This is a genomic window from Helicobacter pylori, from assembly GCF_001998165.1.
Lineage (GTDB): Bacteria > Campylobacterota > Campylobacteria > Campylobacterales > Helicobacteraceae > Helicobacter > Helicobacter pylori_DL.
On record NZ_MTWR01000001.1, the window covers coordinates 1 to 57,016 of the forward strand.

The 57,016-nt window shown below is 39.0% G+C and carries 60 protein-coding genes and 2 tRNA genes; 29 read left to right on the forward strand and 33 right to left on the reverse strand.

Going from position 1 to position 57,016, the window contains the following annotated elements:
- The 3 genes from BZK24_RS00005 to BZK24_RS00015 all read right to left on the reverse strand — a co-directional run.
- Window positions 1-1,046 (reverse strand): ATP-dependent metallopeptidase FtsH/Yme1/Tma family protein (locus BZK24_RS00005; RefSeq protein WP_242423402.1); only part of this gene is annotated, 1,046 nt, incomplete at its 3' end.
- 8 nt (window positions 1,047-1,054) lie between these two features.
- Window positions 1,055-2,032: a 50S ribosomal protein L11 methyltransferase gene (prmA, locus tag BZK24_RS00010; RefSeq protein WP_171972349.1), complete on the reverse strand. Its 978-nt coding sequence runs from the start codon at window positions 2,030-2,032 to the stop codon at window positions 1,055-1,057.
- A gap of 12 nt (window positions 2,033-2,044) precedes the next feature.
- Window positions 2,045-2,419 (reverse strand): chemotaxis response regulator CheY, encoded by a 375-nt coding sequence (locus BZK24_RS00015; protein ID WP_077656164.1) that lies wholly within the window; start codon window positions 2,417-2,419, stop codon window positions 2,045-2,047.
- A gap of 253 nt (window positions 2,420-2,672) precedes the next feature.
- Between BZK24_RS00015 and BZK24_RS00020 the strand changes: the two genes are divergently transcribed.
- The gene (locus tag BZK24_RS00020; protein WP_000348862.1) at window positions 2,673-3,317 is read left to right on the forward strand and encodes an outer membrane protein; all 645 of its coding nucleotides are present in this window, start codon (window positions 2,673-2,675) and stop codon (window positions 3,315-3,317) included.
- Between the two features lies 1 nt (window position 3,318).
- Here BZK24_RS00020 and BZK24_RS00025 read toward each other — a convergent pair.
- From BZK24_RS00025 to panB, 9 genes are all read right to left on the reverse strand, one after another.
- Window positions 3,319-3,406 (reverse strand) — tRNA-Ser (locus BZK24_RS00025).
- A 42-nt stretch (window positions 3,407-3,448) separates the two neighbouring features.
- Window positions 3,449-3,856, reverse strand: a complete 408-nt coding sequence (locus BZK24_RS00030) for a hypothetical protein (RefSeq protein ID WP_077656165.1) — start codon at window positions 3,854-3,856, stop codon at window positions 3,449-3,451.
- 2 nt (window positions 3,857-3,858) lie between these two features.
- Complete coding sequence (locus BZK24_RS00035; protein ID WP_003014762.1) at window positions 3,859-4,101, reverse strand: PP0621 family protein; 243 nt, start codon at window positions 4,099-4,101, stop codon at window positions 3,859-3,861.
- Window positions 4,095-4,631, reverse strand: coding sequence for a 16S rRNA (guanine(527)-N(7))-methyltransferase RsmG (gene rsmG, locus BZK24_RS00040; protein WP_077656167.1), 537 nt, complete (start codon window positions 4,629-4,631; stop codon window positions 4,095-4,097). Before rsmG ends, BZK24_RS00035 begins: the two co-directional genes overlap by 7 nt.
- Complete coding sequence (gene queA, locus BZK24_RS00045; RefSeq protein ID WP_077656168.1) at window positions 4,628-5,665, reverse strand: tRNA preQ1(34) S-adenosylmethionine ribosyltransferase-isomerase QueA; 1,038 nt, start codon at window positions 5,663-5,665, stop codon at window positions 4,628-4,630. Before queA ends, rsmG begins: the two co-directional genes overlap by 4 nt.
- On the reverse strand, window positions 5,666-6,415 hold the full coding sequence (tatC, locus tag BZK24_RS00050) for a twin-arginine translocase subunit TatC (RefSeq protein ID WP_077656169.1): 750 nt from the start codon (window positions 6,413-6,415) through the stop codon (window positions 5,666-5,668).
- A complete protein-coding gene (gene tatB / locus BZK24_RS00055; RefSeq protein WP_077656170.1) occupies window positions 6,408-6,890 on the reverse strand; it encodes a Sec-independent protein translocase protein TatB in 483 nt (160 codons plus the stop codon). Before tatB ends, tatC begins: the two co-directional genes overlap by 8 nt.
- A 67-nt stretch (window positions 6,891-6,957) precedes the next feature.
- Window positions 6,958-7,968: a Holliday junction branch migration DNA helicase RuvB gene (gene ruvB, locus BZK24_RS08935; protein WP_143424352.1), complete on the reverse strand. Its 1,011-nt coding sequence runs from the start codon at window positions 7,966-7,968 to the stop codon at window positions 6,958-6,960.
- On the reverse strand, window positions 7,969-8,781 hold the full coding sequence (gene panB, locus BZK24_RS08940; protein WP_000062721.1) for a 3-methyl-2-oxobutanoate hydroxymethyltransferase: 813 nt from the start codon (window positions 8,779-8,781) through the stop codon (window positions 7,969-7,971). It lies immediately after the preceding gene.
- A gap of 148 nt (window positions 8,782-8,929) precedes the next feature.
- Here panB and BZK24_RS00065 point away from each other — a divergent pair, with 148 nt between their 5' ends.
- From BZK24_RS00065 to rimP, 12 genes are read left to right on the forward strand one after another with little or no spacing between them, the layout of a single operon-like run.
- Window positions 8,930-9,652: a hypothetical protein gene (locus BZK24_RS00065; protein ID WP_077656203.1), complete on the forward strand. Its 723-nt coding sequence runs from the start codon at window positions 8,930-8,932 to the stop codon at window positions 9,650-9,652.
- Window positions 9,642-10,499, forward strand: a complete 858-nt coding sequence (locus tag BZK24_RS00070; RefSeq protein ID WP_143424353.1) for an outer membrane beta-barrel protein — start codon at window positions 9,642-9,644, stop codon at window positions 10,497-10,499. Before BZK24_RS00065 ends, BZK24_RS00070 begins: the two co-directional genes overlap by 11 nt.
- An 11-nt stretch (window positions 10,500-10,510) precedes the next feature.
- Entirely contained in the window at window positions 10,511-11,452 is a 942-nt protein-coding gene (locus tag BZK24_RS00075) for an outer membrane beta-barrel protein (protein ID WP_077656172.1), read from the forward strand.
- 9 nt (window positions 11,453-11,461) lie between these two features.
- Window positions 11,462-12,784: a M23 family metallopeptidase gene (locus BZK24_RS00080; RefSeq protein ID WP_171972345.1), complete on the forward strand. Its 1,323-nt coding sequence runs from the start codon at window positions 11,462-11,464 to the stop codon at window positions 12,782-12,784.
- 2 nt (window positions 12,785-12,786) lie between these two features.
- Entirely contained in the window at window positions 12,787-13,374 is a 588-nt protein-coding gene (gene minC / locus BZK24_RS00085; protein WP_171972346.1) for a septum site-determining protein MinC, read from the forward strand.
- Entirely contained in the window at window positions 13,371-14,258 is an 888-nt protein-coding gene (gene lpxC, locus BZK24_RS00090; protein ID WP_077656174.1) for a UDP-3-O-acyl-N-acetylglucosamine deacetylase, read from the forward strand. The genes minC and lpxC overlap by 4 nt, the downstream gene beginning before the upstream one ends.
- A gap of 21 nt (window positions 14,259-14,279) precedes the next feature.
- On the forward strand, window positions 14,280-14,753 hold the full coding sequence (locus BZK24_RS00095) for a tRNA threonylcarbamoyladenosine biosynthesis protein TsaB (RefSeq protein WP_001916905.1): 474 nt from the start codon (window positions 14,280-14,282) through the stop codon (window positions 14,751-14,753).
- Between the two features lie 53 nt (window positions 14,754-14,806).
- Window positions 14,807-15,688: a homoserine kinase gene (gene thrB, locus BZK24_RS00100; protein WP_000261731.1), complete on the forward strand. Its 882-nt coding sequence runs from the start codon at window positions 14,807-14,809 to the stop codon at window positions 15,686-15,688.
- Window positions 15,675-15,929: a DUF448 domain-containing protein gene (locus tag BZK24_RS00105; protein WP_171972347.1), complete on the forward strand. Its 255-nt coding sequence runs from the start codon at window positions 15,675-15,677 to the stop codon at window positions 15,927-15,929. The genes thrB and BZK24_RS00105 overlap by 14 nt, the downstream gene beginning before the upstream one ends.
- The gene (infB, locus tag BZK24_RS00110; protein WP_077656176.1) at window positions 15,926-18,760 is read left to right on the forward strand and encodes a translation initiation factor IF-2; all 2,835 of its coding nucleotides are present in this window, start codon (window positions 15,926-15,928) and stop codon (window positions 18,758-18,760) included. Before BZK24_RS00105 ends, infB begins: the two co-directional genes overlap by 4 nt.
- Window positions 18,760-19,095 (forward strand): 30S ribosome-binding factor RbfA, encoded by a 336-nt coding sequence (rbfA, locus tag BZK24_RS00115; RefSeq protein WP_000991139.1) that lies wholly within the window; start codon window positions 18,760-18,762, stop codon window positions 19,093-19,095. Before infB ends, rbfA begins: the two co-directional genes overlap by 1 nt.
- A complete protein-coding gene (gene rimP, locus BZK24_RS00120) occupies window positions 19,088-19,528 on the forward strand; it encodes a ribosome maturation factor RimP (protein WP_077656177.1) in 441 nt (146 codons plus the stop codon). The genes rbfA and rimP overlap by 8 nt, the downstream gene beginning before the upstream one ends.
- A 107-nt stretch (window positions 19,529-19,635) precedes the next feature.
- Here the strand turns inward: rimP and acs are convergent, their stop codons facing one another.
- Window positions 19,636-21,624, reverse strand: coding sequence for an acetate--CoA ligase (acs, locus tag BZK24_RS00125; protein WP_077656178.1), 1,989 nt, complete (start codon window positions 21,622-21,624; stop codon window positions 19,636-19,638).
- Window positions 21,625-21,824: 200 nt separating this feature from the next.
- Here acs and BZK24_RS00130 point away from each other — a divergent pair, with 200 nt between their 5' ends.
- Window positions 21,825-22,937, forward strand: coding sequence for a metallophosphoesterase (locus BZK24_RS00130; protein WP_077656179.1), 1,113 nt, complete (start codon window positions 21,825-21,827; stop codon window positions 22,935-22,937).
- 345 nt (window positions 22,938-23,282) lie between these two features.
- Window positions 23,283-23,954, forward strand: coding sequence for a response regulator-like transcription factor HsrA (gene hsrA / locus BZK24_RS00135; RefSeq protein WP_001264984.1), 672 nt, complete (start codon window positions 23,283-23,285; stop codon window positions 23,952-23,954).
- Between the two features lie 773 nt (window positions 23,955-24,727).
- Here hsrA and BZK24_RS00145 read toward each other — a convergent pair.
- Both BZK24_RS00145 and flhA read right to left on the reverse strand, forming a co-directional pair.
- Window positions 24,728-25,771, reverse strand: a complete 1,044-nt coding sequence (locus tag BZK24_RS00145; RefSeq protein WP_162965589.1) for a 3',5'-cyclic-nucleotide phosphodiesterase — start codon at window positions 25,769-25,771, stop codon at window positions 24,728-24,730.
- A gap of 30 nt (window positions 25,772-25,801) precedes the next feature.
- Entirely contained in the window at window positions 25,802-28,003 is a 2,202-nt protein-coding gene (gene flhA / locus BZK24_RS00150) for a flagellar biosynthesis protein FlhA (RefSeq protein ID WP_077656182.1), read from the reverse strand.
- Between the two features lie 134 nt (window positions 28,004-28,137).
- Here flhA and rpsO point away from each other — a divergent pair, with 134 nt between their 5' ends.
- From rpsO to BZK24_RS00215, 13 genes are all read left to right on the forward strand, one after another.
- Window positions 28,138-28,410 (forward strand): 30S ribosomal protein S15, encoded by a 273-nt coding sequence (rpsO, locus tag BZK24_RS00155; protein ID WP_001207122.1) that lies wholly within the window; start codon window positions 28,138-28,140, stop codon window positions 28,408-28,410.
- Between the two features lie 29 nt (window positions 28,411-28,439).
- Entirely contained in the window at window positions 28,440-29,729 is a 1,290-nt protein-coding gene (locus tag BZK24_RS00160) for an O-antigen ligase family protein (protein WP_077656183.1), read from the forward strand.
- Window positions 29,730-29,858: 129 nt separating this feature from the next.
- Entirely contained in the window at window positions 29,859-30,371 is a 513-nt protein-coding gene (aroQ, locus tag BZK24_RS00165) for a type II 3-dehydroquinate dehydratase (protein ID WP_000699286.1), read from the forward strand.
- A 13-nt stretch (window positions 30,372-30,384) separates the two neighbouring features.
- Window positions 30,385-31,458, forward strand: a complete 1,074-nt coding sequence (locus tag BZK24_RS00170; protein WP_077656184.1) for an aminopeptidase — start codon at window positions 30,385-30,387, stop codon at window positions 31,456-31,458.
- On the forward strand, window positions 31,458-31,946 hold the full coding sequence (gene folK, locus BZK24_RS00175) for a 2-amino-4-hydroxy-6-hydroxymethyldihydropteridine diphosphokinase (RefSeq protein WP_001991969.1): 489 nt from the start codon (window positions 31,458-31,460) through the stop codon (window positions 31,944-31,946). Before BZK24_RS00170 ends, folK begins: the two co-directional genes overlap by 1 nt.
- Window positions 31,943-33,316 (forward strand): flagellar biosynthesis GTPase FlhF, encoded by a 1,374-nt coding sequence (gene flhF / locus BZK24_RS00180; RefSeq protein ID WP_171972348.1) that lies wholly within the window; start codon window positions 31,943-31,945, stop codon window positions 33,314-33,316. Before folK ends, flhF begins: the two co-directional genes overlap by 4 nt.
- Complete coding sequence (gene ylxH, locus BZK24_RS00185; protein ID WP_077656186.1) at window positions 33,313-34,197, forward strand: flagellum site-determining protein YlxH; 885 nt, start codon at window positions 33,313-33,315, stop codon at window positions 34,195-34,197. Before flhF ends, ylxH begins: the two co-directional genes overlap by 4 nt.
- Window positions 34,198-34,201: 4 nt before the next feature.
- Complete coding sequence (locus BZK24_RS00190; RefSeq protein WP_001265941.1) at window positions 34,202-34,516, forward strand: hypothetical protein; 315 nt, start codon at window positions 34,202-34,204, stop codon at window positions 34,514-34,516.
- Complete coding sequence (gene fliA, locus BZK24_RS00195; RefSeq protein ID WP_077656187.1) at window positions 34,494-35,261, forward strand: RNA polymerase sigma factor FliA; 768 nt, start codon at window positions 34,494-34,496, stop codon at window positions 35,259-35,261. Before BZK24_RS00190 ends, fliA begins: the two co-directional genes overlap by 23 nt.
- Entirely contained in the window at window positions 35,254-36,318 is a 1,065-nt protein-coding gene (fliM, locus tag BZK24_RS00200; protein ID WP_000763562.1) for a flagellar motor switch protein FliM, read from the forward strand. Before fliA ends, fliM begins: the two co-directional genes overlap by 8 nt.
- Before the next feature lie 3 nt (window positions 36,319-36,321).
- Complete coding sequence (gene fliY / locus BZK24_RS00205) at window positions 36,322-37,179, forward strand: flagellar motor switch protein FliY (protein WP_077656188.1); 858 nt, start codon at window positions 36,322-36,324, stop codon at window positions 37,177-37,179.
- 29 nt (window positions 37,180-37,208) lie between these two features.
- Window positions 37,209-37,745, forward strand: a complete 537-nt coding sequence (locus tag BZK24_RS00210; protein WP_077656189.1) for a NanQ anomerase/TabA/YiaL family protein — start codon at window positions 37,209-37,211, stop codon at window positions 37,743-37,745.
- Window positions 37,742-38,239, forward strand: coding sequence for a DUF2147 domain-containing protein (locus tag BZK24_RS00215; RefSeq protein WP_077656190.1), 498 nt, complete (start codon window positions 37,742-37,744; stop codon window positions 38,237-38,239). The genes BZK24_RS00210 and BZK24_RS00215 overlap by 4 nt, the downstream gene beginning before the upstream one ends.
- A gap of 19 nt (window positions 38,240-38,258) precedes the next feature.
- Here the strand turns inward: BZK24_RS00215 and fur are convergent, their stop codons facing one another.
- The 4 genes from fur to BZK24_RS00235 form a co-directional block, all read right to left on the reverse strand.
- Window positions 38,259-38,711: a ferric iron uptake transcriptional regulator gene (gene fur / locus BZK24_RS00220; RefSeq protein WP_000824996.1), complete on the reverse strand. Its 453-nt coding sequence runs from the start codon at window positions 38,709-38,711 to the stop codon at window positions 38,259-38,261.
- Window positions 38,712-38,870: 159 nt separating this feature from the next.
- Entirely contained in the window at window positions 38,871-40,046 is a 1,176-nt protein-coding gene (locus tag BZK24_RS00225; protein WP_077656191.1) for a replication-associated recombination protein A, read from the reverse strand.
- The gene (locus BZK24_RS00230) at window positions 40,043-40,414 is read right to left on the reverse strand and encodes a heat shock protein transcriptional repressor HspR (RefSeq protein ID WP_000332997.1); all 372 of its coding nucleotides are present in this window, start codon (window positions 40,412-40,414) and stop codon (window positions 40,043-40,045) included. Before BZK24_RS00230 ends, BZK24_RS00225 begins: the two co-directional genes overlap by 4 nt.
- Before the next feature lie 9 nt (window positions 40,415-40,423).
- Window positions 40,424-41,299, reverse strand: coding sequence for a DnaJ C-terminal domain-containing protein (locus tag BZK24_RS00235; RefSeq protein WP_077656192.1), 876 nt, complete (start codon window positions 41,297-41,299; stop codon window positions 40,424-40,426).
- 167 nt (window positions 41,300-41,466) lie between these two features.
- Here BZK24_RS00235 and BZK24_RS00240 point away from each other — a divergent pair, with 167 nt between their 5' ends.
- Window positions 41,467-42,717, forward strand: a complete 1,251-nt coding sequence (locus BZK24_RS00240; RefSeq protein ID WP_077656193.1) for a hypothetical protein — start codon at window positions 41,467-41,469, stop codon at window positions 42,715-42,717.
- Between the two features lie 118 nt (window positions 42,718-42,835).
- Here BZK24_RS00240 and BZK24_RS00250 read toward each other — a convergent pair whose 3' ends face one another.
- The 14 genes from BZK24_RS00250 to BZK24_RS00315 form a co-directional block, all read right to left on the reverse strand.
- The gene (locus tag BZK24_RS00250; protein WP_077656194.1) at window positions 42,836-43,672 is read right to left on the reverse strand and encodes a 5'-3' exonuclease; all 837 of its coding nucleotides are present in this window, start codon (window positions 43,670-43,672) and stop codon (window positions 42,836-42,838) included.
- A 13-nt stretch (window positions 43,673-43,685) separates the two neighbouring features.
- Window positions 43,686-43,874, reverse strand: a complete 189-nt coding sequence (locus BZK24_RS09815) for a hypothetical protein (RefSeq protein ID WP_077656195.1) — start codon at window positions 43,872-43,874, stop codon at window positions 43,686-43,688.
- A 53-nt stretch (window positions 43,875-43,927) separates the two neighbouring features.
- Window positions 43,928-44,824: an OriC activity response regulator gene (locus BZK24_RS00260; RefSeq protein ID WP_077656196.1), complete on the reverse strand. Its 897-nt coding sequence runs from the start codon at window positions 44,822-44,824 to the stop codon at window positions 43,928-43,930.
- 21 nt (window positions 44,825-44,845) lie between these two features.
- Window positions 44,846-46,066: a bifunctional 2-C-methyl-D-erythritol 4-phosphate cytidylyltransferase/2-C-methyl-D-erythritol 2,4-cyclodiphosphate synthase gene (locus BZK24_RS00265; RefSeq protein ID WP_077656197.1), complete on the reverse strand. Its 1,221-nt coding sequence runs from the start codon at window positions 46,064-46,066 to the stop codon at window positions 44,846-44,848.
- 21 nt (window positions 46,067-46,087) lie between these two features.
- Entirely contained in the window at window positions 46,088-47,518 is a 1,431-nt protein-coding gene (locus tag BZK24_RS00270; RefSeq protein ID WP_000976605.1) for a Do family serine endopeptidase, read from the reverse strand.
- A 44-nt stretch (window positions 47,519-47,562) separates the two neighbouring features.
- Entirely contained in the window at window positions 47,563-49,005 is a 1,443-nt protein-coding gene (locus tag BZK24_RS00275; protein WP_077656198.1) for an amino acid permease, read from the reverse strand.
- 254 nt (window positions 49,006-49,259) lie between these two features.
- Entirely contained in the window at window positions 49,260-49,799 is a 540-nt protein-coding gene (gene pgsA, locus BZK24_RS00280) for a CDP-diacylglycerol--glycerol-3-phosphate 3-phosphatidyltransferase (RefSeq protein ID WP_000866193.1), read from the reverse strand.
- Window positions 49,796-50,404 carry a hypothetical protein gene (locus tag BZK24_RS00285; protein ID WP_000789428.1) on the reverse strand — a complete coding sequence of 203 codons (609 nt, stop codon included), beginning with the start codon at window positions 50,402-50,404 and terminating at the stop codon, window positions 49,796-49,798. Before BZK24_RS00285 ends, pgsA begins: the two co-directional genes overlap by 4 nt.
- Window positions 50,405-50,413: 9 nt before the next feature.
- Window positions 50,414-51,202, reverse strand: a complete 789-nt coding sequence (locus tag BZK24_RS00290) for an enoyl-ACP reductase (RefSeq protein WP_077656199.1) — start codon at window positions 51,200-51,202, stop codon at window positions 50,414-50,416.
- On the reverse strand, window positions 51,199-52,101 hold the full coding sequence (gene dapA, locus BZK24_RS00295) for a 4-hydroxy-tetrahydrodipicolinate synthase (RefSeq protein WP_077656200.1): 903 nt from the start codon (window positions 52,099-52,101) through the stop codon (window positions 51,199-51,201). The genes BZK24_RS00290 and dapA overlap by 4 nt, the downstream gene beginning before the upstream one ends.
- A 14-nt stretch (window positions 52,102-52,115) precedes the next feature.
- Window positions 52,116-53,450 (reverse strand): zinc protease PqqE, encoded by a 1,335-nt coding sequence (gene pqqE / locus BZK24_RS00300; protein WP_077656201.1) that lies wholly within the window; start codon window positions 53,448-53,450, stop codon window positions 52,116-52,118.
- A complete protein-coding gene (locus tag BZK24_RS00305; protein ID WP_077643066.1) occupies window positions 53,447-54,502 on the reverse strand; it encodes a quinone-dependent dihydroorotate dehydrogenase in 1,056 nt (351 codons plus the stop codon). Before BZK24_RS00305 ends, pqqE begins: the two co-directional genes overlap by 4 nt.
- A 36-nt stretch (window positions 54,503-54,538) precedes the next feature.
- Window positions 54,539-56,566, reverse strand: a complete 2,028-nt coding sequence (locus BZK24_RS00310) for an RNA degradosome polyphosphate kinase (RefSeq protein ID WP_077656202.1) — start codon at window positions 56,564-56,566, stop codon at window positions 54,539-54,541.
- A 93-nt stretch (window positions 56,567-56,659) separates the two neighbouring features.
- A tRNA-Pro gene (locus tag BZK24_RS00315) sits at window positions 56,660-56,737 on the reverse strand.
- Between the last annotated feature and the right edge of the window lie 279 nt (window positions 56,738-57,016).

The window sequence follows — 57,016 nt, forward strand, 5'->3', positions numbered from 1 at the left end:
ATGCGAGTTGGAAATTCGCTCAATGCCCCTAAGCCCACAAACATTTCAATGAAACTGCTCCCTCCCATAGAGAAAAACGGCACATGCGCTTCGCCGGCCACCGCTTTTGCTAAAAGGGTTTTACCCGTTCCTGGAGGCCCTACTAATAACACGCCTTTAGGGATTTTAGCCCCTAAATTGGCGTATCGTTCACTTATCATGCCTCCAGCCGCTCTACTCTTGCCTATGGCATCAATTTCATCAATAAAAATGATGCTAGGGGCTTGTTTTTTAGCGGTTTCAAACAAATCCCTAACCCTGCTTGCCCCTAAGCCCACAAACATTTCAATGAAACTGCTCCCTCCCATAGAGAAAAACGGCACATGCGCTTCGCCGGCCACCGCTTTTGCTAAAAGGGTTTTACCCGTTCCTGGAGGCCCTACTAATAACACGCCTTTAGGGATTTTAGCCCCTAAATTGGCGTATCGTTCGGGGTATTTTAAGAAATCTACGATTTCTACCACCTCCTCTTTGGCTTCTTCATTGCCCGCCATGTCATTAAAACGCACATTGGGTTTTTCAGCGTTAATGAGTTTTTTCGTGCTCCCCATGCCAAAAATACCCCCACCCATATTTTTTTGCATGCGGTTTGCCATAAACATCCATAGCCCTAGAATCACTAAAATGGGCATGAGCCACCCTAGCATGTCGGTAAAAAAGTTAGACTCGCTAAAACCAGAATAATTGATTTTTTTCTCGTCTAACAAAGGCACTAAGGTTAGATCAGGCACTCGTTTAGCGATATAAATCACACGATTGTTGCCCTCTTTATGGCTGGCTTTGATCAAAGTTTGACCGATACTCACATTTTCCACTTCATTATTGCTGATGAGCTGTTTGATCTCATGGTAGCTCACATTTTTAGTGCTAGAAGCTAAGAAATTGTCCGAAAAACTGCCATCAGAATTGAAAGAGCGTAGAAAAAAGATGAGTAAAATCCCTCCAAGAACCGCAAGGACAATGGGACTTTGAAAAAAAGGTTTTTTAGGTTCGTTCGTTGGTTTCATTATAATCCTTAATTTATTGGTTGTTTTTTAAGCAATTTTAGAGCGACCCATTCGTTACGCTGTCGTTGCTCTAAAATCTCAAACCCATTATAATAGATCTGTAAAACAGAGTTTAAATGGGTTTCTAAAATCCCTGATAAAATAAGAGTGTGGTTACAAAGCCGCACAAATTCACTATACAAACTCTTAATCACATCAGCGACAAGGTTCGCCACAATGATATCAAAACGCCCTTCAATTTTTTGCGTAGAGCCATGAATGACTTTATCTTGCGCTAATAGGGGTATTTGATTCAAGCTAAAATTTTTTAGGGTCTCTTCAATGGCTAAACTATCCGTATCGCAAGCTACTAAAGTGCTAATGCCTTGTTTTTTTAAAGCGATGCTTAAAATCCCGCTCCCACAGCCCACATCTAGAGCGTTTTTGCGTTTTAAATCAAGGTTAGAGAGCAATTCCAAACACATGGAAGTGCTTTCATGATGGCCTGATCCAAAGGCAAGAGCCGGATCGATCATTATGCAATCGTCTATAGCGGCATGGCTTGGTTTTTGATGCCAGCTAGGGTGTATGTAAAATTTGGCACATCGCACCGGTAAAACAGCTTGTTTGTAGGCTTCTAGCCAGTCTTTTGAAGCCAAATTGCGTGAAAGGTAGAAAAAATCAAACTCGTTTTGCAAGTTTTGCTTTAAGTTTAAACAAAACGCTTCTAACGCCGGAAAAAGCGAATCGCTCAAATTTTTTTCAGAGCGTAAAATAACGAAATTTTTGAGGTGTGGGGGTTTTTCTTTTAAATCTTCCTTTAGGGGGTCATGAGTAGCGAAATAACGCCAACTGGATTGGCTTACAAATTCAATGGTTTCTTCATCATCAAACGCTTTTAAATTTTCTAAGCTTGATTCTTCTAAGGCTAGATGCGTAGTGTCTAAAAGAAAGCTTTCAAAAAGCTCTCGTTCCTTAGGGAAGATAAAGAAAAACTCATAATACATTGGCTTTAACACTCAATCGTTTGTCCCTAAAACAACCTCTAATTTTTCTTTCAAAACTTGGGGGGTAAAAGGTTTCACAATGTAGTTATTCACACCCGCTTTCAAAGCCGTAATGACCTCGGCCTTACCGCCCTCTGTGGTGATCATAATGATAGGGATTTCTTTAAATCGGTTATCCGCACGCACCTTTTTAACGAGATCCAACCCGTTCATTTCAGGCATGTTCCAATCCGTAATAAGCACCTTAGTGTCCGCATTAGCGTCTAGTTTTTCCCAAGCTTCCACCCCATGCTCAGCTTCTAAAATGTCTTCATAGCCTAAGCGTGAAAGTGTATTTTTAATAATTCTTCTCATAGTTGAGCTATCATCTACTACCAGTAGTTTCAAAGCGCTTCTCCTTTTAAGATTGCATTCAAATTAGATCCTTTTAAACAGCCAAAGCGTCCTAAACGCCTTATAATAATAAATCATTCCAAATAATAGCATGTTTTGATTAAAATTACCTTGACTAACATTAATCATTGGCTGAGATGGAGCGTTCAATGAGCGTTCTTATTTGTAAAAAAATTCAGTTTGTTTGCTATGATAATAGTTCAAAAATAATAAGACACCCCTAAATTTTGAGCGTGATAAAGGGTCATTGGATGGTTTGAAAAAAGAAAGACAAGGATTTTACAAGCAAGTGCATTATTTAAGAATTTTAATACTGAGTATGAGTTTTTTAAATATTTTAAATGCTGAAAATTTGAGTTACATGTCTTCTTCTTATCAAATAGGCACGGTGTTTATGCGCCCCTTAAACACCAACAAGCTTTTACAAGGGGCTTCAATCCTTCAAGGCTATGAAGTGAATCCTAAAAACGACTGGGCTTATTCTAGGTATTATTTCTTTATAGATTATGGTAATGTGCTTTTCAATAATGATTCCACTTTGCAAGCGAACATGTTCACTTATGGGGTGGGAGGGGATTTTATGGTCGCTTACGCTAAAAACCCTATCAACCGCTGGGCTTTTTTCTTTGGCTTGCAACTAGCGGCTAACACATGGATACTCAATAATAAAGTCAAAGATTTGGTGGTGAATACTTGGGATTCATTGAAAGATTTCAATTTTCACAACACTTATTTCAGGGCTATCGGGAAATTTGGGGTGCAGTTTCGCACGATCGTTTTGTATCATAAGGTGGATGTGGAAATTGGCATGAAAATCTTTCTAACCCCTGAAAGGCGCAGCTTGTTTGAAAGGAGCTTTTTGTTTTTTGTTTCGCATTCGTGGCATTTTTAAATGGCGGAGAGAGAGGGATTCGAACCCTCGAAGGCTTGCACCTTACACGCGTTCCAGGCGTGCTCCTTCAACCACTCGGACATCTCCCCTTAAAAAGGGACTATTATAACTAAGATTTGTTTAAAAAGGGCTTATTTTAAAAGGAGTGAATCTTTAGAAATAACGCCATCTATTTGATTTTTAGCACAAATTTCCCACGACTCTGTATCGTTTAAATCCATAGAAAACAAGATTTTGCTATCTAATAAGTAATTAGTGGCATGTTGTTGGGCGAGTATGGCTTGCTTAATATCCTTAAAAATACAATAGAGCGGTTTGAAAGCGTTGAATAAAAAAAAGGTGTCCGTCTCTATCTTGTGCGATAAAAAGATCACGCTAAAATGGACGCCATTTTCACAGCAATACTTAGCTAACTCCAAATTTTTTGGGTTTGCTTCAAAACACACTATATCGTTATTGGTGCTGGAATGAATAGCATCGGTGTTTTTAATGAAAACAAAACGAGCGCTAGGGATTAAAGGGTGTCCTAAAATAAGCATTTTTACCTCTTATCTTTCAAACAAGTTTCACTGCAATAGGCTACCGCCCCGCTATAAATAGCGTCTTTGCTAGAGACATAGGTTTGGCATTTAGAGCATACAATCATGTGATCTTCTAATTCTTTGGGGGTTTGTTGCGTATAAGAGTGGTTGTCTCTGTGGTCGTCTTTAAGGGGTTTTTGCCTCAAAAACAAACGCCATAAAACCCACACGATAATGAGTAAGGGGATTAAAATTCTTAACATAAACTTTCCTTTGATTTGTAAAAATAAACTCGTTTTTGATGCATAAAGCATTCAGTGTCTTTACAAGCGATTTCATCTTTTAACTGCTCGCCTTTGTAGAATAAAAAATGCCCCTTATCTTTTAGGAAACATCGGCTTTTTTCTATCAAAAAAGAAGAGCTAGCGACCGCTCTAGAAGTGATTAAATCCACTTGTAAAAGATTTTGATAATCTTCTAAACGCTTTTTAATGATTTCAATATTTTTTAAAGGCAAAACGCTTTTAAGGTAATTTAAAAAAGCCGCTCTTTTTATCCTTGGCTCTAAAAGAATGAATTTGACTTCAGGTTTTTCAAGGGCTAAAGGGATAGCAGGAAGTCCTGCTCCGCTCCCAATATCCAAGCAGCTTTTAAAATCTTTGACAAATTCTAAGGGCTTTAGAGCGTCTGTGATCTGGGGTTCTAACTCGCTTAAATTTTTTGCACCGCTCAAGTTGTGCGTTTGATTCCATTCTAAAAGGATGCGTGCATAATCTTGCAATAAGGGGTTCATAAAATCAGCATCCCATCGCCATAAGAATAAAAACGATACTTCTTTTCTATGGCTATTTTGTAGATTTCTTTGGTTTTTTCTAAGCCTATCATTGCGCTCACAAGCATTAAAAGGCTTGATTTGGGCAAATGGAAATTAGTGAGCAAATGATTAACATATTGAATAGGGTTAGCAAGATGCAAGAATATGTCGCATTCAAACGATTCTTGATTAGGGTTTTTTAAACGCTTAAAGTATTCCACGCTCCTTAAAGCGGTCGTGCCGATGCATAAAATCTCTTGGGATTCTTGCAAAATTTCTTGGCTCTTTTTAGGAATATGCAAAACTTCTGTATGGATTTGATGCTCTCTAATATCCTTAGTTTCTACGCCAAGAAAAGTCCCGGCCCCCACATGCAAGGTTAAAAAAGCGTGCTTGAAATCTTTCAATAATTTTTCTAAGGTATTTTGAGAAAAATGCAATGACGCCGTAGGGGCAGCCACCGCTCCGGTGTGTTTAGCGAACACGCTCTGGTATTCATGCGCATCCAAATTTTCATCGGCTCTTTTAATATAAGGGGGTAAGGGCATATGCCCGTATTGTTCTAAAAGCTTTAAGATATTTTCTTGATTTAAGGGGGTTTTATGGTCATAAAAAGCGATCAAGCGCTGGCCGTTATGAAGTAATTCCAAAACTTCAGCGTAATAGTTTTCATCAAAAAAGATCTTATCCCCCGCTTTGATCTTGCCCTTGATTTGAGTCAGAGCAGTATTGCCTTTAAAAAAGCGGTGGAAAAACACTTCAGTCGTTTTTGATGGCAAAAAGGCATGCTTAGATCCAAAAAGCCTGGCCTTAATCACTTTAGTGTCGTTCAACACCACAAGGGCGTTTTTAGGGAAAAAGTCTAAAACATGCTCAAAAGTGGTGTGCGTGATTGTTTGCGAACGCCTTTCATAGACGAGCAATTTAGCCTTTTCTTTGGGCAAAACGGGGTAGTTTGCGATCAATTCCTTAGGCAAATGATAATCATAGCTTTCTAAATCAAATTCTCTCAACTACGACTCGCTCTTTGTATACTCTTTGGCGTCATTTTCGTGATCGCTTTCGTCGTCTTTAGGAGCCGGATTGACCATTTTGGCAATCAAAATAGAAAGCCCGTAAAGCCCCACTAAAGGCAATGCCATAAAGATTTGACTCACCACATCAGGGGGAGTGATAATCGCTGCTACAATAAAAATCACTACAATAGCGTATTTGAAATACGCTTTCAAGCTCGTATCGGTAATCAAGCCCACTTTAGCCAAAAAATACGCCAAAACAGGCAATTCAAACGCCACGCCAAAGCCTAAAATCAAGCGTGTGAAAAAGCTCACATAACTGGACGCAGAAATATTAGCCGCAAACACATCGCTCCCAAAAGTGGCTAAGTATTCAATGATGAAAGGGAACACCACATAGTAAGAAAACGCCGCCCCCATTAAAAACATGCCGCTCCCAAAAAACACAAAAGGCAAAATCACTTTTTTTTCATTCTTATAAAGCCCTGGAGCGATAAAAAGCCATAATTGCCAAAAGATAATAGGCATGGAAATGACGATAGCGGCTGAAAAACTGATTTTAACTGCTACCATGACCCCTTCAATAGGGGAGAGTTGAATGAGTGTGCCTTTATAAGAATTTTTAACGAATTCAAAAATATTTTTCCAAAAATGAAAACACCCCAAAAACGCCACTAAAATCGTTCCCACAGAAACCATCAAACGCTTTCTTAATTCCTGTAAATGCGGTTTTAAATCTTCAAACATGCTCTTTTTCTTTGTCGTGTTCTTTGGCGTTGTTATCGGTTGCTAATTGGACTTCTTTAGGAGATTCATCGCTTGAAATTTCTTCATTTAAGGCTTCTTCATTGGAAACTTCTTCATTTAAATGGTTAGGGGGCGTGTTGGTTTCTAAGCTGCGTTGGTAATCTTGCATCAAATCCTGAATGCTTTTAATCTCATTTTCTGCAGTCACTTTAGCGTCTTCTAATTCTTCAATCTTAACGCCTTTAAGACTCTCCACTTTGTTTTCAAAGAGTTTTTGATACTCTAGGGTTTCTTTTTTGATTTCTTCAATATTGATTTCTTTATCTAAAGTGTCCTTAGCGTCATTGAGCGTTTTTTTAACCGCACGAAAAAACTTCACCACATCCACGACAGCCTGGGGGAATTTTTCTGGCCCTAAAAAAATAATCGCTACAACCAACACCACAAGGATTTCAAAAAAGCCCATGCCAAACATAATGATCTACTTTCACACCCTTTAAAATTTTATCGTTATTGTAGTGTAATTTTCTTTCTAAACAAGATTAAAATAAAGTTTGAGACTTTAAAGTGGGGATTTTTAAAAGCGCATGGGTTTTAGGCGTGGCGATTCTGCCTTTAGCGGTGCGCTCTAAATAACCATTAGCGAGCAAAAAAGGCTCAATCACGTCTTCAATCGTGCCTTCATCTTCTCTCATAGATGCTGCAATCGTGTTCAAACCCACCGGTCGTCCTTGAGCGTTAGCCAACAAAGATAAATACGCCAAATCCGCTTCATCAAAGCCCAATTCATTCACGCCCAATTCATTCAAAGCATGCAAAGTGATGTTTAAATCCATTAAGCTTGAATTTTTGACTAGCGCAAAATCGCGCACCCTTTTTAAAAGCCTTAAAGCGATCCTTGGCGTGCCTCTACTCCTTTTAGCGATTTCATCAGCGCTTTCTTCTTTGATGTCTTGGTTGAGTTTAACGGCGGCTTTTTTAATGATGAGGGCTAGTTCGCTAGGGCTATAAAATTGCATTCTAAAACTCATGCCAAATCTGTCTCTTAAGGGGTTAGAGAGCATTCCGGCTCTAGTGGTAGCGCCAATAAGGGTGAAAGGGGGTAAATCAATTTTAATGGTTTGAGCGGCCGGGCCTGAGCCTATGATAATATCCAGTCTAAAATCTTCCATAGCCGGGTATAAAACCTCTTCAATCGCCGGGCTAAGCCGGTGGATTTCATCAATAAAAAGAATGTCTTTAGCTTGCAAATTAGTCAAAATGGCGGCTAAATCACCGCTTTTTTCTATCATGGGAGCGGCGGTGATTTTGATATTGGTTTCCATTTCTTTAGCGATGATATGGCTGATTGAAGTTTTACCCAAACCGGGCGGGCCAAAAAAGAGCATGTGATCCAAACTTTCTTGGCGTTTTTTAGCCGCGCAAATAGAAATTTGCAAGTTGCTTTTAATCTTTTTTTGACCGATAAAATCTTCCCAAAGACTAGGGCGCAAACTCACTTCTTGAGAAGTTTCAAAATCCAAAGTTTCTAAATTGACTATCCGTTCTTTCATTTAATAATAACTTTCTAATTCGTTAGGGAAGTTTCCCTTTTTCACATCGTCAGCGTATTGTTTGATAGCGTTTTGAACCAATTCTTTACCCTTAAGGTATTCTCGCACGAATTTAGGTTTAAAACTATCAAAAAAGCCTAACATATCGCTCCACACTAAAATCTGCCCGTCGCAATCCTTGCCGCTCCCTATGCCGATCGTGGGGATTTTGATTTTTTGCGTGATCGTTTGAGCGATAGGGGTGGTTATGCCCTCTAAAACCAACAAACCCACTCCGGCTTCTTCTAAACTCAAGGCGTCTTCTAAAAGCTTTTTTTGTTGCTCTTCATTTTTGCCCTTAATCTTATAGCCTCCATCAAGACGCACGAATTGAGGCATTAAGCCAATATGCCCTACCACAATAACACCCTCATTAGTGAGCGTTTTAACCAGTTTCGCTTTTTCTTTTCCGCCCTCTAATTTGATCGCGCTCGCTTGGGTTTCTTTATAAACCCTAATGGCGTTTTTTAGGGCTGTTTTTTCATCTTTATAGCTTCCAAAGGGCATGTCTGTGATGATAAAAGGAGTCTTAGCGCCCGTGCACACGGCTTTGGTGTGATAGAGCATCATTTTTACACTCGCGCTTAAAGTGTCGTTTTGGTTGAAAAAACTCATATTCAAACTATCGCCCACTAAAATCACATCCACTAGCGGATCAAATATTTGAGCGAACAGCGCGTCATAAGCGGTAATGGCGATGATTTTTTCGTGATTTTTTTTAGCTTGGAGGTGACTAAGGGTGATTTTTTTAATTGGGGCGGTTTGCATGCTCATTAAAAATCCTAAGTGTTAAATATAGTGGCATTGTAGCATGACTTTGTTAGGTGGGTAAAAATTTTACTCCATTTTTAACTGGTCATTTTAATTATTTTAGTATAATTGAAAGAAACTTTTAACAAACAATTCAAGGGATTTGGCGATTTTGGGTCTTAAAAAACATGCTATTTTATGGTCTTTAATGGGGTTTTGTGCAGGATTGAGCGCACTTGATTATGATACCCTAGACCCGAAATATTACAAATATATCAAGTATTATAAGGCTTATGAAGATAAAGAAGTTGAGGAATTGATCAGAGATTTAAAAAGGGCGAACGCTAAAAGCGGGCTTATTTTAGGGATCAATACCGGTTTTTTTTACAACCATGAGATCATGGTCAAAACCAATAGCTCCAGTATCACCGGGAATATTTTAAATTATTTGTTCGCTTATGGCTTGCGTTTTGGCTATCAAACTTTCAGGCCGTCGTTTTTTGCACGCTTGGTCAAGCCCAATATTATTGGCAGGCGCATTTATATTCAATATTATGGAGGAGCTCCTAAGAAAGCGGGCTTTGGGAGCGTGGGGTTCCAATCGGTCATGCTGAATGGGGATTTTTTATTAGACTTTCCTTTGCCCTTTGTGGGGAAATACCTTTATATGGGGGGGTATATGGGTTTAGGCTTGGGGGTTGTGGCGCATGGGGTGAATTATACGGCGGAATGGGGAATGTCTTTTAACGCAGGATTGGCTCTAACGGTATTAGAAAAAAACCGCATTGAATTTGAATTTAAAATTTTGAATAATTTCCCTTTTTTGCAATCCAATTCTTCAAAAGAGACTTGGTGGGGAGCTATAGCAAGCATTGGGTATCAATATGTGTTCTAAAAAAATAAGAAATTTCATTTTATGCTTTGGTTTTATTTTAAGCTTGCATGCTGAAGAGAATACCGCTCAAGAGAATACGACTGAAGAAAACATGATTAAAGAAAACACCCCTAAAGACGCTCCCATTCTTTTGGAAGAAAAACGTGCTAAAACTCTAGAGCTTAAAGAAGAAAATGAAGTGGCAAAAAAGATTGATGAAAAAAGCCTGCTTGAAGAAATCCATAAGAAAAAACGCCAGCTTTACATGCTCAAAGGGGAATTGCATGAAAAGAATGAATCCATCTTATTCCAACAAATGGCTAAAAATAAGAGCGGCTTTTTTATAGGCGTAATCCTTGGCGATATAGGGGTTAGCGCTCATTCTTATGAGAAGTTTGAACTTTTAAGCAATATTCAGGCTTCTCCCTTGCTGTATGGCTTAAGGAGCGGGTATCAAAAGTATTTCGCTAACGGGATTAGCGCCTTACGCTTTTATGGGGAATATTTAGGGGGGGCGATGAAAGGGTTTAAAAGCGATTCTTTGGCTTCTTATCAAACCGCAAGCTTGAATATTGATTTGTTGATGGATAAGCCTATTGACAAAGAAAAAAGGTTTGCATTAGGGATATTTGGAGGCGTTGGAGTGGGGTGGAATGGGATGTATCAAAATTTAAAAGAGATTAAAGGGTATTCACAGCCCAACGCCTTTGGGCTAGTGTTAAATTTAGGGGTGAGCATGACGCTCAACCTCAAACACCGCTTTGAATTAGCCCTAAAAATGCCTCCCTTAAAAGAAACTTCGCAAACCTTTTTATATTATTTTAAAAGCACTAATATTTATTATATTAGTTACAACTATTTATTGTAAAGGCTTAAGGGTTGAAACTCAAATACTGGTTAGTTTATCTGGCGTTCATTATAGGACTTCAAGCGACAGATTATGACAATTTAGAAGAAGAAAACCAACAATTAGACGAAAAAATAAACAATTTAAAGCGACAGCTCACCGAAAAAGGGGTTTCGCCCAAAGAGATGGATAAGGATAAGTTTGAAGAGGAATATTTAGAGCGAACTTACCCAAAGATTTCTTCAAAGAAAAGAAAAAAATTACTCAAATCTTTTTCCATAGCCGATGATAAGAGCGGGGTTTTTTTGGGGGGTGGGTATGCTTATGGGGGATTTAATCTTTCTTATCAAGGGGAGATGCTAGACAGATATGGCGCGAATGCCTCTAGCGCGTTTAAAAACAATATCAATATTAACGCTCCTGTTTCTATGATTAGCGTTAAATTCGGGTATCAAAAATACTTTGTGCCTTATTTTGGGACACGATTTTATGGGGATTTATTGCTTGGGGGAGGGGTGTTAAAAGAGGATGCAAGCAAGCAATCTGTAGGCTCGTTTATTTATGTTTTAGGGGCTGTCAATACCGATTTATTGTTTGATATGCCTTTAGATTTTAAAACTAAAAAGCATTTTTTAGGCGTTTATGCGGGTTTTGGGATAGGGCTTATGCTTTATCAAGACAAGCCTAATCAAAACGGGAGGAATTTGGTGGTAGGGGGCTATTCAAGCCCTAATTTTTTATGGAAATCTTTGATTGAAGTGGATTACACTTTTAATGTGGGCGTGAGTTTAACGCTTTATAGGAAACACCGCTTAGAGATTGGCACCAAATTACCGATTAGCTATTTGAGAATGGGAGTGGAAGAGGGAGCGCTCTATCAAAATAAAGAAGACGATGAACGATTGTTGATTTCGGCTAACAACCAATTCAAACGATCCAGTTTTTTATTAGTGAATTATGCGTTTATTTTTTAAGGCTTGATCTTGGAGTTAAGGTTTAAAATTTTAGCGTTAGTCGTTTTGATTTTGGGGGGTTATTTGATTTTTAACGCTTTTATCACAAAACCCAGAGCTTTAAGTTTTAGTCTAAAGAGCGAAGAAAATGCGCTTAATGACAACAATGAAGCGCTTTTTTGGGATTTGAAAAAACCCATTAAGGTTAAAATCACAGCCCCAAAGGGTATCAAACGCTATGATTTAAAAGTAACCACGCAAGACAATTTGATCTTATATGAAAAAGAAAGTCTGGTATTGGATAAACCCAAGTCTTTAGAAGTGCCTTTGATTAGGCCTGAAATCATGGGGCTAGAAGACAAGTGCCTTGATTATGAATTTCAAGCGAACGATTGGAGCTATGCTAATTTTTTCAATGGCAATAAGGCGTCTTTCAAACAAAAAGTGTGTATTGATACGATAAAACCTCTAATTAGTGTTTTATCTCGATCCCCAAGCATCGCTTATGGAGGGAGCGCGATAGTCATCTTTGAGGCTTTGGATAAGAATTTGTCTCAAGCGTTTGTGCGCATCAAAAAAAAGGATTTTAAAGCGTTCAGGCTTTTAGAATTCAAACAGCGTAATGTCTTTATCGCTCTAGTGCCTTGGTCTTATGAGAATAAGGATTTTAAGGCGTTCATTGTCGCTAAAGATAAAGCCTATAACTTTAATACCACCCCTTTATTGTTCAAACGAAAAACCCATCGTTTGAGAGAAAAAGAGATAGACTTAAACGCCTTAAAATATAAGGTTGCAAAGCAAGAAAAATTTCAAAATCACACTGAACAAACTTTATTAGAAATATTTTCCAACATGCGTCCAAAAGATTTAGAAAAAATCCAAAAGATCGCTTTAGATCAAGGGGATTTTTATAAGGATTTTTCCCATTTTCAAGCGCTAAAACCCTTGAATGGGCCTTTTAAAATGACAAGCAATTTTTTAGAAAATCGGCGGTTTTTAAAGGACAATCAGGTGTTGTTTAAATTCTTGCATTTAGGGGTGGATTTGATACCCAGTAAGGATTTATCTTTAGTGTTTGATCCATCGGTAAAGAGGGTTTTTAAGGGGGAGTTGGATTTTTATGGTAATAGTTTGATCAATTGCTATGGGCTGGGTTTGTGCGTTTTTTTAGCGCATTTAAAAGATGATGGAAGCGTGGGGAGTAGTGGTTTGAAATTAGGGAGCGGGTTGCATTTAGGGATGCTTTTGCAAGGGGTTTTTGTCCGGCCCAATGAATGGTTTAATGAGCAATGGATAAAAACCAATATCATCACCCCCATAGAGCAAGCCAAATGGCTTTTAATGAAAGGATAGTCATGTTAAAAACCAATCAAAAAAATGTGCATGCGTTTGAAATTGAAAAGCAAGAGCCTGAAGCGGTCATGGAATTTTTAGAAAAAAACCACGCCCTTTTGCAATATTTTCTTATTATTTTTAAATATGATATTGAACCAGAAGTCAAAGCCATTTTGCACAAACACCAGCTTTTGTTTTTAGAAACGAATCGCGTTTTAAACGGACGCCATATCAAAACCATGTCTTTAAAAGAAGAAACCAACCATTCAAAACCCAATCATTCTAAAACAGAACCTAAAACAACGATTTATGAGCGCCATATCAGGAGTGGGGAAGAGATTTATAGCGCTAACCACCTTATTTTTTTGGGGAATATCCACAATGGAGCGAAGATTATTTCAGAGGGCTGTGTGTCGGTTTATGGGGTTTGCGAAGGGGCGATTGTGTGCTTTGGAGAGTGCTTGATTTTGAAAGAAGTCAAGAGCGCTCAAATCGTTTTTCAAAATCAAATTTTCTCTTTAAAAGAGGTTGAACGGCTTTTGGTAAATAAAAATATTAAAATAATCACTAAAAATGACGATATACTAGACATAAAGGAAGTATTATGAAACAAACAACCATTAACCACTCTGTGGAATTAGTAGGGATAGGCTTGCATAAGGGCGTTCCTGTGAAGCTTGTTTTAGAGCCTTTAGGAGAAAATCAAGGCATTGTTTTTTACCGCTCTGATTTGGGCGTGAAGCTCCCCTTAAAACCTGAAAACATCGTGGATACCAAAATGGCAACCGTGTTGGGTAAGGATAACGCTAGAATTTCTACGATTGAGCATTTGCTTTCAGCTATTCATGCGTATGGTATTGATAATCTTAAAATCTCTGTGGATAACGAAGAGATCCCTATCATGGATGGGAGTGCTTTGATTTATTGCATGCTTTTAGATGAAGCAGGGATTAAAGAATTAGACGCTCCTAAAAAAGTGATGGAAATCAAGCAAGCCGTTGAGATTAGAGAGGGCGATAAATTTGTTAAAATTGAGCCAGACAGCCAACTTTCTTTGAATTTCACGATTGATTTTAACCATCCGGTTATCGCTAAGCAAGCCCATCATTTCGTCTTTAGTAAAACCGCTTACAAAGAGCAAGTCGCTAAAGCCCGCACCTTTGGGTTTTTGCAAGAAGTGAATTACTTGCGATCCATTGGTTTGGCTAAAGGGGGGAGCTTGAATAATTGTATCGTGCTGGACGAAAACAGCATTTTGAATAAAGAGGGCTTAAGGTGCGAAAAGGAATTTGTGTGCCACAAGATTTTAGACGCTATGGGGGATTTAATGGTCTTAGGCATGCCTGTGATGGGCAAATACACTTCTTTTTCAGGGAGTCATAAGCTCAATTCCATGTTAGTTAAAGTCATTTTAGCGGACACTAAAAATTACGAAGTTTTGATCGCTACAGATCCGGCTAAAGAATTTGCGTTGCAAAAGGCTTTCGCTTAATCCTGAATTAGGGTTTATTTTTTGGAATTGGATTTAGTGCTTATCTCTTTAGGCGAGGGGGTTTTGCTTGGGGTGTATCAAAACAATTTTTTATGCGCTTCTTACACTTCCAAATCAAAAACAAGCGAAGCTTTAGTGGAAGTTTTTTCACAATTATTCAAAGATTTTAAAAACCCTACTTTACCGGCGATTAAAGGGGTTTATTACGCTAAAGGGCCAGGGAGTTTCACTAGTTTAAAACTCACGCATGTTTTCTTACACACTTTGGCTTTAATCCATGACTTTGAACTTTATTCAACTACAGGCTTTGATTTTAACGACAACACGCCCATTTTAGCGTATGCCAATAAATACTTTGTTTCAAAAGAAAGGGAAAGCTTAACCGATTTTAAAGATTTGAAAATTGCGCCAAAAGATTTCATGTTGCCCTCTTTTTTAGAGAAAGACAAATTCACCCAATTGAACACGCCGTTTTACATTTTACCTCCTATTTAGTGTATAATGCTAATTTTAAAAATGAAAGGGTATCAACAATAGGGGTTTAAAATTTGGTAGTGAGTGTTCCTGCAACAAGTGCGAATTTAGGCCCCGGTTTTGATTGCTTGGGTTTGAGCTTGAATTTACGCAATCGTTTTTTTATTGAGCCTAGCAGTTTTCATGCGGTGAAATTGGTTGGGGAGGGTGAGGGGATCCCTAAATTTTTAACCAACAATATTTTCACTAAAGTGTTTTATGAGATTTTAAAAAAGCATGGGAATGACGGATCGTTTAAATTTTTATTGCATAATAAAGTCCCTATTACAAGGGGCATGGGGTCTAGCTCGGCGATGATTGTGGGTGCGGTCGCTTCAGCGTTTGCGTTTTTAGGGTTTCCTTTTGATAGAGAAAGCATTGTCAATACCGCTTTAATTTATGAAAACCACCCGGATAATATCACCCCGGCGGTGTTTGGGGGGTATAATGCAGCGTTTGTGGAAAAAAAGAAAGTGATAAGTTTAAAAACCAAAATCCCTTCTTTTTTAAAAGCGGTGATGGTGATCCCTAATAGGGCCATTTCCACCAAGCAATCGCGCCACCTCTTGCCCAAGCGTTACAGCGTGCAAGAAAGCGTGTTTAACCTTTCGCATGCGAGTTTGATGACAATGGCGATTGTGCAAGGGAAGTGGGATTTGTTGCGTTGTTGTTCTAAAGACAGGATGCATCAATATAAGCGCATGCAAACTTATCCTGTGTTGTTTGCGATCCAAAAACTCGCTTTAGAAAATAACGCCTTAATGAGTACGCTTTCAGGGAGCGGTTCGTCGTTTTTTAACATGTGTTATGAAGAGGACGCCCTTAAATTAAAGCAGGTTTTGAGCAAGAAATTCCCTAAATTTAGGGTAGCGGTTTTAGATTTTGACAATGATGGAGTCCTTATTGAGAAAGACTGAAATTAAAATCCGCATGTGTGTGGCGTGCAGAATGCGCCAATCTCAAAAGGATTTGTTGCGTTTGAAAAGCTTTGACAATCAAATCATGGAGTTTGATGGCAAAGGCCGTAGTTTTTATGTGTGTGGAAATTGTTTGAAAAATGGAGAAAAAAAGTTGTTGAAAGCGGTTTCAAAAATAAAGAATGCCCCAAAAGATACTAAAAATATCATTACTTGGATTAAGGAGAGAAGCATAGCATGAGCGAGATGGTTGATTTAAAAGAATTTTTAGCCGAGCTTGGTAAGACCCAAAAAGAGCTTAAAAATGTGATCGAGCAAGCCAAAGACATTGGTTTAGAGCTTAAGACAAATTCTAAAATGACCCCAGAGCAAGCAGGCAAGCTATACAAATACATTGTGGATGGCATCAAAGAACAAATACAAGCCAATAAACCCGCTAAGAATCTTGAACAAGACAATAAAGACGATTTGAATACAGCCGCAACGCCTAAGCCGCTTGCTAAAAAGGCTTCTAAAACGCCTAAAAAAGAAGAAACAAAAAGCCAGCCAAAGCCCAAAAAAACTAAAGAAAAGAAAAAAGAAGCTCCCACGCCCATTGCTAAAAAGAAGGGAGGAATAGAGATTGTCAACACTTTTGAAAACCAAACGCCCCCTACAGAAAACACCCCTAAAGTGGTTAGCCACTCTCAAATAGAAAAAGCCAAGCAAAAACTCCAAGAAATCCAAAAAAGCCGAGAAGCCCTAAACAAGCTCACCCAAAGCAACGCTAACAGCACCAATAACGCTAATAACGCTAAAAAAGAAATCAGCGAAGTTAAAAAGCAAGAGCAAGAGAACAAACGCCATGAAAACATTAAAAGACGCACCGGTTTTAGGGTGATTAAACGCAACGATGAAACAGAAAATGAAATTGAAAACAGCGTAACAGAAAACAAAAAACCCACTCAAAGCGCGGCGGCTATTTTTGAAGACATTAAAAAAGAATGGCAAGAAAAAGACAAACAAGAGGCTAAAAAAGTTAAAAAACCCAGTAAGCCCAAAGCCACCCCCACAGCCAAAAACAACAAATCCCATAAAATTGATTTTAGCGATGCGAGGGATTTTAAGGGCAATGATATTTATGATGATGAAACCGATGAAATCTTATTGTTTGATTTGCATGAACAAGATAATCTCAATAAGGAAGAAGAAGAAAAAGAAGCGCGCCAAAATATCAACGACAGGGTGCGCGTCCAAAGGAAAAACCCTTGGATGAATGAAAGCGGGATCAAACGACAATCCAAGAAAAAGCGTGCATTCCGTAACGATAACAGCCAAAAAGTGATCCAAAGCGCGATTGCAATCCCTGAAGAAGTGCGCGTCTATGAATTCGCGCAAAAAGCGAATTTGAATCTGGCTGATGTGATTAAAACCCTCTTCAATTTAGGGCTTATGGTAACTAAAAACGACTTTTTGGATAAGGATAGCATAGAGATTTTAGCCGAAGAGTTCCATTTAGAAATTTCTGTTCAAAACACTTTAGAAGAATTTGAAGTAGAAGAAGTGCTAGAGGGGGTGAAAAAAGAGCGCCCGCCTGTGGTGACTATCATGGGGCATGTGGATCATGGTAAAACTTCACTACTGGATAAAATCCGTGATAAAAGAGTCGCTCACACTGAAGCTGGGGGGATCACTCAGCACATTGGTGCTTACATGGTAGAAAAGAATGATAAGTGGGTGTCTTTCATTGACACCCCAGGGCATGAAGCCTTCAGCCAGATGCGTAATCGTGGGGCTCAAGTTACAGATATTGCAGTGATTGTGATAGCGGCTGATGATGGCGTGAAGCAACAGACTATTGAAGCCTTAGAGCATGCAAAGGCGGCTAATGTGCCTGTGATTTTTGCGATGAATAAAATGGATAAGCCTAACGTGAATCCGGACAAACTCAAAGCCGAATGCGCTGAGCTTGGCTATAACCCTGTGGATTGGGGCGGAGAGCATGAGTTTATCCCTGTTTCAGCTAAAACGGGCGATGGCATTGACAATTTATTAGAAACCATTCTTATCCAAGCGGATATTATGGAATTAAAAGCCATAGAAGAGGGCAGCGCTAGGGCGGTTGTTTTAGAAGGGAGCGTGGAAAAAGGGCGTGGGGCAGTAGCCACTGTGATTGTCCAAAGCGGGACTTTGAGCGTGGGAGATAGTTTTTTTGCCGAAACGGCGTTTGGTAAAGTAAGAACGATGACTGACGATCAAGGCAAGAGCATTCAAAGTTTAAAACCCTCTATGGTGGCTCTCATCACAGGCTTAAGCGAAGTGCCACCTGCGGGATCTGTTTTAATAGGGGTAGAAAACGATTCCATCGCGCGTTTGCAAGCTCAAAAGAGGGCGACTTATTTACGCCAAAAAGCCTTGAGTAAAAGCACTAAAGTGTCTTTTGATGAGCTTTCAGAAATGGTCGCTAATAAGGAATTGAAAAACATTCCTGTAGTCATTAAAGCGGATACGCAAGGAAGCCTAGAGGCCATTAAAAACAGCCTGTTAGAGCTTAATAACGAAGAAGTGGCGATCCAAGTGATCCACTCAGGGGTGGGGGGCATTACTGAGAATGATTTGAGCCTAGTCTCTAGCAGTGAGCATGCCGTGATTTTAGGCTTTAATATCCGCCCCACCGGTAATGTGAAAAATAAGGCTAAAGAATACAATGTGAGCATTAAAACTTACACGGTGATTTATGCCTTGATTGAAGAAATGCGATCGTTGTTATTAGGCTTGATGAGTCCTATTATTGAAGAAGAGCATACCGGACAAGCGGAAGTGAGAGAAATCTTTAATATCCCTAAAGTTGGCACGATAGCCGGGTGTGTGGTGAGCGATGGGGTGATCGCTCGTGGCATTAAGGCGCGTTTGATTAGGGATGGCGTGGTGATTCACACCGGCGAAATCCTTTCTTTGAAACGCTTTAAAGATGATGTGAAAGAAGTTTCTAAGGGTTATGAGTGTGGGATCATGCTAGACAATTATAATGAGATTAAAGTGGGCGATGTGTTTGAAACCTATAAAGAAATCCATAAAAAAAGAACCCTCTAATGAACGCTCATAAAGAACGCTTAGAATCTAATCTTTTAGAATTACTGCAAGAGGCTTTAGCGGGCTTGAATGATGGCGAGTTGAATTCTTTAAGCGTTACTAAAGTGGAATGCTCTAAAGGGAAGCACCACGCTTTGGTGTTTGTGCTTTCATCAGATCATAAAATCCTTTCCAAATTGAAAAAAGCTGAGGGTTTGATCAGGCAATTTGTTTTGCAAGCGAGCGGGTGGTTTAAATGCCCAAAACTCAGTTTTGTTTTAGACAATAGCTTAGAAAAGCAGCTCCGCCTAGACGCCATATTCAATGAAATCGCTAAAGGGAAAGATAATGACTAAAAGAATAGAAGAGAAAATAGAGGGCGTGATTGAAAGCTTGGGATACTTGCTTTATGATGTGAGTTTGGTTAAAGAAAACGAGCAGCATGTTTTAAGGGTGAGCCTTAAAAACCCTAATGGGGCGGTTAGCTTGGATATTTGCCAGCAAGTGAGCGAGGTGATTTCGCCCTTATTAGATGTGTGCGATTTTATCCAAGACGCTTATATTTTGGAAGTGAGCTCTATGGGGTTAGAAAGAGTGCTTAAAACCCCCAAACACTTCAAGCTTTCTTTAGGTGAAAAAGTGGAAGTCAAACTCACCAATAAAGAAAGCTTTCAAGCGCTCCTTAAAGACGCTAACGATTTGAGCGCGGATTTTGAATTAGAAAATCACGCTATCAAAAGCGTGGAATATAAAGATTTAAAGAAAGTTAAAACGCTTTTTGAGTGGTGAGATAATGCGAAGCGGTAGCGTTCCTACACTTTATGAGAAATTACCGCTTGATTGAAATTGGACTCTTATTATTTGGCTAAAAAACGCTAAAAAGCATTTTTGAGATTTTACTCCTCCATTTGAGCGATGCTCATTATTTCTTTAACCACATTCACATCTTCTAGTGTGCTTAAATCTTGAGTGATAGGCTCTTTTTTGGCGATGGATTTCAAAAGCCTTCTCATGATTTTCCCGCTTCTGGTTTTAGGCAAACCCGGCACATACATGACATTGTCTAATTTCGCGATCTTTCCAATCTCAATGGATAAGATATGGTTCATTTCTTTTAACAATTCTAAACTCTCGCCAAGATCGCATTTAGCCCCATCGCACAGCACCACAAACGCAAATAAGCCCTCTCCTTTAATCGCATCAGGGATACCCACCACCGCGCATTCAGCCACCATTTCATGCTTGGAAATAGCGCTCTCCACTTCAGCCGTGCCAATCCTGTGCCCGCTCACATTCACAATATCATCTGTGCGCCCAATAATAGTAATGTATCCGTTTTCATCCACGATAGCACCATCTCCAGAGAGGTAAACATATTCCCCATTCAACTTGATCTGAGAAAAATAGCTATCAATGTATCGTTTTTCATCGCCCCAAATGTTTCTTATCATAGAAGGCCATGGCTTAGTGATGCATAAAAACCCTTGCTCTCCGGGCTTTGTTTTGGTGCCGTCTTCGTTTAAAACTTCTGCATGGATTCCAGGCAAAGGTAAAGTTGCGCAACTGGCCCTTATAGGCGTAGCTCCCGGTAAAGGGCTGATGATATGCCCGCCTGTTTCTGTCTGCCACCAAGTATCCACGATACTGCATTTTGAGTTGCCGATTTTTTCATAAAACCATTTCCATGCCGTAGGGTTAATGGGCTCTCCCACCGTTCCTAAAACTTTGAGTGACTCTAAATTATACTTTAAGGGTTCGTTTTCGCCTTTGGCATGCAACATTCTTATAGCGGTAGGGGAAGTGTAGAATTTATCAACGCGGTATTCTTCTATCATCCTCCACCATCTCCCATAATCCGGATAAGACATCGTGCCTTCTAGTATCAAAGTTGTCGCCCCACAAGCTAAAGGCCCATAAACCACATAAGTGTGCCCTGTGATCCAGCCAATATCGGCGGTGCACCAAAAATTATCGTTATCTCTAATATCAAAAACCCACTCCATCGTCATTTGCGCCCATAACAAATACCCCGCACTGCTGTGTTGAACGCCTTTAGGCTTTCCGGTTGATCCGCTTGTATAGAGCAAGAATAAAGGATCTTCAGAGTCCATCATTTCAGGTTCGCATTTATCGGATTGGTAATGGACCATTTCATTATAGACAAAATCGCGCCCTCTCACATAGTCAATCTCTTTGGCGTTTCGTATCACAATGAGCGCTTTTTCCACGCTAGGGCAGGCGTTATTTTCTAGAGCCTTGTCAAGGGCTGGCTTGAGCATGTAAGGTTTGCCTTTTCTAAAAGTCCCATCCGCTGTGATAACTAATTTGGCTTGAGTGTCGTTGATCCTATCCCTTAAGGCTTCAGGGCTAAACCCAGCAAAAACGATGCTATGGATCGCTCCAATCCTAGCGCATGCGAGCATCATATAAACGCTTTCTACAATCATGGGCATATAGATAATGACTCTGTCGCCTTTTTTGACATTGAATTCGTTTTTTAAAAGGTTGGCTGTTTTATTGACTTCAGAGTGGAGTTTTCTGTAAGTGATGACATTATAATCCCCCATTTCCCCTTCAAAAATGATCGCCACTTTATTTTTTTTGTCTTTTAAATGCCTATCTATACAATTGTAAGAAACATTGATTTTGCCGTTTTCAAACCATTTGAAAAAAGGGGCGTTATCGCTGTTTAAAACCTTATCAAAAGGTTTAAACCATGTGAGTTTTTGCTTGGCTAACTCGCCCCAAAAATGTTCATAATCTTCATTGGCTTCATGCACTAAATCTTTATATTCGCACATGTTTTTAATCCTGGCTTGCTTGGCAAACGCTCTGTTAGGGTTAAAGATTTTTTTAGCGAATTCCAAATCATCGTCTAATTGCATCGCATCTCCTTTTTCATGGTTTTAAGTGCATTTTTTATTATTGTATCCAAACTCACACTCTTTTAAAGGGAGGGATACTTTTCTCTTTCTGTGGGGATTGAGACTGATAAAAAAGGAAACAATAGCACGATGAAACCTAAAGGGTGTATTAGCGTTAACATGCTAATATAGTAGAACATTATGGCTACAAAAAGGGTGGTATGCTGATTTCCATAGCGTTTTTATTGGTTTTATGTCTTTTGAATTATAGTTCTTTTAGGATGTTAAAATCGTTTTTAACCTTAAAGAAAATCTCTCAATACGCTTATTTATGGTTTTTTGTCCTTTTGAGCGCGGGCGAGGCGGCTTTTGCTTTTTATAGAAATACTATGCCTAGCCATTTGTTTGTTTTGACTTCGGCGTGTTCGTTTGTATCTTTTATTATTTTTATCCTTTCTTTAAGTTTTTACGGGTTTTCCTACTCCATAGAAAAAATAGATTTTTTGCATTCAAGGCGTAAAAGTTTAAAAAACTTTTTAAAATTGGGGTTTTATCTGGCGCTATTAGGGTATTTTTGGCGCGGCTTTTATGAAGGATTAGTCCGCCCTAAAATCAAAGAAACCCCTATTTATTTAGACAAGCTGGATAAAGAATTAAAGATTATTTTACTCACAGACATGCATGTGGGGAGTTTGTTGCAAAAAGATTTTGTTGATTACATTGTAGAAGAAGTCAATCAAAAAGAAGTGGATATGGTGCTGATTGGGGGGGATTTAGTGGATGAAAACATTGAAAAAGTCAAATCTTTTTTACTGCCCTTAAACAACCTTAAAAGCACGCATGGCACTTTTTATGTGCCAGGAAACCATGAGTATTATCATGGCATAGAGCCGATTTTATCGTTTCTTGACACGCTTGATATGACGATTTTAGGGAATGAATGCGTGCATTTAGGGGGGATCAATTTGTGCGGTGTGTATGATTATTTCGCAAGGAAGCGTCAAAATTTTGCCCCCAATATTGATGAGGCGTTAAAAAAGCGCGATGAGAGTAAGCCCACGATCCTTTTAGCCCACCAACCTAAACAAATTAGAAGCCTCAAAGAAAGCCACTCTGTAGATTTAGTGCTTTCAGGGCATACCCATGCAGGGCAAATCTTTCCCTTTAGCCTTTTAGTCAAGTTAGCGCAAACTTATTTATATGGTTTATACAAGCACAGCGACACCACTCAAATTTATGTGAGCAGTGGGGCAGGGTATTGGGGGATTCCTTTAAGGTTTTTAGCCCCTAGCGAGATCGCATACCTTAGGCTTTTACCTAAAAATCAAGCTTAGTTGAACAAAATCTTAAAATCGTAATCAAGCGGTTAAAAACAAGGAGTTGAAAAACAACCGCCAAGACAAAGGGAAAGGAGGGGGAGGTGACCCTTCAATCTTAGCGGTGCCAACCAAACCATAAGGAATGGTTGGATTTGTAATTATACAATAAAATGGTGATTTTTAGCAAATGATTTTAAAAATTATCCATAAAAAACGCTTAAAGGCATTTTTTACAACCAACAACCAAATACAAAAGAGCATGATTTTAACTAAAGCTTTTATTAAAATTTTCTTAAACTAATTTAAATTTATGATATAATCAGTGTTTGAATTACTCTTAAATGCAGGAGTCCATACACCATGCGCGTTCTACTGATTGAAAAAAATTCTGTTTTAGGTGGAGAAATTGAAAAGGGCTTAAATGTCAAAGGCTTTATGGCTGATGTAACAGAGAGTTTAGAGGATGGGGAATACCTTATGGATATTAGGAATTATGACTTAGTTATGGTTAGCGATAAAAACGCTTTAAGTTTTGTTTCTAGAATCAAGGAGAAACATTCTTCTATCGTTGTTTTAGTTTCTTCTGATAACCCTACAAGCGAGGAAGAAGTCCATGCGTTTGAGCAAGGCGCGGATGATTATATCGCTAAGCCTTACCGCAGCATTAAAGCTTTAGTCGCAAGGATTGAGGCTCGTTTGAGGTTTTGGGGCTCTAATGTGATTGAAATTGGGGATTTGACCATTAGCCCTGATGAAGAAAAGATTATTTACAAGGGGCGTGAAGTTGAGGTTAAAGGAAAGCCTTTTGAAGTGCTCACCCATCTTGCCAGACATAGGGATCAAATCGTCTCCAAAGAACAGCTTTTAGACGCTATTTGGGAAGAGCCTGAGATGGTTACCCCTAATGTCATTGAAGTGGCTATCAATCAAATCCGCCAAAAAATGGATAAACCCTTGGGGATTTCCACGGTTGAAACCGTGAGACGCAGAGGCTATCGTTTTTGCTACCCAAAACCGGCGTGTGAAGAATAAATTCTTTTTGCTAAAAAATAGATCAGAATGATGGTGTGAAGCGGGTAAAGTCAAATATTTTAATAGCGATAATAGAGACACTTATATCATGCCGGTGTTTAGCTAGGAGCATGATCATTTTATCTGCGATTGTTAAGGTGTTTTGGTTAAAAAACACTAAAGCAGGTTCGTATCAATTCATGGATTTAAATATTTATCAAAACACAAACTTTGGCTCCGTTTTCATTGGATATTGACAAAGTTTTATTTTTGTGGGATTTTTATGGGATACAAGAAAAATACACAAAGAAAACGCTAGCAAGATTTTAAGCTTATGCTGAAATTTTAGTGTAGTGGCGTTGCGAGAACCATTAAAACTATGATTGCTAATAGTAGTTTCATAGTTGGTTATCTCCTTTTTAAGATAGCCGCTCACTATTACCCCAAACCCTAACATGCTCCAAATACCCGCAACACAAAAACAATAAAATAGAGAGATAACTTAAAATGATTATTTGCGTTGGCGTGATGATAATTTAAAAAACCTAAAAATATTAAAAAAGCGTTTTTTACAATCAAATTATTAAGAGAGCTTGCGCGAAAATCAAGCGATAACTTTTTAAGCGGTCTTTTGGGGGTTAGGGGGGGTGTAGGGGGATAGGTTTTAAAATACCCCCCTTTCCCTTAAAGAAATGAGTTTATACAAAACGATAAAATAGAAATTTTTAAACCTTTCCAAAAAGAGTTTTTAAACTCTTGTTAGTTTTTGTTAGCTTGTTACAAACAGCTTAGTTTTAAGCGTTATTAAAGATTTCTTCAATTTGTTCTTTAATATCCCTGTAATTGAAACTCTCCCTAAAGCCATCAATCTTGCCTCCGCTCGCATTCCTATGCCCGCCCCCATTAAAACACATTTGACTGAGTTCGCACACATCGCAATTCCCGTTCGCTCTTAAGCTCACATTCCCTTTAGAATTCACATCTATATAAAAATCAAAATCCGGATTTTGCGTTAAAAAAAGGTTAGCCAACACGCTAATACCCCCCATAGAATAGCTTAAAAACCCTTTCTTATCCTGGTAATAAACGCTGCAATCATGCTTTTTTAAAGAGAGCAAATGCGTTTGCGCGTTTGAAGAGATATTGTCCATCGTTTCTGTAGTAGGGTCGCCTCCTAGAGCGATTTTTTTGAGTTTGAACAAATCGTTATCGTAGGCTACAGGGGCGTTTTCTAAAAACAAATAGTTTTTAACTTCTTCTAAAAGCTTTAACTTATAGTTGCGGTTTTCATCATCAAACATGAAACGATTCAATTCAGAGCTTTGAGTGATCATGCGCATGCACACCTTGCCTAATTCAAAGCCATAACCTTGCGTGTCCCAAATATCCACAGAATTGACCATTTCCACCAAAGGCTCTAGCCATGTTGTGTTTTTTGGCTCTAAAAGAGCGTAATGCTTTTTCAAAAATTCATACACGATTTTAGTCGCACAACGGTTCGTGTCTAAAAAATACCAATGGAAACTCTCAGCCACTTCCTTACCGCTGATATGGTGATCCAAAAGCTGGATTTGAATGTTTTTATTTTGCAAGCGGTGTTCTTGGATCTTATCTTGCAAATACTCTGCTTCGTTTAAATTCAAATTCAAATCGCTAATCAAAATAAGGAATTCACTCTCTTTAGATTGAGCGATCGCGTTTAGAATCTCATAAATTCTCGCTGAGACTTCACGCCCGTAATTAGCGTTATAGCATTGGATATTCTTAAAAAATTGTTTTGAAACAAGCTGGCACGCATAGCCGTCTAAATCAATGTGTGAAAGGTGGTAAACTTGCATCATTCTCCTTTTTTATCAATTATTTATCCATTAAAAGTTAATGTGGATCGTGCCTAAAGCTTCAAAATTAGAGTTAGGATCTAATTCCGCATGGCTTAGCACGACCACATCAATCCTGGCCTGCTCCATTTGATTAGAAAGGGCTTTTCTTAAATTAGGCTCTACGATCAAAATCACCGGAGCGATCCCTTTTTGCAAGACTTTCATGGCCTCTTCAGAAACCCCTTCAATGAGTTTTTGCAATTCGCCCACATTGAGTAGCAAGCTCTTAGAAGCGCCATTTTCTCGCAATTTATTGAGCAAAAATTGTTCGCTATCGGTAGAAAAGGTTAAAAATTTCAAACGCCCGTCTTCAGATTTAAAAGCGTTGGTGATCACCCTAGAAAGCCTCGCCCTCACTTGTTCGGTTAAGATATTCACATCGTTTTGAACCAATGGGGCAATATCGGTAATCGTTTCTAAAATAGTGAGCATGTCCTTAATAGGGATTTTTTCATGCAACAAGGCTTGCAAGACTGAGCGGATCGCACCGGTGGGGATTTTTTTACTCTCTTCTACAATTGTAGGATAGTCTTTAGCCAAGCGCTCTAAAAGGGATTTCACTTCATCTTTAGTGATAAAATCTTCAGCGTATTTTTTCACTAATTCGCTAGTGTGTGTCGCAATAACGGTGCTTGGATCAATGATGGTGTAGCCTTGAATGATGGCTTCTTCTTTATTTTTAGCGTCAATCCATAAAGCGTCCATTCCAAAAGCCGGCTCTTTAGTGGGAATGCCCTCAATTTCTTTATTCACAAAACCGGTATTCATGGCTAAAAACTTATCCGGCATCACCATGCCCTCACCAATCACAATGCCCTTAAGCTTGATTTCATAATGCGTTGGGGGGAGTTGTAAATTATCCCTGATTCTAATTTGAGGCATCAAAAAACCATAATCGCTCGCTATCTTTTTTCTAATGCCCCTAATCCTTTCTAACAAATCGCCCCCTTGTTTCATGTCCGCTAAGCTGATGAGCTGATAGCCTAAAGTCAATTCTAAAAATTCAATTTTTAGCACTTCATCAATGGCTTGTTCTTCTTCTCTTTTAAGCTCTTCTTGGGTTTTAGCCCTTGTGGTGGGGGTGTGGGGTTTGATTTTGGAGCTGTGGGGTTTTTCGCTCAAATCCAAGCCGAATTTTTGACTCAAATAATTTTCTAATTTAGTGAGCAACCCGTCTTTTCCCTCTCTGCTAATCAGCCATGCGATGAATAAAAAGAGAGTCCCTACAAACGCTAAAGAAAAGGTAGGGAGTCCAGGAATGGTGGCAAAAAGCAATAAAATCGCTCCCACAATCACTAAAGTTTTGCTTTTATTCGTGAGCTGTGTGATGAGCTTAGAAGCAAAATCTTCTTCTTCGTTTTGTGTGGTGCGAGTGGCGACGATACCGGTCGCTGTCGCAATGATTAAGGCAGGGATTTGCCCTACAAGCCCATCGCCAATGGTTAAGATAGTGAAAGTGCTAGCGCTAAAGCTCAAACTCATATCCCTTTGGAACACACCCACTAAAAACCCTCCAATGATATTGATAAGCGTGATAATGATAGAAGCGATCGCATCGCCTTTGACGAATTTAGACGCGCCATCCATCGCGCCATAAAAATCCGCTTCTTGGCTTAGAGCGGCGCGCCGTTTTTTGGCTTCCTTATCATCAATAAGCCCTGAGTTTAAATCCGCATCAATCGCCATTTGCTTTCCTGGCATAGCGTCTAGGGCGAATCGCGCTCTCACTTCAGTAACCCTAGTAGAGCCATTAGTAACCACTAATAAATTCACTAGCACTAAAATACTAAAGATAATCGCCCCAATCACATAATTCCCGCTCACGCTAAATTCCCCAAACGCCGTGATAATATCGCTCACCGCGCTAGGCCCTTTATAGCCTTGGGTTAAAATCATTCTAGTGGTGGCGACATTTAAAGCCAAGCGGTACAAGGTTACAATGAGAAGTAAAGTGGGGAAAGCACTAAAATCAGTAGGCTTGTCAATATAAAGCCCGATTAAAATAATCAACACCGATAGCGCGATAGAAATCGTGAGTAAAAAATCCAACACAAAAGGCGGTAACGGCACGATAATGATCGCTAAAATAGCGATCACAAAGACCACAAGGGCCAAGTCTTTGGATTGCAAAAAGCGTTTAAAAACAGGGAAAGTCTTTTTAAAAGCTAATTTGGAGCGTTCGTTTGCCATAATCTAAAATCAATGCCTTAATCTGGTAGGTGTGTTTGTCTCTTATTATAATATAAAGTTTAAAAGTATGACACAAAAAAGCTTATTTTACGCTATAATGCGATCTTTATTAAATTACCAATTAGGAGGTCGTTATGGCTTTGAATCTGGAGAAAAAACAAGAAATCATTAAGGCGTTTGCCACTAAGGAAAATGATACGGGTTCTTGTGAGGTGCAAGTGGCGTTGTTGAATGAAAGGATCAAGCTTTTAACCGAGCATTTAAAGGCTAACCCCAAAGATCATTCCAGTCGTTTAGGGCTTTTAAAATTAGTCGCTCAAAGACGCAACTTGTTGAAATACATCAAACGCACCAATCATGCGCGTTATGTGGTTTTGATTGAAAAGTTAGGCATTAAAGACAGATAATTTTATCGGTTTTAGGGTATGGCGAGTTTGTGTTGAAAGAGCATTTGAAAGCCTTTTTTAGTGCGGACTCTGTTTTCACTTTAATTTTTGCCCTTTTTTTTCTCACTTCGTTTAAAAAACCTTTAACGCAAGTCTTATTGATTGTTTTAATGGTTTTTTTGTTTCTTAGGTGTTATTTCCAAGCGTCTTTGAAAGAAACTTTCACGATTAATCATTTAAAAACCATGCCTTTTAAATGGCTCACTCTGGCTTTTTTAGGCGTGTTTTTAAGCATCTTCCCTAACATGTTTAACATGTATGATAGCCAAACCTTCCGCTACAATTTATTCGCTCTAAACATGTCCTTAACTTACGCTTGCGGGGCGTTATGCTTGCTTTTTGCCAGTTGTTTAAGAATCAAATTGAATCAAAAAATCCTTTTTTATAGCATGGCTGTTGCAAATTTCATCAACGGCTTGCTTTCATTGGTGCAAAAAATTTATTTTAACATGCCCAGAGTGCAAGGGTTTAGCACGGTTAAGGAGTATGTGGTTTTAGTGAGCGTTTCCATTTTAGGCTGTTATATTTATGCGCTTTATTCGCAAAATCAAAAAGAAAAACTTTTTTTCACCCTTTCTGTTTTTGTGGGGTTTTTAGTCGTTATTTTAAGCGCTACAAGGAGCGCGACAATCGCTTTTGTGGCTACTTTTTTAATCCTTTCTTGCTTTATTTTATGCGCCAAAAAATCGCTCAAACCATTGGGTTATATGGTGGTTGTGAGTCTGATTTTGAGCGCTTTGTATGTGGGGAGTAACGCTTTAGAAAAAAGGGGGGCAATAGAGCAATCTAGGGTTCAAAACCAAAGCTTTGAAGAAGATTTGAAACGCTACGCTAAAAAGGACGCTGATAGCAGTATCGGGTGGCGTTTGGAGCGCTGGAAAGAAGCCCTAACGGTTTTGCGTTTAAGGCCCTTTTTTGGTATGGCCGCTAGCGAGAAATGCCAGAGATTAGAAGAGATTTTATCCTTATCAAAGTCTTATAGAGCCAAAGATTTGATTCTTTGTTATGAAAGATACGACAATCAAATCATTCACATTTTAGCCACTAGGGGGATCATAGGCTTTTTGATCTGGCTCTTTTTTTTATTAGTTATTGTAAAGATTTTTTGGAGCGGGATCAAGCAAAATTCTTTAATATCATTCTTTATATTAACGGCATTCACTTTTTACCTCATTTTTGGCATTGGGTTTGACCCCTTTGATTTCTTCATTACGGGAAGTTTTTTTGTAGGAATGGTCATGATGGCTGTTTTTTCAAAAAAGGATAAAAGCGCTTTTTAGCATCAAAAAATTTAACGCTAGTCAAGCGGTAGTTTCTTGACAATGCGTTCTTAGGGGGATTTAAGGGGTAAGATAAAAACTTATGCTATAATGTGGTCTCATTCCATATTCAACAAGGAGAAATAAACAATGAAAATTTTAGTGATTCAAGGGCCTAATTTAAACATGTTAGGACACAGAGACCCAAGACTTTATGGCATGGTAACCTTAGACCAAATCCATGAAATCATGCAAACTTTCGTGAAACAAGGCAATTTAGATGTGGAATTAGAGTTTTTTCAAACCAATTTTGAGGGCGAAATCATTGATAAAATCCAAGAGAGCGTGGGCAGCGATTATGAAGGGATTATCATTAACCCTGGAGCGTTTTCGCACACTTCTATTGCGATTGCGGATGCGATCATGCTAGCGGGCAAACCTGTCATTGAAGTGCATCTCACTAACATTCAAGCCAGAGAAGAATTTAGGAAAAATTCTTACACCGGAGCGGCTTGTGGAGGCGTGATCATGGGATTTGGCCCGCTTGGTTACAACATGGCTTTAATGGCGATGGTGAATATTTTAGCCGAAATGAAAGCCTTCCAAGAAGCCCAAAAAAACAACCCTAATAACCCCAATAACCCGATCAACAATCAAAAATAAAAGGGGGCTACCCATGAGAGGATTAGAAAGAGACTCCCATTTCACGCTTGATGAAAACGCGATGTTTTTTGAGTGCGCTTATAGTTGCGATAACGCTTTGTTTTTGCAATTAGACGATCGCTCGTTTTTCATCACTGATTCTCGCTACACTCAAGAAGCTAAAGAAAGCATTCAGCCTAAAAATGGCGTTTTAGCGGAAGTGGTAGAATCTAGCGATTTAGTCCAAAGCGCGATTGATTTGATCGCTAAACACTCGGTTAAAAAGCTCTTTTTTGACCCCAATCAAGTGAATTTGCAAACCTACAAGCGTTTGGATTCGGCGATTGGGAATAAGGTTGTTTTAGAGGGCGTGCCTAGTTACCACCGCCAAAAACGCATCATTAAAAACGAGCATGAGATCCAACTCCTCAAAAAATCTCAAGCGTTGAATGTTGAAGCTTTTGAAAATTTTGCTGAGTATGTGAAAAAGATTTTTGATGAAAAAGAATCCTTGAGCGAGCGGTATTTGCAGCATAAGGTTAAGGACTTTTTGACTAAAGAGGGGGTTTATGATCTGAGTTTTGAGCCTATTTTAGCCTTGAACGCGAACGCGAGCAAGCCCCATGCTTTGCCTAGCGCGAAGGATTTTTTAAAAGCGGAGCACAGCATTCTTTTGGATATGGGGATCAAATACGAACGCTATTGCTCGGATAGGACTCGCACGGCTTTTTTTGACCCTAAAGACTTTGTGTTCAAAAGGGAGCAGAGTTTCAAGGATAAAGAGCGTCAAAAGATTTATGACATTGTGAAAGAAGCGCAAGAAAAGGCTATTTTAGGCATTAGAGCGGGCATGACCGGTAAAGAAGCGGACAGCTTGGCTAGGGGAGTGATTAGCGATTATGGTTATGGGCAGTATTTCACTCACAGCACCGGGCATGGCATTGGCTTAGACATTCATGAGCTTCCCTATATTTCATCGCGCAGTGGAACCATTTTAGAAGAGGGCATGGTGTTTTCTGTAGAGCCTGGGATTTATATCCCTGGGTTTTTTGGGGTGCGCATTGAGGATTTAGTGGTGATTAAAAATTCTAGGGCCGAGCTTTTATGATGCGAGAGATCCTTACTAACCGCTTTTTCCCAAGCCTTTTTAAAAAAAGGCTTGATTTTTCTAACAGGGTGGTTTTAGGGCTGGGATCTAATCTTAAAAATCCTTTAAAAATATTAAAAAATTGTTTTTTATATTTTAAAAATCATAGTAAAATCGGGAAAATTTTTTCTTCACCCATTTATATCAATCCGCCTTTTGGTTACACTAAGCAACCTAACTTTTATAACGCTACGATTATCCTTAAAACATCTTTAAGTTTGCACCATTTTTTTGCTCTAGTGTTTTATATAGAAAGGCGTTTTGGGCGTGCAAGGAAGCGCGATTTTAAAGACGCTCCAAGAACTTTGGATATTGATATTATCGCTTTCAATCAAGTCATTTTAAGGCAGAACGATTTGACTTTACCTCACCCTAAATGGAGTGAAAGAGACTCCGTGTTAGTGCCTTTAACTTTACAACAAATCCTTTTTAAAAAAGGGGAGTGGTGAAATTCTATACCTATAGTGGGGAGACGGCTGCTGAAGCTTTAAAGATCGCTCAAAGCCACCATGGGGTGGATACACTGGTGTTTAAAACGCAAGAAATCCGTAAAAAAACGCTCACTTCTTCTGGGCTTTATGAAATCGTTGTGGCGGTTGAAGAAGAGAGCGAAAACAAGCCCCCTAAAGCCCCCCTTATTCCAGAAAGTTTGTATGATGAAGAATTGAATGAAGAAGACGTGGTCATGCAGCTTTCAAGCACTGTGGAAGAAATGCGCAAACTCGCCGGGGTTTCATCTAATCAGCGCAACTATAGTTTTTCAAAAAATAAGACTCTTTTAGAAAAAGACGCTCCAGAGGATACGCCTTTAGAAGCTAATAAGCAAGACGCTTTATTGCAAGCCTTAAAAGATGAAGCCAACCATAAAAAAGAAAGAGAAAAAAGAGAAGTCAAACAAGAAGAAGAAATTAAAGATATCAATCTGCAATTAAGCAAAATCAGAGACAGCTTAAAACTCATTCAAAACATGTTTTGGGATGAGAAAAACCCCAATTCTGTCAATATCCCTCAAGAATTTGCCGAAATTTACAAACTGGCCAAACAAAGCGGGATAAAATCCAGCCATTTAGATAAAATCATGCAATTAAGCCTGGAATTGATGCCTTTACGCATGCGGGAAAATTCCGTAACGATCAAGCGCTATTTTAGAGAAGTGTTGCGTAAAATGATTTTGTGCCGCCCTGAAGATTTGAATTTGAGGCAAAAACGCATCTTAATGCTTGTAGGGCCAACAGGCGTGGGGAAAACGACGACTCTAGCCAAATTAGCCGCACGCTATTCTAGGATGCTAGCGAAAAAATACAAGGTGGGCATTATCACTTTAGACAATTATCGCATTGGGGCTTTGGAGCAATTGAGTTGGTATGCTAATAAAATGAAAATGAGTATAGAAGCGGTGATTGACGCTAAGGATTTTGCTAAAGAAATTGAAGCTTTGGAATACTGCGATTTTATTTTAGTGGATACGACAGGGCATTCGCAATACGATAAGGAAAAAATTGCCGGTTTGAAGGAATTTATAGATGGGGGTTATAATATTGATGTGTCCTTGGTGCTTTCGGTTACCACTAAGTATGAAGACATGAAAGATATTTATGATTCTTTTGGGGTGTTAGGGATTAACACTTTAATCTTTACGAAATTAGATGAGAGTAGGGGGTTAGGGAATTTGTTTTCTTTAGTGCATGAAAGCCAAAAGCCTATCAGCTATCTTTCTGTTGGGCAAGAAGTGCCTATGGATTTGAAAGTGGCTACTAATGAATATTTAGTGGATTGCATGCTAGATGGCTTTAGTAACCCTAATAAGGAACAAGCATGAACAATCAAGCGAGTCGCTTAGATAATTTTATGAACGCTAAAAATCCCAAAAGTTTTTTTGATAATAAGGGGAATACCAAATTCATCGCTATCACAAGCGGTAAGGGGGGCGTGGGGAAATCCAATATTAGCGCTAATTTAGCTTACTCTTTATACAAGAAAGGTTATAAGGTGGGGGTGTTTGATGCGGATATTGGTTTAGCGAATTTAGACGTGATTTTTGGGGTGAAAACCCATAAAAATATCTTGCATGCCTTAAAAGGCGAAGCCAAATTGCAAGAAATCATTTGCGAAATTGAACCTGGGCTTTGCTTAATCCCTGGGGATAGCGGCGAAGAAATTTTAAAATACATTAGCGGTGCGGAAGCTTTAGATCAATTCGTGGATGAAGAGGGGGTTTTAAGCTCTTTAGATTATATTGTGATTGATACGGGCGCTGGGATTGGAGCCACTACACAAGCGTTTTTGAACGCGAGCGATTGCGTGGTGATTGTTACCACACCCGATCCTTCAGCGATTACGGATGCGTATGCATGCATTAAAATCAACTCCAAAAATAAAGACGAATTGTTCCTTATCGCTAACATGGTAGCCCAACCTAAAGAGGGCAGGGCGACTTATGAAAGGCTGTTTAAAGTAGCTAAAAACAATATCGCTTCATTAGAATTGCACTATTTAGGGGCGATTGAAAACAGCTCCTTATTGAAACGCTATGTGAGAGAGCGAAAGATTTTGAGGAAAATAGCCCCCAACGATTTGTTTTCGCAATCCATTGACCAGATAGCGAGCCTTTTAGTTTCTAAATTAGAAACCGGTGCTTTAGAAATACCAAAAGAAGGTTTGAAAAGCTTTTTTAAAAGGCTTTTGAAGTATTTGGGGTAGACTGATGAGAGTTCAAAATTTTATCCATTTTTCTGTTGTGGTAGGGTTTTTTTTAGGGTTAGTGTTTTCGGTATTGAAATTCAATGAGCCAGAGAGCATTTTATTATGGACGGTGTTATCCACGCTTGGGGGGTATTTGATCGCCTTATTGTTTGCGTCTATTTTTATCGCTTGCACGGATTTAGATATTTGCCTTTTTGACAAAAAAGGCACTGAAGAGAGCTTGCTTCGTTTCAACCATGAATTTAAGAACAGAGAAAAAGAAGTGGCTAGTATTTTAGAATACATTAGAAGTTATGATTTTGATGATGGAAAATAGAATGCCCAAAGAAATTCAAAAAACTGAAGCAAGCGAAAAAAGTATAGAAAAGGTTTTGAACGCCTATGATAAGCAACAACACCACCATCAAGACGATCTCGCTATCCAGTATCTACCGGCCGTGCGCGCGATGGCGTTTCGTTTAAAAGAGCGCTTGCCCAGCTCTATTGATTTTAACGATCTGGTTTCTATTGGTACTGAAGAATTGATTAAATTAGCCAGGCGTTATGAGAGCGCGTTAAACGATTCTTTTTGGGGGTATGCTAAAACTCGTGTCAATGGGGCGATGTTAGATTATTTGCGCTCTTTAGATGTGATTTCTCGCTCTAATAGAAAGCTCATTAAAAGCATTGATATTGAAATCACCAAATACCTTAATGAGCATGGGAAAGAGCCTAGCGATGAGCATTTAGTGCAAACTTTAGGCGAGAATATTGAAAAGATTAGAGAAGCTAAAACGGCTTCAGATATTTATGCGTTAGTGCCAATAGATGAGCAATTCAATGCGATTGAGCAAGATGAAATCACTAAAAAGATTGAAGCAGAAGAGTTGTTAGAGCATGTCCAAAAAGTATTGAATCAAATGAGCGAACGAGAGCAAATCCTTATCCAGCTTTATTACTTTGAAGAGTTGAATTTGAGCGAGATCAAAGAGATTTTAGGCATTACTGAATCGCGCATTTCTCAAATCATTAAAGAAGTGATTAAAAAGGTGCGCCAATCCTTAGGAGTGGATCATGGCTGATATTTTAAGCCAAGAAGAAATTGATGCGCTTTTAGAGGTCGTTGATGAGAATGTGGATATTCAAAATGTCCAAAAAAAAGATATTATCCCGCAACGCAGTGTAACCCTCTATGATTTCAAGCGTCCTAATCGTGTGAGTAAGGAGCAACTGCGTTCTTTTAGGAGTATTCATGATAAAATGGCTAGGAATCTTTCCAGTCAAATCTCTTCTATCATGCGTTCTATTGTAGAGATCCAGCTCCATAGTGTGGATCAAATGACTTATGGCGAATTTTTGATGAGTTTGCCTAGCCCTACAAGTTTTAATGTCTTTTCCATGAAGCCTATGGGAGGAACGGGGGTTTTAGAGATTAATCCTAGCATCGCTTTCCCTATGATTGACAGACTATTAGGGGGCAAGGGGAGCGCGTATGATCAAAACAGAGAGTTTAGCGATATTGAATTGAATTTATTGGATACGATTTTACGCCAAGTGATGCAAATTTTAAAAGAAGTGTGGTCGCCCGTGGTGGAGATGTTTCCTACCATTGACGCTAAAGAATCCAGCGCGAATGTGGTCCAAATCGTCGCTCAAAATGAAATTTCTATCATGGTGGTTTTAGAGATTATCATTGGGCATAGCCGTGGGATGATGAATATTTGTTACCCGGTGATTTCCATTGAGAGCATTCTTTCTAAAATGGGGAGTAGGGATTTGATGCTTTCAGAGACGAACTCCAAAAAGAGCCGCAATAAGGAATTGCAAGCGCTATTGAGTGGGGTGAGCGTGGATATGATCGTGTTTTTGGGTGCGGTGGAATTGAGTTTGAAAGAAATGTTGGATTTAGATGTGGGGGATACTATCCGGTTGAACAAGATCGCTAATGATGAAGTGAGCGTGTATGTGCATAAAAAAAAGCGTTATTTAGCGAGCGTGGGGTTTCAAGGGTATAGGAAAACCATTCAAATTAAAGAAGTGATCTATAGCGAAAAAGAACGCACTAAAGAAATTTTAGAAATGCTAGAAGAACAGCGCAGAGGCAAAGTGGGCGATATTATGAAAATAGAAGAAGAGTGAGAAATGCAAGATTTTATTAAAATTTTTATTCAAGAGGTTGTCTCCACTTTAGAAGGGTTAGTGGGTAAGGCCCCGAGCGTGGGATTAGAAAAAGAAGTTTCTAACAATGAAGAAGCGAGTTTAATCAGCCTGCCTTATGCAAGGGTTAAGATTAGCGCGATTGAAAAAGAAGAGAGCCCTATTGAATTATTGGCTCCGGTAGATTTAGTTACCGCTTTAAGCGATTTGATGTTAGGAGGTGAGGGGGTGAGTAAGGAAGAAATGGATAATGACGATTTAGACGCTTTTAAAGAAATGGCTTCTAATATTTTTGGCGCGATCGCTACAAGTTTGAAGTCTCAAGAATTGCTCCCCAAACTCAATTTCACTACCACGAACGCTGAAATCGCTAAAGAGCTTCCTAAAAAAGAAGATTATACTAAAGCGGTGGTGTTTTCTTTTAAAATGGAAGCCATCAAAGAAAGCCAAATCATTTTATTGACTACGGAGGCTTTTGAGCGCCAATTTGAAAAAACGCATAAAGAAGAAAAAAAAGAAACGATAGAGAGCGTTGCTGAAGAGATTAAAACCCACGATGCGTCTTTAGAAAACATAGAAATCCGCAATATCAGCATGCTTTTAGACGTGAAATTGAATGTTAAGGTGCGCATCGGGCAAAAAAAGATGATTTTAAAAGATGTGGTCTCTATGGATATAGGGAGCGTGGTAGAGTTGGATCAATTGGTGAATGACCCTTTGGAAATCCTTGTGGATGACAAGGTGATCGCTAAGGGCGAAGTGGTGATCGTGGATGGGAATTTTGGCATTCAAATCACGGATATTGGCACTAAAAAGGAACGATTAGAACAACTGAAAAATTAAACCATTTTAAAGTAAAGAAGGAAGGAATTATGGCTGTTTTTGGGGAATTAGGCTCGCTTGGGCATTTGTTTAAAAAAACGCAAGAATTAGAAATTTTGCATGAGTATTTAAAAGATGTCATGCAAAAGGGTAGTGGAGCGAATCAAAGGGTTTTAAATCTCGCTACTAATACGGAATTTCAAGTGCCTTTAGGGCATGGCATCTTTAGCATAGAGCAGAGTTATTGTTTAGAGCATGCTAAAGAAAGCGAGAAAGGCTTTTTTGAAAGCCACCAACAATATGTGGATTTCCAATTGATCATCAAAGGCGTCGAGGGGGCTAAGGTGGCAGATATAAATAGGGCTGTCATTAAAACCCCTTACGATGAAAAAAGAGATTTGATCGTTTATGAGCCGGTTAGTGAAGCTTCTTTTTTGCGTTTACATGCGGGCATGCTGGCTATTTTTTTTGAAAGCGATGCGCATGCGTTGAGGTTTTATGGAGAGTCTTTTGAAAAATATAGGGAAGAGCCGATTTTTAAAGCGGTCGTTAAAATGCCTAAAGGATTGATCAAATTAAAATTATGAAATTGGTGAGTCTTGTTATAGTTTTTTGTTGTTTTTTAGGGGCTGTAGAGTTGCCTGGAATTTATCAAACTCAGGAATTTTTATACATGAAAAGCTCTTTTGTGGAGTTTTTTGAGCATAATGGGAAGTTCTATGCCTATGGTATTTCTGATGTGGATGGCTCTAAAGCCAAAAAAGACAAACTCAATCCTAACCCAAAGCTAAGGAATCGCAGCGATAAAGGCGTGGTGTTTTTAAGCGATTTGATTAAGGTTGGAAAACGATCTTATAAAGGCGGTAAAGCGTATAATTTTTATGATGGCAAGACTTACTATGTGAGAGTCACTCAAAATTCAAACGGGGATTTGGCATTCACTTCAAGCTATGACAAATGGGGGTATGTCGGCAAGACTTTCACTTGGAAACGCTTGAGCGATGAAGAAATCAAAAATCTAAAACTCAAGCGTTTTAACCTGGATGAAGTCCTTAAAACCATTAAAGATAGCCCTATCTAAGCTTCTTCTTTAAAATTTTTTAACATTCACTCTCTTGGCATTCTTTACACCACACAAACATTTTCATGTCATGGCTAATCAGCTTGGCTTGATATTTTTTAACGACTTCATTCTGGCGGTTTTCAATTTCAGGGTCTGCAAATTCAATGATCTTACCGCAGTGCAAACAAATGATGTGATCATGGTGTTCTTTAGCCGCAATTTCATAGCGCCGACCGCTTTTTGAAGTCTCTAAAACACAGATAAAATTTTCTTTTTCTAAGAAATTCAAAATGCGATAGACTGAAGAAATGCTGGTGTTTTTGTCCTTTTGGCGGATAGAATGCGTGATTTCTTCAGGGCTTAGGTGTGTGCCGCTGCGATACAAAACGCTCACCACTTCTTCTCTTTGTTTTGAATTTTTGAGTCCGTTTTTTTTGATAGACATTCTCAAGCGCTCTAAAATGGATTCCAAAGTTTCTAATCTTTTCATGCTGATATTTTCCTTATCCGTAAAATGATTTTTATAACTAGAATATTATTATACAATAATAATGCGATGAACCATAGATAAAACTCATTATTATTTTAATTTAATCAAAAAATATTGATTTTTTATTACTATTGTCGCATTTTAATGTAACTTGTAAGATCAATTTCTTATTTTATCAAGCCATTCTAAAAGGGTTTTTTCAAACCCTATGCCTTGAGAAGAAACCAAATTGAGGGGTTTTTCTAAATAATCTTGTTTGACATAGCCGTTATAATCATGCGGGTAAAGATAGTCTTTAGCGTTAGGTAGCAGGTGTTTAGGAATAGGGTAGAGTGAGCCTTTTTGAACGCAATCCAAAGCCTGATTGATCGCTCTATAAGCCGTGTTAGACTTGGGCGAACAAGCCAGATAAATCACGCACTGGCTTAAAATGATGCGCGCTTCAGGGTAGCCGATTTGTTTGACTGAAAACAAGCAAGAAGCGGCTAAATTAAGGGCGTTTGGGTTAGCGTTACCAATATCTTCGCTCGCAAAAATCACCAGCCTTCTGGCGATAAATTCCGGGTTTTCCCCGCCAGCAATCAGGCGCGCCAGATAATAGATGGAAGCGTTTTCATTGCTCCCTCTTAAAGATTTGATTAACGCGCTAGTGAGGTTATAATGCGTATCATCGCTATAAGATCCGTCATTTAGGCTATGGGGCCGTAAGGATTTGAGCGTTTTTAAAGTGATAGGATTTTCTATTTTAGCGCTCAAATCTAAAAGGTTTAATAACGCTCTAGCGTCGCCAGCGCTGTTGTTTAAAAGATAGGTTTTAGCGTTAGGCTCTATTTGTTTTTTGAGTAATGTTAAAGCCTTATCGCAAAGCTTGTCTAAATCGCTCTTTTTTAGGGGGGTTAATTCAAAAATAAAACTTCTTGAGCGGATCGCATGGCTTAGGCTGTAATTAGGATCTTGCGTGCTAGCCCCTAAGATTAAAGCGTGATTTTTTTCCATAATAGGGAGTAAAAATTCCTGTTGGGTTTTATTCAATCTGTGGGTTTCATCAATAAAAACAACGGGTTTTAAAAGGGTGTTTTGGTAATTTTTAAGCTTAAGGCGCAAATCCTCTAGCTTAAAATCTGTCGCATTAAATGAAAGAATGGGGCACTCTAGCATGTGGGCGATGATTTGAGCCAGGCTTGTTTTACCCACGCCAGGAGGGCCATAGAAAAAGACATGGGGGAAGTGTTTGGATTGTAGGGCTTTAAATAAGGGGGCGTCTTTCCCTATTAAATGCTCTTGGCCTAAAAAATCTTCTAGGCTTTTTGGGTTTAAAAGCGCAGTCAGGCTCATTTTTTAAATAAAATCAATTCGTAAAAATTCGTAGGGGTGTTTAAATTTTTCGTTGGGGTTTTGTTGTTTTTAGAGTGTTTTTGCAGAGCGTCTTGCAGTTCTTTATTGAGATTGTCTAATTCATCAAGCTTTTCTTTTAAGCGCAAAATGATATCCACGCCCGCTAGATTAACCCCCATATCCCTTGTAAGGCGTAAAATTGTTTTGATTTTGTCCATGTCTCGTTGGGAATACAAGCGCATTTTCCCATCAGTCCTGCTAGGCTCTATCAAACCCTCTTTTTCGTATTGGCGCAAGGTTTGAGGGTGCACGCCTAAGATTTTAGCCACAACGCTTATCAAATAAAGCGGTTCATCATAATCGCACACGATTCCTCCTTACAATTCTTTTTCTAATAGCGCTTTTAACTCATTAGAAAGCGTTTCAGTTTTAGGCAAAATCAAACGAGCTTGCAAATACAAATCCCCCACATGCGAAGTTTTTCTGTTTTTGATCCCTTTTTCTTTAATGCGGAATTTTTGCATCGCTTTAGTGTTAGGGGGAATGGTTAGGGTTAAGGTTTTATGCCAAGTAGCGATTTCAATTTTCCCTCCAAAAAGAGCCGTCTTTAAGGGCAAATCAAAGGTTTGGATAATATCGTCTTTTTCGCGCCTATACATTTCATCTTCTTCAATATGGATCTGTAAGAGCAAATCGCCCCTGCCCATTTGCCCCATTTTCCCTTTGTTGCGAACCCTGATTTTTTCGCCCTCTTCCACGCCGATAGGGATTTTAAGGCTAAAAGTCTCATTATTGACGCTCACTTGTTTTTTATTGCCTAAAAGAGTGTCTAAAACAGAGACATTTAAAGCGACGGTCATGTCTAAATTTTCAGGGGCGAAATTAGAAAAATTAGAAAAATTAAAGCCAGAAAAGCCTTGCGAATTTTGAGAAAATCTTTGCGAAAAGCCTCCTCTCCCAAAAATAGAGCTTAAAATATCGTCTAAATCTTCACTAGGACCACGGCTTCTGGCAAAATCGCTGAAATTCTGCCCCCCAAACATGTTGTCGCCAAACTGATCGTATTGGCGGCGTTTTTCTTCGTCGCTTAAAATTTCATAAGCGGCGTTGATTTCTTTGAATTTCTCTTCGGCTTCTTTGGTTTTATTCAAATCCGGGTGGTATTGCCTGGCTAAACGGCGGTAGGATTTTTTGATTTCATCTTGGCTAGCGTTTTCGCTCACGTTTAAAGTTTGGTATAAACTCTTGCTCATGAATCACCTTTAAAATAGTTTTATTAGAATACTATCATAAATCTTTAGTGTTAGTCAATCAAGTTTATTGATAATGTTTAGTGGTAATTGAGATTTTAAACCCGTTTCAGTGCAATTAAAAGGAATTTTCATTAAAATACTAGGTTTAAATCCACGATGAGTTTTTAATGCAATATAAGAAAAATAAGAAAAGATATTATCATTTAGCGTTAGGGATCCTTTTTTGTAATGGTCTGTCTTTGAAAGCTTTAGAAATCGCAGTCAAACCTTTTGGCTATCTGGGGCTATTGTATAATCAAGGGGCGCAAAAAAACCCTCACAGCTATGTGGGGGCTTTAGCGCGTCTTGGGGTGGATTTTTCTTATAGCAATGGGTGGTCTTTTGGTATTGGGGCTATTGGGGCTTGGAATATTTATAACAAACAGCGTTTGGCTAACCTTTACATCAGTCTGGGGAATTTTTTTGGTAACCCTAACAACGTTAAACCTTATTTGAGCGCTGGCGATGTTTCTGATGCGTATCTTCAATACACTAACCAGCGTTTTAAAATCGCTTTAGGGCGTTTCAATACCGATTTTGTGGATTTTGATTGGATAGGGGGAAATATTCAAGGGGTTTCTGTAGCTTTTAAGCAAAATTCCATGCGTTATTTTGGGATTTTTATGGATAGCATGCTTTATAATGGGCATCAGATCAATAAAGAGCAAGGGAATCGGATCGCTACTTCCCTAAACGCTCTAGCGTCTTATGATCCTGTGTCTAAACGCTTGTATGTAGGGGGGGAAGTGTTTGTTTTGGGCACAGAATACAAGCATGAAAATCTTAAAGTGGTGCCTTTTATTTTAACGGACACCCGCTTGCCTTTGCCCACCCAAAATGTTTTAGTGCAAGTGGGGGGTAAGTTGGAGTATGACGCTTCTTTAGCTAAGGGTTTCACTTCGCACACTCTAGTGCATGGCATGTATCAATACGGCAACACTGATGCGGCTACAAGCACTAAAAATGCCGGCTTGTTTTTGATCGATCAAACTTTTAAATACAAAATTTTTAATTTTGGAACGGGTTTTTATATCGTTCCGGCAAGGAACAATAAGGGCTATCTATGGACTTTTAATGATAGGACCAAATTCTATGGCCGTGGGATCAACGCGCCCGGCGTGCCAGCGATTTATTTTGCAAACTCTAGCATTTCAGGCTATGTTTTTTTAGGGCTTAAGACTAAAAGGGTGCGTTTAGATGCGATGGTGGCTTTTGGGGATTACCAAGAATATTCTTTGATGAGCAGTTTTAGGGTTTGGACTTATAGGAGTTTGTCTTTTGATATGGGTGGGGGGTATGTGTATGCTTATAATTCTAAAGCCACGAGAAAAAGTCTTGGAGATAGTTCTTTTGTCTTTTTTGGGAAGTTTTTGTTTTAAAAAAATGCCGTTTTTACAATCAATAGCAAAGGGCTTGCCAAAAGTAAGCAATAAAGCAAGCGATAATTTCTTCTTTTTAAAAATCAATATTAAAAGAGATTTTTGTTTTAAAAATGTTTTAAGAAATTCTTTTGAAATCAGGTTTTTGTGTTTTTTTAGGGAAAAAAGTTTTTTTAAACTCAGGCTCCCATAGTTTGATCACGCCATGGTGGGTCATCTGGTGCATATTGACTAAACGCATGTTTAATAGAGCCTTTTCTTTAGCTTCGCTGTCGCTCAAATCTTCTTTAATTTTGAACGCTTGAATGATTTGCTCCCACAATTCATGCTCTTTAGCGTCTTCGTTTAAAAAATCTTTATAGTTGAAGCCACCAATCCCTTTAACCCCTTTAATATTATCCCCCTTATCCCCCACAACGCACTGGTAATAAGCAAAAAAATGAGCCTCTTTTTGACTCACATTAAAAAAAGCGTTGGTCTTGAGATTGAAATGAGAACCTCTATTGGAATACAAAATATCCTTATCCATGCTGGCTATCACATAATTGTTGGGGTCTTTCTTTTTGTAAAAAGAGATAATATCATCGGCTTCATATTCAAAACAATGTTCGCCCTGGATTTTAGCCCCTTTTTTTAGGGGGTATTTTTCCACGATGGCGATTTTTAGGGTTCTTAGAAGGGCTTTAAAATCTTCATCAAATTGGTGGCGTTTTTGTTTGTAATGATCGCACAGCTGGTAGCGGAAACTCTCTCTGCCCCTAGTGATAAAAAAGAGCGTTTTAGAGCAACGGGTTTTGCGCATGATGGATAAAATTTGAGTGGTAAGAAAGATTATGCCCACTTCTTGCAAGCTGTAAGCGGCGAATCTTTTGGGGAGCGTTTTATTAGAGAGCAAACGCCTAACAATATTAGGGATCACGCAATCAATGTCTAGTAAAAGGGTTTTTGAATGCATGAATCTTGTTTTGTTAAACGCTTGTCTGATGGTTAATCCTTAAGTTGAATTTCTCTTTTTTAAAAGTTAAACTATTATAGTAAATATATAGCAAATAATAAGTTATTTTAATAATAATTAGCTCTATTCTCATTAAATACGCTAAATTTTGAGAGATCACCGCTTGTTTTAGCTCTTTTGATTGCAAAAACGCTTTTGGCATTCTTGCATTTTATGATCAAACGCCCAATGAAAACAGGGCTTAAGGATTTTCTGTTATTTGCGCGGTAAGTTATATTTCCGGCGTTTTTCCCAAAGGCTTTTGCGGCTAATGCCAAGCTTGTTAGCTAATTCTGTATCGGTGCAAGTAGAAGAAAAATGCTTGATCGCTTCTTTTTCGTATTCTTGAATGGAAAGGAAAGTCGTGTTATAGCTAAACAAAGATAGGGGTTTATTGCCGCATTCAATGCTCACAATTTTAGGAAACTCTAGGGGTTCTTTATGGGTATAAGATAAAACAATAGGGCATGAACGGGCCAATTCTAACAATTTCAATTGCTCGTCTTTTTTAAGCTCTTCTAAATGCATGATGTAAAAAGGGCGTTCTAATTTGTCTTTATTCTTGTATAGATCTTTCCAAGTGGTATCCTTTAAAGAGAAAAAAGAAAAATCCATTTGCCTTTCTTTAGCGTATTGCAATAAATAAGCGTTCGCAAGCTCTTGAGAGGGCGTGTGGATGATAAAGGGCGGCCGGTAAGAAAAATTTTTAGGCAAGGGCAATTCCGCATGGATAAAGTCTAAGTAATTTTCATAAAATCCCAAGCGAGCGGTCATTTCTTGGTAGGCTTTGTGGTATTGGATCTTACGCAACAATTCGTCCATTTTAAAAGGCTTTAGAATATAATCTCTCGCTCCCGCTTGAATGGGTTTATTCACGCCATCTTCATTGACATGCGAAGCCATCATGATAATGATTTGCTTGGAATTATAACGCACAAAGTGTTCGCAACGCCCTTGAGTGCAAACTTTAGAAGAAACTAAAATCACATCATAAGGCTCTTTATTTTCTTCTGAAATGCTAGAGACGATCTCGCAAAAATGCCCTAAATCATGCAAATTATGAGAGATACTCCTAGCTAGCGCTAAATCGTCTTCAATGATTAAGATTTTCATCAATTCTTCCTTTTATCGCGTTTAAAGTTTTTGTTTATAACGCATGCTCACATGCGCTTGGACTAACAGCCCTTCTTGTTTGCCAATGAACCCCATTTTTTCCATTGTAGTGGCTTTCAAGCTGATTTGAGATTTTTCTAAACCCAAAAGTTGGCTCAAATTCTCTAAAATCGCCGGTTTGTAAGGAGTGATTTTAGGGATTTCGCTAAAGATGGTCGCCCCCATTTCAAACAATTCAAACCCAATGCTTTGAGAAAAATCCAACACGATTTTTAAAAGCTCTTTAGAAGAGGCGTTTTTGTATTTGGGGTCATTATCAGGGAACCATTCGCCAATATCCCCCCCTTTAATCGCTCCTAAAATCGCATCAATAACCGCATGCAACAAAGCATCGCCATCGCTATGAGCCTTTAACCCAAACTCGCAATCCAAAACAACCCCTCCTAAAACCATGGGCTTATCTTTAATGAACGCATGCGTATCAAAGCCCATGCCTATAAAAGTGTCTTTTGCTGGGTTGAAAAAGAACGCAAAATGCTTCAAATCATCGCTCGTGGTGAGCTTGTGCAAATTTTTACTGCCTTCAATATAGCTCACACGATTAGGGAAAGCTTGTAAAATCGCGCTGCTTTCATCTTTAAAATCCCCTTGATTTAGGGCTGATTGGAGCGCTTTGGTGTGGCTTAATTGCGGGGTTTGAATGAGTTTGATCGCTTCTCTATCCAAAGCCTCGTTATAATAGATCGCTGTGTCATAGCAAGGCAAGTAAGGGGCGATGCAATAATGACTTGTTTGTTGGAGGGCTAAAAACAAGCTTTTAAGCGTTTCCATATTGGCTAAACCCCTAGCCACATCGCTGGTGAGCGTGTAAGCGCTATCAATTACTTTTAAAGCGTTACGCACGGATTCTTGCCTTGATGCCCCACCTTTTACAAGCTTGATTTCAGGGTAATGGCGTTGGATATAAATATAATCCAATCCGCTTACAACCAAAATGATTTCTTTAAAGTCTAGGGCTTCTTTAAAGCTCTCATAAACGCTGAGCCATAAGGGGGTATGATTAGAGCGCAACCATTGTTTTTTGATGGTTTGAGAAAAACGCTTAGACTCCCCAGCGGCCAATAAAACAACGCTCGTTTGTTTAACAAGCGTTTCTAGCGTTTCTTTAGTTTCAAAAGGGTCTTCTTCTAAACTTTCTAAAGAAAGATTAAAAGCTTCCCCATTCACTCTAATCAAGGACATGCGACTAACGACCCACCCCTATCATTTCACCAAAATGATTCTATAACCTTGGTTCAAGTCTAAAACTAAGAATCGTTTGGGTTTGCCTTTATACTTTTCTAAAGCATGGTTAAAATCCGCAACGCTTTTCACTTCAATCTCTTCAATTTTTGTGATGATGTTGCCTTGCCTAAAGCCAGCTTGCTCTGCTGGGGAATTTTCATTCACTTGAGAGACCAAAACCCCTTGAACGTCATCGCTCAAACGCATAGACCTTTTGGTTTTTTGGGTTAAATCTTCTACTTGAAGCCCGTTCAATTGGCCTTGCGTGCCGTTTTGAGCAGAAATGGTTTCTTTTTTGTTAGGGTTTTTCCTTTCAGCTAGAGTGAGGGTGAAGGTGCGTTCTTTTTTGTCTCTAATGACTTTTAAGGTTACTCTTTGATTGGGTAGCATGGAGCCGATTAGATTTCTTAACTCATTCGTGTTTTTAACCTTTTTCCCATTGACTTCAGTGATCAAATCCCACACCAAAATCCCTGCTTTTTTAGCCGGAGAGTCTTTTTCTACGCTAATGACTACCGCCCCTTCTTTGTTGTCATAAGAATTTTGCAAATCGCCGCTCAAATCTTGCAAGCCCACGCCCAAGTAACCTCTTTCAATCTTACCGGTTTTAATGAGTTGGGTTACAATATCTTTAACCATGTTAGAAGGGATGGCAAAGCCAATGCCGTGGTTGCCCCCGGTTTTAGAGATAATAGCGGTATTGATCCCCACTAACCCTCCACGGCTATCAATCAAAGCGCCACCGGAATTTCCAGGATTAATGGAAGCGTCTGTTTGAATGAAATTTTCATAGCTGTTGATCCCAATCCCGCTTTTATTGAGCGCTGAAACAATGCCTTGCGTAACGCTTTCGCCCACGCCAAAAGGGTTACCGATCGCAAAAACCAAATCGCCCACTAAAATATCATTAGAATCAGAGAATTTGATCGTGGGTAAATTGTCTTTAGTGATGCGAATCACCGCTAAATCGCTTTCAGAATCCGTGCCTACTAAAGTAGCGGAATATTCTTTATTGCTCCCTGGAATAGTAACTTTAATCTTATCTGCGCCATCAATCACATGGTTGTTAGTTACAATATAGCCATCTTTAGAAATGATGACGCCGCTGCCTAAAGCCCTTTCCATTCTTTCTTTAGGAATCATGCCGCCCAAATCCCCAAAAAATTGTTGGAAAAAGGGGTCATTAAACACACCGCCACCTATAAAGTTGTTTTTAATCTTCTTTTCAGTGGAGATATTCACCACCGCTTTAATAGAGTCCTTAATGGAATCGTGGTAAGAATAGATCGTATCGTCTTTAGAAGGGACGCTTATTCGCTCTTTCACTTTGGGCATGTTTTGGATTTGGATATTGCCCGCATTCAAACTTAACGCTAAAGCCAAAGAGATAAAAAGGGTTTTTTTCATCATGGTTACTTCCTTAAAATTTGCTAAACTTCAAAATTAAAAAAAGATTATATCAAATCTTTTTTGTTATTTTCATTAGCTTTTTGTGTAAAATAGTATCCAATGTAACACACAACAGCAAAAACAATCGTCAAAATCATCCCGATGCGTTGATCCTTATCCATAGCCGAACCGATCACGCCGATAATACACCCAGTGATCCCTATGAGTTGCAAAAAGGGCAGGAAAGGGGCTTTATAGGGCAAATCCTCTAAAGAATGCCCGGCTTTTAAGTATTGCTTACGGAAAGAATATTGCGAAACAGACACGCTAACCCACACAATAATCACCGTGAAACTGATCACATTAATCAAAGCTTCCACGACATTTTCTTTGGCATAAATTTGGACTAAAAGCCCTATGAGGGAAAAAGAAAGGGAAAAAAGCATCGCATAAGTGGGCGTGCCTTGTCGGTTGAGCTGGGAAAAAACTTTAAAAAACATCTTTTGTTTGGACAGCCCATAAATCATGCGGCTCGCCCCATAAAGCCCTGAATTAGCGGTAGAAAACATCGCCGTAATGATAACAGCGTTCATTATGTCAGCCACATAAGGGATACCCATGCCAATAAAGGGCAAGTTGATACGTTCTAAAGCGCTCACAAAAGGGCTTTGCACGATAGAAGAATCGCTCATGGGTAAAAAAACAGAAATGACAAACACAGAGCCTAAAAAGAAAAAGACAATCCGCCACAAGGTCGCTTTAATCGCTTTAGGCATCACTTCGCTAGCGTTTTTAGTCTCGCCTACAGCCACCCCAATCACCTCTGTGCCAGTGAAGGCAAAAATGACAGCGAGCATAGCAGAAAAAACTGCCGCGCTCCCGTTAGGGAAAAACCCCTTATCGCCAAAATGGAAATTGTTAAAAATAGAACTAAACCCATGCAAATAGATTTGATAAATGATCCCAATTACGCCAATGCCTATAAAAGCGATCACCGCTAAAACCTTAATCAGGCTAAAGAAAAACTCGCCCTCGGCAAAAATTTTAACCGAAAAAAAGTTCAATAAAAAAACCAACGCAATGCATGAAATGACCCAATAATGGATGGGAATATCCGCAAACCAGCGTTGCATGAGCATGCCTATAGCGATGTATTCTAACGCAACCGTGATCACCCAGCCAAGCCAATACATCCAAAAAACCATATAGCCCGTGCCAGGGCCTATGAATTTAGCCGCATAATCCCCAAAACTTCCCGTAGTGGGATAAACGCTGGCCAACTCGCCTAAAGAGAGCATGATGCAATAAACCACAAGCCCTCCAAAACAATAAGCGATCAAGGTCCCTAAAGGGCCAGCGCTCGCAATATTACCCCCAGTGCCTACAAAAAGCCCTGTGCCAATCGCTCCCCCAAAGGCAATCATCAAGAGATGGCGCATTTTCATGTCTCTTTTAAGCTCGCCTTGTTTTTGCGTGGTATTTTGATGCGTTATCTTTTGATTGTCCATGCGACACCTCCTTAGATTAAAAATAAAAATAGCTTGAATTATAACAAAAATAAAATAAAATGATTTTTTTTAAATAAAAATAAGGATTTGTTTTAATCAAATTGGATAAGCCTTATTAAATTTTAATATTTTTAATTTTTAAAAAATGGGATTTTGGTTACTTTATTAAACTCGTTTTCTTAAAAAGCTATCGCTTGGTTGGCATCAATTCTTTTGTGTTTTTTATTATCAGTATTATAAAATTAATCTAAAACTTAAGATTTATAATATTTAATCGTGTAATCTATCCCCGAATAAAGGGTTAAAAAAACCGCTATAGCCACAAGCACATAAGAGTAAGTTAAATTGGCTAATAAAGCGCCAATCGCCACGACTTGAGACACGGTTTTATACTTGCCTAACGCATTGACAGGAATATCCTTTTTTTCATTAGCGGCTAAGACTCTAAGCCCTGAAATAAAAAATTCGCGCCCTAAAATCACAAACGGGATCCATGCATTCACACGATCCAAATAAACTAGCCCTAAAAACGCGCTCAAAATAAGGATTTTATCCGCTAAAGGATCAAAAATTTCCCCAAAGCGCGATTTGGCCTTATAGTTTCTAGCGATGTAGCCGTCCAATAAATCCGTGAGCGCGGCAAATAAAAAAACCAATGAAGAGATCATGTTGATGTGAAAGGGGGTTAAAAAACTAAAATAAGTGCGCGTGTTTAACAATAAAAATAATAAAAATAAGGATAAGACAATGCGTAAAATCGTCAAAAAATTAGGCAGGAGTTTTAAAACTTTCATGCTTTCAAAAAGACTTGTGAAAAATTCAAAAACGCGCGTGCCAAAAAGCCAAGCGCCACACACATTAAAATCACAGCGATCGTTAAAAAAATGATAACTAACGCTTGCACTAAAATCCCTAAAAGAGCCAGCATGAAACTAAAAAGCAACAACCTAAAACCGCTTAAAAAAAACCTTTCTTGCGTGTAAAGGCTCAATTCTCTATAGAGTTTATGCAGATAAAAAACAGAAACACCATTACCGATTAGTGAAAGGGCGTTACTGGCGTTAGGGACAAGATAGCTTAAAAGAGCGCATAAAATCACCGCCAAAAAACTGAAAGCAAAATTTTCAAAAAACCCTAAATGGCATGTGATTTTAGAAAGCTTATAAAAACCAACCGCTCCGGCAATAAACCCAAGCGCGCACAAAAAAAGAGACAATAACACGATATAAGCCAATTGATTATTGAAGAGGTTAGAAATTTGAAACGATTTTGTTCCGCTTGAAACAAGAAAAAGCACCAACAAAATAGCCCCACACAAAGGGGCGAAAAAATAGCCCAACAAGCATTTTTTAATGAATTGCAACTCTTTGTTTTGGTGGATGTGGATAATGTTTTTCAAAAAAAATCTTTATTTAAAAGTGGTCCCGCCATCTACAACGATCGTTTGCCCTGTAAGCCAACCGCTTTGGGTTTCATCGCATAAAAAATAAGCCGCTCCGGCTAGATCGTTAGGATTGCCCATGCGTTTTAGGGGCGATTGCTCTTCTACTTTTTCTTTAATCTCCACATAATCAGGGAAAGCTTTCAAAGCGTCCGTATCAATAGGCCCGCCACTAACCGCATTCACTCTAATGTTAAATTCGCCTAAATCCACAGCAGCGTATTTGACCATGGTTTCTACGGCGTTTTTAGAATTGCCATGCCCGGCGTAATTGGGCATATAGACCAAATTCCCGGTAGAGCTTAAGCTCACGATCGCCCCGCCACCTATTTTTTGCATGCGTTTTGCCGCTTCTTGAGCCCCTACCACAAACGCTAACACGGTGGCTGTGTAAATGTTGTTTAACCCCTTAGGTTTTAATCGCATAAACGGCGCAAATCCCCCCACGACAGAACGCCCATAAATAATAGCGTTAGAAATAAAAAAATCTACTCTGTCAAAATCAGCGTCAATTTGCTTGAAAAGATCCGTGTATTGCTCAGGCTCTAAAACATTAAGGGGGTAGGCTTTGGCTTTAATGGAATATTTTTGCTCCACATCTTCTATGATTTTGTTGGCTTCTTCAACATTTTTATTGTAAGTGAAAGCGATATTCACGCCGCTTTGAGCGAAGCGATACAATATCGCCTTGCCAATCCCTCTAGTCGCGCCGCTGATCACTAGGGTTTTATTTTTCATGTGGTTGGAATGATTCATGCAATTACCTCATATTGTTGTAGGGTTTTTTCTAAAAGTTTGATCGTTTCTTTGCTTGGGGGCACTAAAGGCAGTCTGTAACTTGGGTTTTCAATCAAGCCGGCTAAATGCATAGCCATTTTAATAGGGATAGGATTCGTTTCTACAAAAAGGGCTTGATGCAAATTAAAAAGCTTATTTTGGATTTCTAGGGCTTGTTGGTATTCAAGGTTGAGCGTGCAATTGACCATTTGTGAAATCAAATTAGGCATTAAATTACCGGTCACTGAAATCACGCCACACCCCCCTGAAAACATGATGGAGTGGTTGAGTGAATCTTCCCCGCTAAAAATTTTAAAATCTTTTTCATAGTAATGCAATTCTGTTACTCTTTTCAAAGAACCAGACGCCTCCTTAATGGCTTTAATGTTAGGGACTTCTCTAAAAAGTTTGAGAGCTGTTGGGACTTCAATAGACACGCCCGTTCGGCTTGGCACATCATAAAGCATGACAGGGATTTCTACCGATTGAGCGATAGTTTTATAATGTTCAAACAAGCCTTGTTGGGTGGGGCGGTTATAATAGGGGCTTACGCATAAAATCGCATCCGCACCGATTTTTTGAGCGAACTTTGCTAAAGAAAGCGACTCGCTCGTGGCGTTACTGCCCACGCCGGCTAACACTTTCATGCGTGAATTGGAAGGCGTTTTAGTGCTTTTGCAAGTCTCTATGGCGATTTCAATGCAACGCATATGCTCTTTATGGGTGAGCGTGGCGGATTCTCCTGTCGTGCCAACAGGCACGCATGCGTCCATGCCTTGAAAAATTTGGCGCTTGATCAAGGCTTCATAAGCGGCCTCATCAACGCTCAAATCTTTTTTAAAAGGCGTAATTAACGCGCTAGATGAATGAAATTGCATGTTATAAGGCTCTTTTAAGGTTTCAAAAACACGGTGGTTGATTGGGCGTCTTTAAAATATTCATTAGCCACACGCACCAAATCGCTCACTTTCAAATCCAAAAATTGTTGCTGATAATCCGTCAAGCCTTGAAGATCGTTTTGCACTAAATAGTCCGCAAAAAGCCCCGCCACATCGCCAGAACTTTCTAAATTAGAAATAAAGTCAGCTTTTTGATTGATTTTGATTTTGTCTAATTCCGCTTGAGTGATTTCGCCTTTTTTCAGCTTTTCTAAAAGCGCTACGATTTCTTTTTGTAAGGCTTCGGCTTTGATATTAGGATTACCCCCAGCGATGAATAAAAACACGCTTTCATCTTGTAATTGCATGTTGTGCGAGAAAGCTTGAGAAGCTAGGCGCTTTTTATCCACTAATTCGCTTTGTAACCACGAGCTTTTACCTTCGCCTAAAAGCTTGCTTAACGCGTCTAGGGCGACTTGATCTTTATGCTTGAAAGCAGGCACTTTATACCCTAACGCTACCCATTCTAAATGAACCCCATCTTTATGCACGACTGCCGTTCTAGCTCCATCTTGCTTAGGCTCTTTCATGTAAGGGGTGGGGATAGCTTTTTCATCAAGGTTTTTTAAGGATTCAAAATGCTTTTTAGCTAATTCAAAAACCTTTTGGGAATTGACATCGCCTACCACTAAAACGATAGCGTTTTTAGGCTGATAATAGAGCGAATGGAATTTTTTAATGTCTTTTAAAGTCCAGTTTTGAATATCGTCCATAAAACCAATGGGTGTCCAATGGTAGGGGTGATAGACATAGGCGGTGTTAAAAAAGCGGAAATAAAGCATGCCGATAGGGGAATTATCGGTGCGCCATCGCCTTTCTTCAGCGACCACTTGACGCTCAGGCAAAAACTCATCTTCTTTTAAATTCAAAGAACCCATGGTTTCAGCGAACAATTCTAAAGACTTATCCAAGTTAGCCTGACTGGTTTTAATGAAATAGCGCGTGATATCAAAGCTCGTAGAAGCATTACTCACGCCCCCAAAACGCTTAACGATTTTATCAAATTCACCGGCTTTAAGGTTTTTGGTGCTTTTAAAATTCAAATGCTCTAACATGTGAGCGATCCCGCTCTTGCCCATAACTTCGTTTCTAGAGCCGACTTTATAAAGCACATCCACTTCTATAACCCCGGTTTTATTTTCTAGGGGGACGCTTACGACTTGCAACCCATTTTTTAAGGTAACGCTCTCATGTTTGGGTAAGTAAGATTGTGCGTGCATGCTCGCTCCTAAAGTGACTAACAAGACAGAACTAAGCCCTAAAAGTCTTTTAACAGAAAAATATCTCATCTTAAATCCGCTCCTATAGCCTCTTTAACGCTCAAAAATCCATCTTTTTGGAGTAATTTTACCAAATCTTTAAGAATATTTTGGCATAAATTTGGCCCGTTGTAAATAAAAGCGCTATAAATTTGTAACAGACTCGCTCCCATTTTAATCCTTTCATAAGCTTCTTTGGCATCGCTAATCCCCCCCACAGAAACAAGAACGCTTTTATTAAAAAAGGATTTAGCCAGTTCTTTGAAAATTTCACGGCTTTTTTTAGTCAAGCATTTCCCGCTCAAGCCCCCCATTTCTTTAGGAGCGAACACCAAGCTTTTATCAATGGTCGTGTTAGTCGCAATAATCCCATGCGCTCCTGCTCCAATAGCGCTATTGACGATTTCTAGCATGTCGTTTATTTCTAAATCCGGGGCGATTTTTAAAAATAAAGGCTTATGGGTCATTTCTTTCGCCATGCAAAAAAGCTCATTCACAAACGCCTTGTTTTGTAAATCCCTTAAATTAGGGGTGTTGGGCGAAGAAAGGTTGAAAGTGTAATAATCGCCAATGTTTAAACATTGATTTAAAACTGCCTTGTAATCTTCTAGGGCATGCGCTTGCTCTATGTGTTTGTTTTTGCCTAAATTGATGCCAATAGGGGTTTTATAAGGGGCGAAGCGCTTGAATGATCTTGCCCCTAAAATCGCCCCGTAATTATTAAACCCCATCGCATTTTGTAAGGACTCTTCTTCAATATGCCTGAAAAGCCTTGGTCTTTCATTCCCCATTTGCGCTTCATTGGTGAGAGTGCCTGCTTCTAAATAGCCAAACCCAAAAGCCATTAACGCCCTAAGCATGGAAGCGTTTTTATCAAAACCGGCGGCTAAGCCTAAAGGGTTAGGGAAATTTAAGCCTAAAACTTCATTTTCAAGTTTTGGGTTTTTATAACCCCATTGAGAATGGATTAAACTACACAAAAAGGGCGATGAAGAAAGCGTTCTTAAAATTTGACAAACTTTTTCGTGCGCATCTTCAGCGTCCAAGCTAAAAAGATATTTTTTTACTAATGAATAAAGCATTTAAATCCTTGTCTTTTATGATTTGAACGATAACCCTTAAAAGGTTTTAAGGGCTTGTTTTTCAAAATAATCCTGTGAATTTAAAGGATCGTTAGGGTTTGAAACTTTAGTGTAACGGCCTTTAGAATTTAACTCGTAGCGTTTTAAGGTGTCTTTTAATTGGATTTCTAAAATATGCAACAATTTATTGGCGATCTTGGGGTTTGTGGCGGGAATGAGCAATTCCACGCGCCTTTCTAAATTCCTAGGCATTAAATCCGCGCTAGAAAAATAAATATTTTCATGTTTAAAATAATAAATGCGTGCATGTTCTAAATATTTCCCCACAATAGAATACACCCTGATATTTTCGCTCAATCCTTTGACTTGGGGCTTTAAACAGCAAATCCCCCTGATAATGAGATCAATTTTAACCCCTTTTTGAGAGGCTTGATAGAGCCATTCAATGATTTCGCTATCCACTAGGGCGTTGGCTTTTAAAATGATATAGCCTTCTTGTTTGTGGTTCATTTCGTTTTGAATGAGTTCAATGATTTTAGGTTTGATCTGTTTGGGCGCCATAAAAAGCGTTTCTAATGCGTTACTAGTCGCACTGCTAGTCAGCAAGGAATGGAAAAGCTTGATAATGTCGTTAGCGATTTCATTTTTAGCGCTAAAAAAACTCACATCGGTATAGATTTTAGCACTCAAAGGGTTGTAATTGCCCGTGCTTAAATGGGTGAAATGGCGTAACTGGTTGTCTGTTTTTTTAGTGATCAATAGCATTTTAGCATGCACTTTGAGTTTGAAAACGCCATAAACGACTAACGCGCCCGCCCTTTCTAAAGCTTTTGCCCAGTGCAGATTGCTTTCTTCATCAAAGCGCGCTTTTAATTCCACTAAAACGCTCACTTGAATCTTGCTTGCTGCTTCAATTAAGGCTTTGACAATGGGGGAATGCTTGCCCACACGATAAAGCGTCATTTTGATAGAAAGGGTGGTCGGATCGCTAGCGGCTTGCTCTATTAAATCGATCACAGGCTCAAAACTTTCATAAGGATGGAACAGCAACAGATCCTGTTTTTCTATGGATTTGAAAAGATCGTTTTCATTGAAATGAGGGTGGATTTTGGGCGTGAAATTGGGCGATTTGAGCGCTTTAAAATCGCTATGATTGACTAACTCCCACAAATCCCCTAAATTGAGCATGATCGCGCTTTTATAGATATGCATGCCGGTGAGTTTGTGCTTTTTGTAAGAGTGGGTTTGAAAGCTCCTTAAAGACGCTAAAAGGGTTTTTAAAAGCTCTTGACTCCCTTTTTGGGTTTGCAAGCGCACGATTTCGCCTTGATTGCGTTTCCTCAAACTCTTGCTCATCAAATCCGCATAATCATGCGCTTCGTCTTCAGTGATGGCAATATCCGCATCGCAAGTTACCCTAAACGCCATGCAATCTAAAATCTCATGCTCTAAAAACAATTCTTCTAAATGCGCTTCTACGATTTCTTCAGCTAACACAAACAAGCCCTTTTCTAGTTCCACAAAACGGAAGATAAAAGAGGGGAGTTTGATGAGCGCATAGGAGGCGCTTTGGGTTTCTTTGTCTTTAATGTGGGCAAAAAGCGCGAAAGTCAGATTCGCTAAAGGCGGGAAAGTGTGCGAAGAATCCAACTTAAAAGGCAAGACTAACGCATAAAGCTGCTCTTTAAAATAGGTTTTAGCCTTCGCTTTTTGCTCTAAATTCAATTCATTATAGGGGGTGATACAAAGCCCTTTTTTAAAGAGTAGGGCTTGGATTTTTTGGAATTCCAACTCCCTTTCTTCAATTTCATGCGCTAAATAATGCTTGATTTTTTCTAATTGTTCTTCAGGGCTTGCACCATCAATGCCTTTAGAGGCGATTTTATGCTCATAGAGTTGTTTAAGCCCCGCCACTCTTATCATGTAAAATTCGTCTAAATTCGTGTCATAAATGGCTAAAAATTTCAAGCGCTCTAATAAAGGCAAGCTCTCATCTTTGGCTTCGTTCAAAACCCTTGTGTTAAAAGCTAACCATGAAAGCTCTCGGTTAAAGAAACGATTCAATAAAAATCCTTTAAATCATCATGTTTAAAAATCAGTTTGTTTGGTGTGATTATATAATGAAATGATAATCATTGAAGCTTTTTTAAAAAGTCATGGTCGGAGTAGCGGGATTCAAACCCACGACCTCACCCACCCCAAGGGTGCGCGCTAATCAGGCTGCGCCATACTCCGCAATGAAAAAGAAGCATTCTAATATAAGTTTTCTTAGTTATTGCTTATTTTTGGTTTTTGTTTTGTAGGTTAGACACAAAAACCTAAAAAATGCTAAAAGCATTTTTAAAAATAAATAGCAAAGAGCTTGATTTTAACCAAGCGATAATTTCCTAAGACGGTTTTAGGGGGTTAGGGGGTTTTATATAATTAAGTTTTATAACAAAAGGATCAATGCCTCAAAAGAAAAGGATAAACCCGTTTCAAAAGCGATCGGTAAAGAACACCCCCAAATCCCAG

Coding starts and splice junctions, on each gene's coding strand:
- prmA (WP_171972349.1), bottom strand. CDS start 2,032: ATGTATTATGAGTTTTTCTTTATCTTCCCTAAGGAACGAGAGCTTTTT.
- BZK24_RS00030 (WP_077656165.1), bottom strand. CDS start 3,856: ATGCTTATTTTAGGACACCCTTTAATCCCTAGCGCTCGTTTTGTTTTC.
- BZK24_RS00035 (WP_003014762.1), bottom strand. CDS start 4,101: ATGTTAAGAATTTTAATCCCCTTACTCATTATCGTGTGGGTTTTATGG.
- rsmG (WP_077656167.1), bottom strand. CDS start 4,631: ATGAACCCCTTATTGCAAGATTATGCACGCATCCTTTTAGAATGGAAT.
- tatC (WP_077656169.1), bottom strand. CDS start 6,415: ATGTTTGAAGATTTAAAACCGCATTTACAGGAATTAAGAAAGCGTTTG.
- tatB (WP_077656170.1), bottom strand. CDS start 6,890: ATGTTTGGCATGGGCTTTTTTGAAATCCTTGTGGTGTTGGTTGTAGCG.
- ruvB (WP_143424352.1), bottom strand. CDS start 7,968: ATGAAAGAACGGATAGTCAATTTAGAAACTTTGGATTTTGAAACTTCT.
- panB (WP_000062721.1), bottom strand. CDS start 8,781: ATGAGCATGCAAACCGCCCCAATTAAAAAAATCACCCTTAGTCACCTC.
- BZK24_RS00070 (WP_143424353.1), top strand. CDS start 9,642: ATGTGTTCTAAAAAAATAAGAAATTTCATTTTATGCTTTGGTTTTATT.
- minC (WP_171972346.1), top strand. CDS start 12,787: ATGTTAAAAACCAATCAAAAAAATGTGCATGCGTTTGAAATTGAAAAG.
- lpxC (WP_077656174.1), top strand. CDS start 13,371: ATGAAACAAACAACCATTAACCACTCTGTGGAATTAGTAGGGATAGGC.
- infB (WP_077656176.1), top strand. CDS start 15,926: ATGAGCGAGATGGTTGATTTAAAAGAATTTTTAGCCGAGCTTGGTAAG.
- rbfA (WP_000991139.1), top strand. CDS start 18,760: ATGAACGCTCATAAAGAACGCTTAGAATCTAATCTTTTAGAATTACTG.
- rimP (WP_077656177.1), top strand. CDS start 19,088: ATGACTAAAAGAATAGAAGAGAAAATAGAGGGCGTGATTGAAAGCTTG.
- acs (WP_077656178.1), bottom strand. CDS start 21,624: ATGCAATTAGACGATGATTTGGAATTCGCTAAAAAAATCTTTAACCCT.
- BZK24_RS00130 (WP_077656179.1), top strand. CDS start 21,825: ATGCTGATTTCCATAGCGTTTTTATTGGTTTTATGTCTTTTGAATTAT.
- hsrA (WP_001264984.1), top strand. CDS start 23,283: ATGCGCGTTCTACTGATTGAAAAAAATTCTGTTTTAGGTGGAGAAATT.
- BZK24_RS00145 (WP_162965589.1), bottom strand. CDS start 25,771: ATGCAAGTTTACCACCTTTCACACATTGATTTAGACGGCTATGCGTGC.
- flhA (WP_077656182.1), bottom strand. CDS start 28,003: ATGGCAAACGAACGCTCCAAATTAGCTTTTAAAAAGACTTTCCCTGTT.
- rpsO (WP_001207122.1), top strand. CDS start 28,138: ATGGCTTTGAATCTGGAGAAAAAACAAGAAATCATTAAGGCGTTTGCC.
- aroQ (WP_000699286.1), top strand. CDS start 29,859: ATGAAAATTTTAGTGATTCAAGGGCCTAATTTAAACATGTTAGGACAC.
- BZK24_RS00170 (WP_077656184.1), top strand. CDS start 30,385: ATGAGAGGATTAGAAAGAGACTCCCATTTCACGCTTGATGAAAACGCG.
- folK (WP_001991969.1), top strand. CDS start 31,458: ATGCGAGAGATCCTTACTAACCGCTTTTTCCCAAGCCTTTTTAAAAAA.
- ylxH (WP_077656186.1), top strand. CDS start 33,313: ATGAACAATCAAGCGAGTCGCTTAGATAATTTTATGAACGCTAAAAAT.
- BZK24_RS00190 (WP_001265941.1), top strand. CDS start 34,202: ATGAGAGTTCAAAATTTTATCCATTTTTCTGTTGTGGTAGGGTTTTTT.
- fliA (WP_077656187.1), top strand. CDS start 34,494: ATGATTTTGATGATGGAAAATAGAATGCCCAAAGAAATTCAAAAAACT.
- fliM (WP_000763562.1), top strand. CDS start 35,254: ATGGCTGATATTTTAAGCCAAGAAGAAATTGATGCGCTTTTAGAGGTC.
- fliY (WP_077656188.1), top strand. CDS start 36,322: ATGCAAGATTTTATTAAAATTTTTATTCAAGAGGTTGTCTCCACTTTA.
- BZK24_RS00210 (WP_077656189.1), top strand. CDS start 37,209: ATGGCTGTTTTTGGGGAATTAGGCTCGCTTGGGCATTTGTTTAAAAAA.
- BZK24_RS00215 (WP_077656190.1), top strand. CDS start 37,742: ATGAAATTGGTGAGTCTTGTTATAGTTTTTTGTTGTTTTTTAGGGGCT.
- fur (WP_000824996.1), bottom strand. CDS start 38,711: ATGAAAAGATTAGAAACTTTGGAATCCATTTTAGAGCGCTTGAGAATG.
- BZK24_RS00225 (WP_077656191.1), bottom strand. CDS start 40,046: ATGAGCCTGACTGCGCTTTTAAACCCAAAAAGCCTAGAAGATTTTTTA.
- BZK24_RS00235 (WP_077656192.1), bottom strand. CDS start 41,299: ATGAGCAAGAGTTTATACCAAACTTTAAACGTGAGCGAAAACGCTAGC.
- BZK24_RS00240 (WP_077656193.1), top strand. CDS start 41,467: ATGCAATATAAGAAAAATAAGAAAAGATATTATCATTTAGCGTTAGGG.
- BZK24_RS00250 (WP_077656194.1), bottom strand. CDS start 43,672: ATGCATTCAAAAACCCTTTTACTAGACATTGATTGCGTGATCCCTAAT.
- BZK24_RS09815 (WP_077656195.1), bottom strand. CDS start 43,874: ATGCCAAAAGCGTTTTTGCAATCAAAAGAGCTAAAACAAGCGGTGATC.
- BZK24_RS00260 (WP_077656196.1), bottom strand. CDS start 44,824: ATGAAAATCTTAATCATTGAAGACGATTTAGCGCTAGCTAGGAGTATC.
- BZK24_RS00265 (WP_077656197.1), bottom strand. CDS start 46,066: ATGTCCTTGATTAGAGTGAATGGGGAAGCTTTTAATCTTTCTTTAGAA.
- BZK24_RS00270 (WP_000976605.1), bottom strand. CDS start 47,518: ATGATGAAAAAAACCCTTTTTATCTCTTTGGCTTTAGCGTTAAGTTTG.
- BZK24_RS00275 (WP_077656198.1), bottom strand. CDS start 49,005: ATGGACAATCAAAAGATAACGCATCAAAATACCACGCAAAAACAAGGC.
- pgsA (WP_000866193.1), bottom strand. CDS start 49,799: ATGAAAGTTTTAAAACTCCTGCCTAATTTTTTGACGATTTTACGCATT.
- BZK24_RS00290 (WP_077656199.1), bottom strand. CDS start 51,202: ATGAATCATTCCAACCACATGAAAAATAAAACCCTAGTGATCAGCGGC.
- dapA (WP_077656200.1), bottom strand. CDS start 52,101: ATGCAATTTCATTCATCTAGCGCGTTAATTACGCCTTTTAAAAAAGAT.
- pqqE (WP_077656201.1), bottom strand. CDS start 53,450: ATGAGATATTTTTCTGTTAAAAGACTTTTAGGGCTTAGTTCTGTCTTG.
- BZK24_RS00305 (WP_077643066.1), bottom strand. CDS start 54,502: ATGCTTTATTCATTAGTAAAAAAATATCTTTTTAGCTTGGACGCTGAA.